The 57671-nt window shown below is 66.1% G+C and carries 49 protein-coding genes and 1 tRNA gene (1 of these 50 running past the window's edge); 20 read left to right on the forward strand and 30 right to left on the reverse strand.

Translation table 11 applies throughout. The features are described 5' to 3' along the window. Window positions 1-336: 336 nt before the first annotated feature. From BM052_RS14370 to BM052_RS14385, 4 genes are all read right to left on the reverse strand, one after another. Window positions 337-412 (reverse strand) — tRNA-Lys (locus BM052_RS14370). 30 nt (window positions 413-442) lie between these two features. Then, on the reverse strand, window positions 443-952 hold the full coding sequence (gene folK, locus BM052_RS14375) for a 2-amino-4-hydroxy-6-hydroxymethyldihydropteridine diphosphokinase (protein WP_091148005.1): 510 nt from the start codon (window positions 950-952) through the stop codon (window positions 443-445). Between the two features lie 15 nt (window positions 953-967). Continuing rightward, the gene (gene aguB, locus BM052_RS14380) at window positions 968-1819 is read right to left on the reverse strand and encodes an N-carbamoylputrescine amidase (RefSeq protein WP_091148007.1); all 852 of its coding nucleotides are present in this window, start codon (window positions 1817-1819) and stop codon (window positions 968-970) included. A gap of 13 nt (window positions 1820-1832) precedes the next feature. Further along, window positions 1833-2693: a class I SAM-dependent methyltransferase gene (locus tag BM052_RS14385; protein ID WP_091148008.1), complete on the reverse strand. Its 861-nt coding sequence runs from the start codon at window positions 2691-2693 to the stop codon at window positions 1833-1835. Window positions 2694-2813: 120 nt separating this feature from the next. Between BM052_RS14385 and msrA the strand changes: the two genes are divergently transcribed. Together msrA and BM052_RS14395 are read left to right on the forward strand one after the other, a co-directional pair. Next, the gene (gene msrA, locus BM052_RS14390; RefSeq protein ID WP_091148010.1) at window positions 2814-3341 is read left to right on the forward strand and encodes a peptide-methionine (S)-S-oxide reductase MsrA; all 528 of its coding nucleotides are present in this window, start codon (window positions 2814-2816) and stop codon (window positions 3339-3341) included. A gap of 6 nt (window positions 3342-3347) precedes the next feature. Further along, a complete protein-coding gene (locus BM052_RS14395) occupies window positions 3348-4133 on the forward strand; it encodes an SDR family NAD(P)-dependent oxidoreductase (protein WP_091148012.1) in 786 nt (261 codons plus the stop codon). A 27-nt stretch (window positions 4134-4160) separates the two neighbouring features. On the opposite strand, the gene BM052_RS14400 is transcribed toward BM052_RS14395, so the two are convergent. After that, window positions 4161-5534, reverse strand: a complete 1374-nt coding sequence (locus BM052_RS14400) for a M28 family peptidase (RefSeq protein WP_091148013.1) — start codon at window positions 5532-5534, stop codon at window positions 4161-4163. A gap of 96 nt (window positions 5535-5630) precedes the next feature. Continuing rightward, window positions 5631-7001 carry an aminomethyltransferase family protein gene (locus BM052_RS14405; RefSeq protein WP_091148015.1) on the reverse strand — a complete coding sequence of 457 codons (1371 nt, stop codon included), beginning with the start codon at window positions 6999-7001 and terminating at the stop codon, window positions 5631-5633. 302 nt (window positions 7002-7303) lie between these two features. On the opposite strand from BM052_RS14405, the gene BM052_RS14410 reads away from it, so the two are divergent. Next, window positions 7304-8260 (forward strand): helix-turn-helix domain-containing protein, encoded by a 957-nt coding sequence (locus BM052_RS14410; RefSeq protein ID WP_177198495.1) that lies wholly within the window; start codon window positions 7304-7306, stop codon window positions 8258-8260. A 239-nt stretch (window positions 8261-8499) separates the two neighbouring features. Continuing rightward, window positions 8500-10836 (forward strand): TonB-dependent receptor, encoded by a 2337-nt coding sequence (locus BM052_RS14415; protein ID WP_091148017.1) that lies wholly within the window; start codon window positions 8500-8502, stop codon window positions 10834-10836. A 171-nt stretch (window positions 10837-11007) separates the two neighbouring features. Here the strand turns inward: BM052_RS14415 and BM052_RS14420 are convergent, their stop codons facing one another. From BM052_RS14420 to BM052_RS14435, 5 genes are all read right to left on the reverse strand, one after another. Further along, on the reverse strand, window positions 11008-12288 hold the full coding sequence (locus BM052_RS14420) for a sensor domain-containing diguanylate cyclase (RefSeq protein ID WP_143084856.1): 1281 nt from the start codon (window positions 12286-12288) through the stop codon (window positions 11008-11010). A gap of 123 nt (window positions 12289-12411) precedes the next feature. Continuing rightward, on the reverse strand, window positions 12412-12606 hold the full coding sequence (locus tag BM052_RS19575) for a hypothetical protein (RefSeq protein WP_143084857.1): 195 nt from the start codon (window positions 12604-12606) through the stop codon (window positions 12412-12414). Window positions 12607-12638: 32 nt separating this feature from the next. Beyond that, window positions 12639-13820, reverse strand: coding sequence for a GGDEF domain-containing protein (locus BM052_RS14425; protein WP_255406158.1), 1182 nt, complete (start codon window positions 13818-13820; stop codon window positions 12639-12641). 212 nt (window positions 13821-14032) lie between these two features. Continuing rightward, window positions 14033-14731 carry a peptidylprolyl isomerase gene (locus BM052_RS14430; RefSeq protein WP_369821543.1) on the reverse strand — a complete coding sequence of 233 codons (699 nt, stop codon included), beginning with the start codon at window positions 14729-14731 and terminating at the stop codon, window positions 14033-14035. Window positions 14732-14738: 7 nt separating this feature from the next. After that, window positions 14739-15434, reverse strand: coding sequence for a GcrA family cell cycle regulator (locus BM052_RS14435; RefSeq protein WP_091148024.1), 696 nt, complete (start codon window positions 15432-15434; stop codon window positions 14739-14741). 95 nt (window positions 15435-15529) lie between these two features. On the opposite strand from BM052_RS14435, the gene BM052_RS14440 reads away from it, so the two are divergent. Together BM052_RS14440 and BM052_RS14445 are read left to right on the forward strand one after the other, a co-directional pair. Further along, window positions 15530-16408, forward strand: a complete 879-nt coding sequence (locus tag BM052_RS14440) for an ABC transporter permease (protein WP_091148026.1) — start codon at window positions 15530-15532, stop codon at window positions 16406-16408. A gap of 182 nt (window positions 16409-16590) precedes the next feature. Further along, a complete protein-coding gene (locus BM052_RS14445) occupies window positions 16591-18768 on the forward strand; it encodes a putative bifunctional diguanylate cyclase/phosphodiesterase (RefSeq protein ID WP_255406160.1) in 2178 nt (725 codons plus the stop codon). A gap of 154 nt (window positions 18769-18922) precedes the next feature. Here BM052_RS14445 and folP read toward each other — a convergent pair whose 3' ends face one another. From folP to BM052_RS14460, 3 genes are all read right to left on the reverse strand, one after another. After that, window positions 18923-20053 carry a dihydropteroate synthase gene (folP, locus tag BM052_RS14450; RefSeq protein ID WP_091148027.1) on the reverse strand — a complete coding sequence of 377 codons (1131 nt, stop codon included), beginning with the start codon at window positions 20051-20053 and terminating at the stop codon, window positions 18923-18925. A gap of 178 nt (window positions 20054-20231) precedes the next feature. After that, complete coding sequence (locus BM052_RS14455) at window positions 20232-21365, reverse strand: site-specific DNA-methyltransferase (RefSeq protein WP_091148029.1); 1134 nt, start codon at window positions 21363-21365, stop codon at window positions 20232-20234. 233 nt (window positions 21366-21598) lie between these two features. Then, a complete protein-coding gene (locus tag BM052_RS14460; protein ID WP_091148031.1) occupies window positions 21599-22231 on the reverse strand; it encodes a ribonuclease HII in 633 nt (210 codons plus the stop codon). Between BM052_RS14460 and BM052_RS14465 the strand changes: the two genes are divergently transcribed. Genes BM052_RS14465 through BM052_RS14490 form a run of 6 tightly spaced genes read left to right on the forward strand, consistent with a single transcriptional unit; the run spans window position 22230 to window position 27028 of the window. After that, window positions 22230-23408 carry a PQQ-dependent sugar dehydrogenase gene (locus BM052_RS14465; protein WP_091148033.1) on the forward strand — a complete coding sequence of 393 codons (1179 nt, stop codon included), beginning with the start codon at window positions 22230-22232 and terminating at the stop codon, window positions 23406-23408. The genes BM052_RS14460 and BM052_RS14465 overlap by 2 nt on opposite strands. Before the next feature lie 50 nt (window positions 23409-23458). Then, a complete protein-coding gene (locus BM052_RS14470) occupies window positions 23459-23989 on the forward strand; it encodes a GNAT family N-acetyltransferase (protein ID WP_091148034.1) in 531 nt (176 codons plus the stop codon). Window positions 23990-24048: 59 nt separating this feature from the next. Continuing rightward, window positions 24049-24594, forward strand: coding sequence for a DUF1285 domain-containing protein (locus BM052_RS14475; RefSeq protein WP_091148036.1), 546 nt, complete (start codon window positions 24049-24051; stop codon window positions 24592-24594). Further along, on the forward strand, window positions 24591-25196 hold the full coding sequence (locus BM052_RS14480) for a CoA pyrophosphatase (protein WP_091148038.1): 606 nt from the start codon (window positions 24591-24593) through the stop codon (window positions 25194-25196). Before BM052_RS14475 ends, BM052_RS14480 begins: the two co-directional genes overlap by 4 nt. Continuing rightward, a complete protein-coding gene (locus BM052_RS14485) occupies window positions 25189-26361 on the forward strand; it encodes a CCA tRNA nucleotidyltransferase (protein ID WP_177198496.1) in 1173 nt (390 codons plus the stop codon). Before BM052_RS14480 ends, BM052_RS14485 begins: the two co-directional genes overlap by 8 nt. 10 nt (window positions 26362-26371) lie before the next feature. Next, on the forward strand, window positions 26372-27028 hold the full coding sequence (locus BM052_RS14490) for a retropepsin-like aspartic protease family protein (protein ID WP_091148115.1): 657 nt from the start codon (window positions 26372-26374) through the stop codon (window positions 27026-27028). Window positions 27029-27134: 106 nt separating this feature from the next. On the opposite strand, the gene parC is transcribed toward BM052_RS14490, so the two are convergent. The 4 genes from parC to BM052_RS14510 all read right to left on the reverse strand — a co-directional run bounded on the left by parC (window position 27135) and on the right by BM052_RS14510 (window position 31992). Next, the gene (gene parC, locus BM052_RS14495) at window positions 27135-29438 is read right to left on the reverse strand and encodes a DNA topoisomerase IV subunit A (RefSeq protein ID WP_091148040.1); all 2304 of its coding nucleotides are present in this window, start codon (window positions 29436-29438) and stop codon (window positions 27135-27137) included. Between the two features lie 79 nt (window positions 29439-29517). Further along, entirely contained in the window at window positions 29518-29850 is a 333-nt protein-coding gene (locus BM052_RS14500; RefSeq protein WP_091148042.1) for a 2Fe-2S iron-sulfur cluster-binding protein, read from the reverse strand. A 1-nt stretch (window position 29851) separates the two neighbouring features. After that, entirely contained in the window at window positions 29852-30931 is a 1080-nt protein-coding gene (locus BM052_RS14505) for a cysteine desulfurase family protein (protein ID WP_091148044.1), read from the reverse strand. Continuing rightward, the gene (locus BM052_RS14510; protein WP_091148045.1) at window positions 30928-31992 is read right to left on the reverse strand and encodes a cysteine desulfurase family protein; all 1065 of its coding nucleotides are present in this window, start codon (window positions 31990-31992) and stop codon (window positions 30928-30930) included. Before BM052_RS14510 ends, BM052_RS14505 begins: the two co-directional genes overlap by 4 nt. Window positions 31993-32123: 131 nt before the next feature. Here BM052_RS14510 and BM052_RS14515 point away from each other — a divergent pair, with 131 nt between their 5' ends. From BM052_RS14515 to BM052_RS14525, 3 genes are all read left to right on the forward strand, one after another. Further along, complete coding sequence (locus BM052_RS14515; protein ID WP_091148047.1) at window positions 32124-32780, forward strand: alpha/beta hydrolase; 657 nt, start codon at window positions 32124-32126, stop codon at window positions 32778-32780. A 244-nt stretch (window positions 32781-33024) separates the two neighbouring features. Continuing rightward, window positions 33025-34704 (forward strand): energy-dependent translational throttle protein EttA, encoded by a 1680-nt coding sequence (gene ettA / locus BM052_RS14520; protein ID WP_091148048.1) that lies wholly within the window; start codon window positions 33025-33027, stop codon window positions 34702-34704. Window positions 34705-35132: 428 nt separating this feature from the next. Then, the gene (locus tag BM052_RS14525; RefSeq protein ID WP_177198497.1) at window positions 35133-35819 is read left to right on the forward strand and encodes an RcnB family protein; all 687 of its coding nucleotides are present in this window, start codon (window positions 35133-35135) and stop codon (window positions 35817-35819) included. Window positions 35820-36138: 319 nt separating this feature from the next. On the opposite strand, the gene secA is transcribed toward BM052_RS14525, so the two are convergent. After that, window positions 36139-38868 (reverse strand): preprotein translocase subunit SecA, encoded by a 2730-nt coding sequence (gene secA, locus BM052_RS14530; protein WP_091148052.1) that lies wholly within the window; start codon window positions 38866-38868, stop codon window positions 36139-36141. 105 nt (window positions 38869-38973) lie between these two features. Further along, window positions 38974-39309: a hypothetical protein gene (locus BM052_RS14535; protein WP_255406164.1), complete on the reverse strand. Its 336-nt coding sequence runs from the start codon at window positions 39307-39309 to the stop codon at window positions 38974-38976. Between the two features lie 49 nt (window positions 39310-39358). Here BM052_RS14535 and argJ point away from each other — a divergent pair, with 49 nt between their 5' ends. From argJ to BM052_RS14550, 3 genes are read left to right on the forward strand one after another with little or no spacing between them, the layout of a single operon-like run. Then, on the forward strand, window positions 39359-40585 hold the full coding sequence (argJ, locus tag BM052_RS14540) for a bifunctional glutamate N-acetyltransferase/amino-acid acetyltransferase ArgJ (RefSeq protein ID WP_091148054.1): 1227 nt from the start codon (window positions 39359-39361) through the stop codon (window positions 40583-40585). Beyond that, the gene (locus BM052_RS14545) at window positions 40585-41205 is read left to right on the forward strand and encodes a glutathione S-transferase family protein (protein WP_091148055.1); all 621 of its coding nucleotides are present in this window, start codon (window positions 40585-40587) and stop codon (window positions 41203-41205) included. The genes argJ and BM052_RS14545 overlap by 1 nt, the downstream gene beginning before the upstream one ends. Continuing rightward, on the forward strand, window positions 41202-42011 hold the full coding sequence (locus tag BM052_RS14550; RefSeq protein ID WP_091148057.1) for an inositol monophosphatase family protein: 810 nt from the start codon (window positions 41202-41204) through the stop codon (window positions 42009-42011). The genes BM052_RS14545 and BM052_RS14550 overlap by 4 nt, the downstream gene beginning before the upstream one ends. A gap of 155 nt (window positions 42012-42166) precedes the next feature. Here the strand turns inward: BM052_RS14550 and trxA are convergent, their stop codons facing one another. The 8 genes from trxA to ahcY form a co-directional block, all read right to left on the reverse strand. Next, window positions 42167-42487, reverse strand: a complete 321-nt coding sequence (gene trxA, locus BM052_RS14555) for a thioredoxin (RefSeq protein WP_091148058.1) — start codon at window positions 42485-42487, stop codon at window positions 42167-42169. A gap of 79 nt (window positions 42488-42566) precedes the next feature. Then, on the reverse strand, window positions 42567-46067 hold the full coding sequence (gene addA / locus BM052_RS14560; RefSeq protein WP_091148060.1) for a double-strand break repair helicase AddA: 3501 nt from the start codon (window positions 46065-46067) through the stop codon (window positions 42567-42569). Continuing rightward, a complete protein-coding gene (locus tag BM052_RS14565; protein ID WP_091148062.1) occupies window positions 46064-49048 on the reverse strand; it encodes a PD-(D/E)XK nuclease family protein in 2985 nt (994 codons plus the stop codon). The genes addA and BM052_RS14565 overlap by 4 nt, the downstream gene beginning before the upstream one ends. Next, complete coding sequence (locus BM052_RS14570) at window positions 49041-49766, reverse strand: nucleotidyltransferase family protein (protein WP_091148064.1); 726 nt, start codon at window positions 49764-49766, stop codon at window positions 49041-49043. Before BM052_RS14570 ends, BM052_RS14565 begins: the two co-directional genes overlap by 8 nt. A gap of 13 nt (window positions 49767-49779) precedes the next feature. Further along, window positions 49780-50778, reverse strand: coding sequence for an aminoglycoside phosphotransferase family protein (locus tag BM052_RS14575; RefSeq protein ID WP_091148065.1), 999 nt, complete (start codon window positions 50776-50778; stop codon window positions 49780-49782). Continuing rightward, entirely contained in the window at window positions 50775-51230 is a 456-nt protein-coding gene (gene tsaE / locus BM052_RS14580) for a tRNA (adenosine(37)-N6)-threonylcarbamoyltransferase complex ATPase subunit type 1 TsaE (RefSeq protein WP_091148067.1), read from the reverse strand. The genes BM052_RS14575 and tsaE overlap by 4 nt, the downstream gene beginning before the upstream one ends. 11 nt (window positions 51231-51241) lie before the next feature. Beyond that, window positions 51242-53596, reverse strand: coding sequence for a PAS domain-containing sensor histidine kinase (locus BM052_RS14585; protein WP_091148068.1), 2355 nt, complete (start codon window positions 53594-53596; stop codon window positions 51242-51244). Window positions 53597-53754: 158 nt separating this feature from the next. Further along, on the reverse strand, window positions 53755-55164 hold the full coding sequence (ahcY, locus tag BM052_RS14590; RefSeq protein WP_177198499.1) for an adenosylhomocysteinase: 1410 nt from the start codon (window positions 55162-55164) through the stop codon (window positions 53755-53757). Window positions 55165-55421: 257 nt separating this feature from the next. Here ahcY and BM052_RS14595 point away from each other — a divergent pair, with 257 nt between their 5' ends. Then, a complete protein-coding gene (locus BM052_RS14595) occupies window positions 55422-55901 on the forward strand; it encodes a peroxiredoxin (RefSeq protein WP_091148118.1) in 480 nt (159 codons plus the stop codon). A 133-nt stretch (window positions 55902-56034) separates the two neighbouring features. Next, the gene (locus BM052_RS14600; protein WP_091148070.1) at window positions 56035-56721 is read left to right on the forward strand and encodes an SDR family NAD(P)-dependent oxidoreductase; all 687 of its coding nucleotides are present in this window, start codon (window positions 56035-56037) and stop codon (window positions 56719-56721) included. 57 nt (window positions 56722-56778) lie between these two features. On the opposite strand, the gene urtE is transcribed toward BM052_RS14600, so the two are convergent. Then, window positions 56779-57510 carry an urea ABC transporter ATP-binding subunit UrtE gene (gene urtE, locus BM052_RS14605; protein ID WP_091148071.1) on the reverse strand — a complete coding sequence of 244 codons (732 nt, stop codon included), beginning with the start codon at window positions 57508-57510 and terminating at the stop codon, window positions 56779-56781. Then, window positions 57510-57671, reverse strand: partial view of an urea ABC transporter ATP-binding protein UrtD gene (gene urtD / locus BM052_RS14610; RefSeq protein ID WP_091148073.1) — the end only. 579 nt of this gene lie beyond the right edge of the window; the window shows 162 of its 741 coding nt (coding positions 580-741); the start codon falls outside the window, past its right edge — the gene reads right to left on this strand; its stop codon occupies window positions 57510-57512. The genes urtE and urtD overlap by 1 nt, the downstream gene beginning before the upstream one ends.

Raw genomic sequence — 57671 nt, forward strand, 5'->3', positions numbered from 1 at the left:
TTGGCGGCTCACGAAAGCAAATGTCGCGATGGGTTCCCGGATACGTCAAACTATGATGGTCTCCCCGGCATAGCCGGGGGATTACCTTTGGGATTCAATACCCCCCTTCAGACTTTGCCAGGGATTGGAGGGCTTGATGCGTTCTGATCTCGAGGCGCTTTTTGGACAGACGTGCGGAGAACTGGATACCTGGTGTCACCCGGCCAACACCGGCCAGATGGCAGCATATCGTTCGCATCAAGGACGGACACGGATGACGGTTCCCGTCCATCGCCGCAACCACCGCGAGCTTTCGACCGTCGTATCCGATCAATTCTCTATTTTCAGGTAGTTATATGGTGAGCCCTGCTGGGTTCGAACCAGCGACCTACTGATTAAAAGTCAGTTGCTCTACCGACTGAGCTAAGGGCCCCCGATGCCGTATCCCGGCTGCGGAAGGGCGTCACCTAGGGATCGGACGAGGCTTGGTCAAGCGGGCTGATAGGTGCCGGATGGTCAAGCCGGTCAGCGGATCGCGCCAGGCTCCGGCGATTTGCGTGGCGGGTTCCAGCACGAAACGGCGTTCGCGAAAGGCCGGGTGCGGGATGACCAGGCTGACCTCGCCGTCATCGCTCGTCCAGGCGCCGCCGTTCCACAGCACGATATCGAGGTCGAGCACGCGCGCGCGCCAGCCCTGGCCGGTTCGCCTGCGTCCGAACCGATGCTCGATCTTGTGCAATTTGCGCAGAACCTTGTCGGGCTCGCGTTTGCAACGCACCACGGCGACGGCATTGGCATAGCGGCGGCGCGAGGGGCCCAGCGGCGGCGTGGCGATCACTTTCGAGGCGGCGAGCACTTCCAGCTTGCCGTGGTCCAGCGCCTCGATCGCGGCGGCTATCACCGCGCGGGGGGAGCCGTGGCGCGGATGGCGCATGTTGGAGCCCAGGGCCACGAGATAACGGTGCCTGCCCATTGTCCCCTGCCCCCTTCAGATGTCCTGCGCGATGCGCGTGTAGAGCTGCGGGCGGCGATCGCGGAAGAAGCCCATGCCGGCCCGGTGCTTCGCCGCCCGGGCAAGATCGAGGGTGGCGATCAGTACGCCGGTCTCTTCCTCGCCGAACCGCGCGAGAAGGTCTCCCCATTCGTCGGTGATGAAGGAATGGCCGTAGAAGGCCTGCCCGTCTTCCACGCCGATGCGGTTGGCGGCGATCACGGGCATGCAGTTCGACACCGCATGGCCTTGCATGGCCCGGCGCCACATGCGGCTGGTATCGAGCCCGGCGTCATAGGGCTCGGAGCCGATCGCGGTGGGATAGAACAGCAGTTCGGCCCCCATCAGCGCCATCACCCGTGCGCATTCGGGATACCATTGGTCCCAGCACACGCCGACGCCGACCCGGGTGCCGAACAGATCCCAGACCTTGAAGCCGTCGTTGCCCGGGCGGAAGTAGTACTTTTCCTCATAGCCCGGACCATCGGGAATGTGGCTCTTGCGATAGGTGCCCATGATCTCGCCATCGGGACCGATCATGGCGAGGGTGTTGTAATAGTGATGGCCGTCCCGCTCGAAGAAGCTGGTGGGGATCGCCACCTTCAGCCCGGCCGCCAGCGCCCGCATGGCGACGACCGAGGGATGCTCGGCGGTCGGCCGGGCGAGCGCGAAAAGTTCCTCTTCCTCGGTCTTGCAGAAATAAGGGCCGGAGAACAGCTCCGGCGGCAGGACGATCCGCGCGCCCTGGCCCGCCGCTTGTTCCACCAGCGTGGAAACCGCCGCGATGTTCTCGCGCTCGTCCAGGGAGCCGAGCGCGAGCTGCAGCGCGGCAACGGTGATTTCGGTCATGCGCCGGGCTCTATCAGTCCCGCTTGCGGAACAGAAGCGTCATCCGGTCGCTTTCGCCCACCGCCAGGTACTTGTCCCTGTCCTGGTCCTTGAGCGTCAGCGTCGGCGGCAGGGTCCAGACGCCGGCGGGCCAGTCCGCGCTGTCCTTGGGATTGACGTTGATTTCCGATTTGTCGACCAGTTCGAAGCCGTTCACTTCCATGAACTTGATAAGATCCGCCTCGCGCAGGTAGCCCTTGCTGCCATCGGCGTAGGAATAGGGTGCGTCCGGCTTCGCCCGGTGCTGGACGATGCCCAGCAGGCCGCCCGGCTTGAGCAGCTCGCGCATGCTCTCGACCTCGCTGTCGGCGATGTTCCAGCGCATCAGGTTGTGCATCATGCGGATCACCAGGATACGATCGAAGGTGCCCTTCTCCGCTTCAGGGACGGCGCCCAGGGTGAAGGCGGAAAACCGTTCCGCCGGCATGCCGGTGAACCTGGCGACATCGGCGGGGTAGTTCGCCGCGCCCTTGCGGATGCCTTCCTGGGTTTCCGGCTTGAAGGCGCCGCTGTCGGGATCGAAATAGAGGCCGACCAGATGCCCCTGCGGCCCCAGGTAGAGCCCGAGCAGGCGCGAATACCATTCGCCGCCGGGCGCATATTCGCCCACTTTCATCAGCGGCCCGACGCCGAAGAACGTCAAGGTATCCACCGGATGGCGATACTTGTCGCGGACCTTGTCCTCCTTGCGCAAGGGATTGGCAGCGGCGAGTTCGAGCAAGGCCTCGCAGCCCTTGCACGCTTCCCTTTCGGCCGCCGCCTCCCCGGCGGTGGCGGCCATGGGAGCGGACATCAGGCCGAGCAGGGACGAGAGGGCGAACAGGATGCGGCGCATGGGCGAGTCTCCGGATGGGGCGGGACGGACGCTGCGAACCTAGACGCACACGCGCCAATGACAAGCCGGACAAGTGTACCTATCTAACGACAATTCCCCGGCTTGAGGACATTTGAGACAATGGAAACGGCAATCGTGGCAGGCGGATGCTTCTGGTGCACCGAAGCGGTGTTTCGCGACGTGATCGGCGTGAGCGAAGTGGAAAGCGGCTACATCGGCGGTTCGGCGCCGGACCCCACCTACAAGCAGGTATGCTCCGGGACCACGGGCCATGCAGAGGCGATCAAGGTGACTTACGATCCACAAGTCATCTCCTACGCCGACGTGCTTGACGTCTTCATGGGCACGCACGACCCCACGCAGCTCAACCGCCAGGGCAATGACGTGGGCACGCAATACCGCTCGGCGATCTTCCCGCTTGACGAGGCCCAGCGGACCGAGGCCGCGGCGGCCGTCGCGCGCTGGAACACGGAGCATGACGGCACGGCCGTCACCACCATCGAAGGTCCGGCGCAGTGGTATCCGGCGGAGGACTATCACCAGGAATACTGGGAAGGCGAAGGCCAGCGCAATCCATACTGCCTGGCGGTAATTCCGCCCAAGCTGATGAAGCTGCGAAAGAGCTTCCAGGACAAGGTAAAGGCGTAGCACCACATGGATCTGAGCCTCACCGGCAAGACCGCTCTCGTTACCGGATCGACCGCCGGAATCGGCCTTGCCATTGCCGAGCGGCTTGCCGCCGAGGGCGTCGAGGTGGTTATCTGCGGCCGCAACCGGGAAAAGCTGGACGCGGCCGAAGTCAAGGTCGCGGCCCTGGGCAAGGCACGCGCGCTCCTTGCCGACCCCGCGACGGCCGAAGGCGCCGAAACGCTCATCGCGGCGGTTCCCGAAGTCGATATCCTCGTCAACAACCTCGGCATCTACGAGGCCAAGCCCTTCGCCGAAATCACCGATGCCGATTGGCACAACTTCTTCGAAGTCAATGTCGTGAGCGGAGCCCGCCTCGCCCGCCACTATTTCCCGAAGATGCTCGCCTCCGGCTGGGGCCGGGTGATCTTCATCGCCAGCGAAAGCGCGCTGATGATCCCGGGCGAGATGATCCACTACGGCATGACCAAGACCGCGCAGCTCGCCATATCCCGCGGCCTTGCCGAACAGACGCGCGGCACCGGCGTTACCGTCAATTCGGTCATGCCCGGACCGACGCGCTCGGAAGGGATCGTCGAGTTCATCCGTTCGGTGGTCGATAACAAGGATGCGCCCGAAACCGAACGCGAGGCGGAGTTCTTCGCCAAGATGCGCCCGCTCTCGCTGATCCGCCGCCTGATCGATCCCGAAGAAATTGCCGCCCAGGTCGCCTTGCTCGCAAGCCCCCTTGGCGCTGCCACCAACGGTGCGGCGATCCGCGTTGAGGGCGGTATTCTTCCTACTATCGCCTGAACGGGAAAAGAACCGGGCGCTTTTTCCTCAGTGCCTGTCCGAGTCCTGCGCGGCCTTGCCGATATCGCCGGGTTCGTTGGCGATTATCTTGAGCACGGCGGCCCATGCATCGACATTCTGCTGCAGCGCCGCCGGATCGATCTTGTCGAGCGTGTCGTCGGGTGTGTGGTGCAGGTCGAAATAACGCGTGCCGTCCTGCCCCAGATCGATCACGGTCAGATGCTGGGCCGCGATGATCGGCCCGACGTCGGCGCCGCCATCGGCGGGCCCGGGATGCGGGACGATACCCATGGGCCAGAGCGCAGCGTTCACCTTGTCTGCCAGTTCCTTGTTCTCCGGCGCGCCCGAGAATTTGATCTGCCAGACGCGATCGGCGCCGAAATCGCTTTCCATGGCGATGGCGTGCGGTTCGCTGCCGTGAAGCTTCAGGTAGTGAGCGCCGCCACCGTCGGCCAAGCCCATTTCCTCGTTGCCCGCCCACAGGACACGGATCGTGCGTAGGGTCTGGCCGCCTTGCTGCGCCGCCAGCGCGGCGGCGGCGACGATCGCGCAGCCAGCCCCATCGTCGATCGCGCCGGTGCCCAGATCCCAGGAATCGAGATGGCAGCCGGCCAGGATGATCGGCAGCGCAGGATCCCGCCCCGGCAGTTCCGCCACCACGTTGCCCGAGGGCGCATCCGGAAACGGCTTGCCCATCAATGTCATGTCGATACGCATCGATCCGCGTCCGGTGATCCGGGCGATCAGATCCGCGTCCGGATTGGAGACCGCGCCCGCCGGGATCGGCGTCACGCCCTTGTCCCAGACCGTCACGCCGGTGTGCGGATTGCGGTGGCCGTCGGTGCCGACCGAGCGGATGACGACGCCGGCCGCTCCTTTTTTCGCGGCGACCGAGGGCCCCTTGCGGCGCACGTCGCCATAAGGGCCATAGCCCGAACCGTCCTGCGCGCGGCGCATGGCATGGTCGATGAAGGCGACCTTGCCCTTGAGTGAACCGTCCGGCGCGGCTTCGAGCGCGGCCAGTGTCGGGAAATAGACCAGTTCGGCCTTGAGCCCGCCCTTTGGCGTGGGCACCGAATAGCCGAGCGCGGTGATCGCCAGCGGCTGTTCGTAAGGCGCGGTCAGCCGCGCGTGCTCCTCCCCGCGCTGCCAGGCCAGCGTCTTGAAGTCCTCTATCCGCACGTTCTGGAAACCGAGCGCCTTCAGCTTCTCGGCCCCCCAGTCCCGGGCGCGACCCTCGGCCGGGGAACCGGCGGGGCGCGGGCCGATCTCGGTAGTGAGTTCCTCCACGATGTTCCAGGCGACGCCGGTGCCCTGGGCGGGCGTCGCGGCGGCGGGGACGGCAAAGGGGGCGAAGGCAATGGCGGCAAGCAGCGCCGCCTGGGGGGATTTGCGCAGCATGGTCAAAGCCTAACCGCTTGGCGGCCGCTTGCCAACCGGCCATTGCTCAGGCGTGCGTCGGTTCCGCAGCGCCCTCGCCCTGGGATACGAACTCGGTCAGGCGGCCCGGTAACCCGTTTGCGCCAGCTTCGAAAAAGGCCAGCTCGATATCGTCCCGCGGATTTCCATCTGGCGGTGGCGTTCGACCGTGGGGCGATGGGACCCACCGTTGGGCTCGCCCCAGACGATCGTCACCCGGCTGCCTTCGGCGGCATGCGCTTCGTCGACAACCGCAAGGGCCACCCAGGCGCCATCGGGCGCGAGGAACGCGGTATATGTGGAAACCCCGACGAGGTTTTCCTGGGCATCCAGCACCGCGTCATAGGGATAGGCGGCATAGTGCGCGGTCGGCACTTCCATGGCCTTGCCGTTCTTGCCCGGCTCCATCTGGCTGCGATAGATCGCGGTAACGTCGTCGGGATCGAGAACGATCGACACCTTCTTGCGGTGCCGGTCCCCGGTCATGCCTTCAAGTGCCGCGCGGCCCATGAAGTCATGATCGAACTTGATAAGGCGGCCATAGTCCAGTTCCCATGGCGTGAAATAGTAGTCTTCGATCTTGTCCGATACGAAGCTTCCGCCCAGCGAGGCGATTCCATCGAAGCTCGCGGCCGGCAGCCATTCGCGGTATTCGCGCATGGCTTCGTTCGAGTAGATCGCCGGCATCGGGCATGGCAGCCAGCCCGAGTCCACCGCCGCGCTGCCGTAGGCGCGTGCGCCGACCTGAAGCAGGCCGAACTCCTTGCCCGCATCGAGGACGGTTGCCTTGATCTCGTCGTAGAGTTCGACCGGCCCCCAGAATTCGAGACCGGGCGCCCCGCCCATTCCGTGGCGCAGCGATCGGAAGCGGCGACCGGCAACCTCGATCGAATCCATCTGGAAGAACCTGGGCTGCTCGATCGGCCCGCCGTTCAGCTTCTCAAGCAATGCCCAGGCACGGGGGCCCTGCACTTCGAAGCGGAAAGTCTTGCGCGGCTTGGTGTTCTGCAAGGTCCGCTCGTCACGATCGCAGCGGACATCAAGATCGGTCTTGCTGGCCTGGTATTCGATCCAGTTGGCCACGGTCGGACGCCCGACGATGTTCACCTGATTCTCGCTCAGGCCGAAAATAATCATGTCGCCGATGAGATGGCCGTCATCCGCGCAGGCGATGAACTGCTTGGCCTTGCTGTCGCCGAAGTTCTTGAAGGTGTTCACCGCCAGCCGGGATACGAACTCCATGACGTCGCGGCCCTCCACGTAGAGATCGGTCATGTGGAATGATTGATCCATCAAGGCGACGCCGTCCCGCCAGGCACGCTGTTCCTCGCGCCAGTTGGAATACTCGGCCGGAATCGGGAATGCATAGGGCCCGGTCTGCGAATTGCGCATCATGGCGAGCGGACCGCCGCACTGATCGATCTTCTCCTGGAGTGAACCCTTCGACATTCCGTCCTCCCATACTGGCCGGCTTTCGCCACTGGCTTGTTGATGGAATCGGTAACCCACAATCGACGGGCATTCTTTGTTGGATGCGACATCCTATCGGACGAACGCGACAACCGGACGCAAGGCGCCGCGCCTTTTGCCATGCCCTCACGCGGCTCGGAGACCATTTTCCAGGCCTGGTGACAGGGCGCTTGCTGGTTCCGGGCGACGCGGTTAACAATCCATGCCGATAACATCGCCAAAACCACAATTTGGCTGAAGGAGAGGCTCTGCAGACGATGCAAGCCAGTTGGCATGAGTTTGTGACCAGTTCGGTCCCGCCGCCACAACGCATCAGGCGTTGGAACGAACTGGGCAGCGACACCCTGTCGGAACTGCGGGTCGATCCACTGAACCAGCAGGAATTCAAGGCCCGGATGCAGCGTGTGGAGATCGGCCGGGTGGGGCTTGTCTTCATAGAAACGACGCCGGCCTCGGCCAGGAGTTCCGCTTCGCATATCGGCGGTTGGGCCGCGCCCGATCGCGATTCGTTCGTCATCACACTGGCCGAACGGGGCAGTTGCACGGTCTCGCAAGACAATTGGTCGGCTGAATTGAACGAAGGCGACATCGTCGTGCGCGATCTGGCCAAACCGTGGAGCAACTGCTCGACACAGGATACGCATCTGACGCTCGTCAAGATTCCCTTCGTCGAAGTGGCATCGAAAATCGCCGATCCGGAACGCATGCTCGGCCGTCATCTCAGATCCGAAATGGTCCCGGTCCGCCTGGCCGCCTCGATCATCCATTCCTGCCGCGAAGCGATCCTGGCGGAGCCGGACGGGCCCTGGCAGCCGTCGCTCCAGGATATCCTGGCGGACGTGCTGAAGCTGATTTTCGACTCGTCGCAAATCGATGAAGTGCTTGCCGGGCAGAAGGCTTCATCCAGTGTCCGGCGCGAAGCGATCGGGTTCGCAATGCGGCATCTTGACGATCCCGATCTCAACGTGGGCGAGCTTGCGCGCGGCATCGGCGTAAGCATGAGGCAATTGCAGCGCGCGTTCATCGAGTACGGGACGACGCCGAGGCGCTTCATCCAGGACCGGCGCCTGGATCGCGCGGCGGAAATGATAGCCGCGATGCCGGACCGTGGTTCCGGCGGAATCACCGCCGTGGCGTTCGCGGTCGGGTTCAACGATGCCAGCCATTTCAGCCGAGCATTCGCACGGCGTTTCGGCTGCTCGCCCAAGCATCATCGCGGTTCGCAGACGCCGCGATAGCATCCCCGTGCCGCGCGGCATCGGCGGATATTCCCGCCGCCACGCCCAGGCCTGCCCGCGGCATCCCCGAAACGCCGCACGATACCACCAAAGTCATTTGGCAAGCCCATATAGGCAAGCAATGTCGTGTTGGTCCAACTCGAAGTCGCACCGGTGCAAGAAGTGCACGAGTTACCCCGGTAACCTCGTCAACGAAGGCTGTGGCTTAAGCCGCCTCGTATAATGGGAGGGGACCCAACATGAAAATCAAGTCCAAGCTATTACTCGCAACGGCATCTGTTGCCGGGATTGCCGTGTCGTTTGCGACCAGCGTGGCGGCGCAGTCGCGACCGGCCGGGGACGATTCCACGAACGATACCGTTACCGGCAACGAGATCGTGGTGACGGCACAGTTCCGCGCCCAGTCGGTGCAGGATACGCCGTTGGCGATTTCGGCGATCAGCGGCGACACGCTGGCCCAGAAGGGTGCGACCGACATTACCGGCGCCGCGAACCTGGCGCCCAACGTGCAGCTTTCGGGCAACGCTGGAAACTTCGGCGGCATGGCCGCGATCTTCATCCGCGGCGTGGGCCAGAGCGACCCGCATTTCGCCGTCGAGCCGGGGGTCGGCATGTATGTCGACGACGTCTATTTCGGGGTTCTCACCGGTTCGGTGTTCGACCTCCTCGACGTGGACCGGGTCGAAGTGCTGCGCGGTCCGCAGGGCACGCTTGCCGGCAAAAACTCGATCGGCGGTTCGGTCAAGCTCTACAGCACGCGTCCCGGGCCCGATACGAACGGCTACATGGAAGTGGGCTATGGATCGCGCAATTCGCTCTACGGCCGCGCGGCGGGTAACCTGACGCTGATCGACGGCAAGCTCTATGCTCGCGTCGCGGCAGGTGCCCAGTACAGCGACGGTTACATGACGCGGCTCGACTATGCCTGCGCGACCGGCAATTTCGCCAATGGAACGCAGCGCACCGACGTCAGCTGCAAGATCGGCGAACAGGGCGGCAAGCGCGTCTTCACCGCGCGCGGCACGCTGCTGTTCACGCCGAGCGATGGCGTCAAGGACACGCTGATCGTCGATGTGACGCGCGATCGTTCGCAGAACCCGGCAGCCAAGACGACGGTGCAATCGGCGCTCTGGGCCGGAACCGCCAACTACATCACCGGCGCTCACAGCTACACCAACTACGAGGATTACATTTCGAGACCGACCGGCGGCTCGGCGGCGGGCCATGCTTTCGTCATGCCCGATACGACCCCGCTCGATGCCTGGGGCGTCACCAACCTGCTCAACATCGAACTCAGCGACAATCTCAAGCTGGACTCGATCACCGCCTATCGCGCGTCGAACGTCACGTTCTCCGCGACCCAGGATGCCGCGCCGGCAAGCATCGTCGACCAGATCTGGAAGCTCGATCACAAGCAGTTCACCCAGGAACTGCGCCTGAGCGGCGATCTGGGCGAATTCGTGGACTGGACCTTGGGCGGCTATTACTATCACGCCTCGGGCACGTCGGGCGGGCGCGTGAACATTCCCGGCGGCCTGGCTGTCGGCGGTGGCGGGCTCAACCTCGACATCCTGTTCCGCGATCCGGTCAAGACCGAATCCAAGTCGGCCTTCCTTCACACCGTGTTCCACCCCTTGGCCGGGCTAAACCTGACCGCCGCGGTGCGTTACACGGATGACAGGAAGGACTTCACGTTCAACCGTTACGATCCCAACGGCTCACCGCACCCATTGCTTGGCGCACTGCTGGACTTCCCGGTTTCCTACAAGGGTGACCGCGTGGACTACCGCCTTGGGCTGGACTACGCGTGGTCGGATGGTTTCATGACCTATGCCCAGGTTTCCACCGGCTACAAGGGCGGCGGCGTCAATCCCCGGCCCTTCTTCACCACCCAGGCCCTGCCCTACGCGCCGGAAAAGCTGACGGCCTATGAAGTGGGCTTCAAGAGCCAGCTGTTCGATCGCCGTTTCACGCTCAACATGTCGGCTTTCCTCAACGACTATACGGACCTGCAAGCCCAGCTGAAGCGCTGCGATTCGATTTCGCCCTTCCCCGGCGCGCCCTGCAACCAGTCCACCAATGTCGGTGACGCACGCATCAAGGGCGTCGAACTCGAAGCGAGCCTCCGCCCCGTCAACGGACTGAGCATCGACGCGTCGGTCGGCTATCTCGACTTCAAGTACAAGCGGATCAACGCGGCAACCAACATCACGCTCGACATGACCAACGTCTATACGCCGAAATGGACGGCAGCCGGCGGGATTCAGTACACTGCGGACTTGGGCGGCACCGGCTCGCTCACGCCGCGTTTCGACGTCTCGTATCGCTCTCGGGTCGAAGGCGATGCCGTCAACGTGGCCGCTTCATCGCTTACACCTCGCACCCTGCTGAACGCCAGCCTGCTGTGGAGCAACGACAGCGAAGATTGGGAAGCCAAACTCGCGGTCACCAACCTCACCGACAAGTTCTATTACCAGTCCGCCTACGCGCAGCCTAGCGCGCCCTACTTCGCGGCCGTCGGCATCGTCGGCGAACCGCGCCGCGTGATGTTCTCGATCAAGCGCCGGTTCCAGTAATACCGAGTTTCATCGACCGCTATTCTTCCCCTCCCTTCGGCGGTTCGCAACAACGAAGGGAGGAGATGAGTCTTATTCCGAGAGACCCCGTATACAACCGGGCGAGCCAGTCCCGTATCGCCAAGGCAAGGCTTCGGCCCGCCCCGGTTGTCGAGGTACGGGCGGTTACCATTAAGCCGTTACGGTCAGGCGCGGAGCAGGCTTGTTGTCATCGCGCGTCGCTCGCCTGTCGGCGGTGACGATACGGTTCTTGCCCGCGTTCTTCGCGGTGTAGAGCGCGGCATCAGCCATCGGGATGACGTCCGCGGCGGCCGTCGACGTTTCCGGCACCGTGGCCACGCCGAACGAGGCGCTGATCGGCACGCCGTGAACCTCGGACAGGCTCTCGATCCTCAGGCGCAAGGTTTCAGCCTTGGTCGCGGCATCGTCCAGCCCGCAATTGGGCAGGATGACCATAAGCTCCTCGCCGCCATAGCGCGCGATGATGTCGGAAGGCCGCAGCGCGCCGACCAATTGGCCCGCGACATCGCGCAGCACCGCATCGCCCTTGGCATGGCCATGATCGTCGTTGAGGCGCTTGAAGTTGTCCAGGTCGATCATGACTACCGATGTCGCGCCGCCGGTCCGTTCGGCCAGGCTGATGTAGCGGTCCAGCGCGTCTTCCGTGTAGCGGCGGTTGTAGAGGCCGGTAAGCGGATCGCGCAGCGACTGTGTGCGCAGCTTTTCGCGCAGGGCGATATTGGACAGGGCGAGCGACATCGAATCCGCGAGCGCCCGGGCAACGCGGCGGATTTTCTTGAGTTCATTGAACGAGTCCTGCCCATCGTAAGACAGGATCAGGAGGCCGAAGACCTGGCCGCGCGCCATCATCGGTACTTCGACCGTCGCGGCCGAACCGATCTGGTGCATGCAGCAAAGCGTGCCGACGCTGGCATCGTTGAGATGGGGCTTGCCGCGCTTGAGCGCCCAGCAATTGCCGGGAAGCAGGATGCTTGCCGGCTCCAGACTCTCCGACTGGCTCCAGGACTTGGCAAGGTCGAGCCGGTCCCTGGAGTTGTTGAAGACATATAGGGCGCCCCCGAGTTCGGGCAGCAGCCGCTGCGCCGTCGCCATCAGCACGGCACCGGCATCGTCATGATCCTCGGCCGCCTGCAGCATGTCGGTCATGGCGAAGAGTTCTTCGATCTGGCGGCCGGTGTCGCGGGCCTGGGCGAACAGGCGCAAATTCTCGTCCATCTGTTTGACGGCACGTTGGCTGGCCAGCACCGCCACGACGAGAATCAGCAGCGCGGCGGCGGCGGCGATCCCGCTCGCAAGCTTGGCCTCCATGCCTGACAGAAAGATCGACAGGATTGCCGCGACAACGCTTACGCCCTGCACCACGTGCAGTACGTGCCGTCGACCGGCCCTGTAGCGCTTCAGGGGATCCAGGATGCCGTCTGTGTCCACCACTTCCAACCCGGTTGTTCTCGATATGGAGACTACACCCAAAATCCTAACAAAACGTAAGGATATACGTGTAAGCCCGGAGAGCGACCAATGGACACGGTTAGTGCAAGTTATGTGCACTAGTAGTCATAAAGAAAAATTCGGCGATTGAATGATTTGTGCGAACAGCCCGGCAAAGCTGACCAAGGTAATGATGCGTGTCGATTTGCCGCCTGATCTCGGCCAGATCGCTTGCGCGGTGGCCGCATGAAAGAGCGAATTTTGCAAGCGGGTCGGGCGGGTGGAAAGTATTCTACCCTGGAATGTTCTTTCGCGGTCCATTCGCGCCCGTGCCCGGTCGCGATGGATGGCGCTCAGTCCGGATGATCGGGAGGATCCGCCTTGAGGACGAGATTGCGCCCCGCGTCCTTGGCCCGCAGCAGCGCATCGTCGGCGGCACGCAAGGCTTCGCGCGCGTCGCGATAGGCGTGGACATCGGCCACCCCGGCGGAAAGCGTGATACGGCCGAACGGCACATCGGTGGACCGGTTGATGAGCCTGCGCGCGGCGATCATCTCGCGCGCCTCGTCGATCACCGCGCAGGCTTCCTCGATCAATTTGTCGCGCAGCAACACGACGAACTCCTCACCGCCGTGGCGGGCGACGTGGCACTTCTCATCGGACATCGTCGCAAGCGATTGCGCCACGGTCCGCAGCACCCGATCGCCGGCTTCGTGACCATGATTGTCGTTGATGCGCTTGAACTCGTCGATGTCGCAGAAGGCGACGCACAGCGGTTCGCCGCTGTCGCGCGTCGCCGCGTATTCTTCGTTGTAGCGCGCCTCGAAGGCGCGGCGGTTGGGAAGACCGGTCAGGTGATCGATCTCCGCCTCGGCGCGGGCATCGGCAAGGCGCTTCTGCAAGGTGCGGGTTTCGCGTTCGGAACGCGTCAATTCGCGCGCGACCTCGCGCGTGCGGCTGAGCATGTCGCGGGCGAGCGTCGTGAGCTGCTGGATCACGTTGCCGCCGCCGCTGTCGATGGCTCCGAGATCGCCGACGTGGGCCTCCAGTGCCGAATTGTAATCGGTGGTGGCCGTGCGCGCCACGCTTGCCGTATTCGCGAATTCGTCGACCGTCGTTTCGAGGCGCAGGATCAGCGCGTGAAGCTGCGCGGCTCCGTTCTCGGTTTCCTGCGCCTGCACCACGTCTTCCAGCCACCGCACCGTTACCGGCTGGTCATCCTCGACATGCGCGGCGACAAGTGCGGCGAGCACGGGATTCGCGCCGGTCACGATGTCGTGGGCGGTGTCCAGCGTGAACGGGGAAATCGGCAAGTTGTTGTCGAGCAGGAAGCGCGTGATGTCGTCCAGGGTCTCGCGGCGGCGCTCTTCACTGGAGTTCGCCGGCGGCGGGCAGACTGCCGGCAAGCGGGCTGGCGATTCGGCCGAAGCGTCGTTCCCCCCGCGCTCGGGTGCGTCGCGCGAATTTGAAGCATCCCCGGTGGCATCGGGGGCGTGGGAATCGTTCTTTCCCCCGCCGAAGCCGAGCCACCGCATCAAGCCCCCCCGGGCCATGCTTGGATCATGTGCCGTCATGTTTACGGTTAACGGCCGCGCGCCGCCAATTTTAAGACCGGCGAGCGACCAAATTCCATAAGTGTGCACAAATGAGCGCGGCCGGGGGGCCGATGTTGCGTATCGATGCGCCAGAAGTTCAGGAACATGGTTAATAATCGTCGGCGGCCGGCTGACGGTCGAGGCGGTCGCGCCTATCGGGCGGGCTCCGGGCTTGAGGCTTCCACGGGCGGCGGCACGGCGATCCGGCGGGCCGAAACGATCTTGATCGGGTCCACCAGCATGTCGCCCTTCATCGCCCCTGCCCCGGCCGTGGCCGAGCGTGGCATGTTCCAGATCTTGCGCACCACATCCATGCCGGCGGCGACGTGACCGAAGGCGGCAAACCCCGCGCGCGCATCTTCGCCCGGCGCCTGTGGGTCGGCGTCGAGCGCGGGCATGTCGGAAATCAGGATGGTGAAGTCCGCCGTAGCCGTGCCGGGTGCGAAACGGGCCATGGAAATGGCACCGGCCTTGTGCAGGATGCCGGTCCGGCTGGTCGGTTCGTGCGCGACCGGCGGGAACAGCCTGGCGGGATCGCGCACGCCGCCTTGCAGCAGGCCGGCGGGTTCTTCGCTCCAGCCCAGGTGCATCGCGCGGTAGAACACCGCCCCGTCCATCCGCCTGCTGTCGACGTACTTGAGGAAGTTGGCGGTCGTCAGCGGCGCGTGAGTCTTGTCGAGATCCAGGGTGATGACACCGGCGGTCGTCGTCAGGGCAACATAGACGTGCTCGACCGGCCGGGATTCAGCGGGGCGGGCCGCATCCTGCGCCGCGCCGGGCGGCGCGGCGAGAACCAGCGCGAAGAGTGCGGCGAGCGCCGCGATCAGCCGGCCCCCACGCACCCCCGCCATCATCGGCTCAGCGCACCCGTGGGCCGCCGAAGGGCAGCGGCGGAGGAGGACGGCGCGCGCCGCGCGGCAGCTGCGCCTGATAGGCGCGACCGCAATGCTCGACGCAATAGGGAAAGCCAGGGTTCACCTTCACCCCGCAGAAGTGGAAGTCCGGTTCGCCCGGATGGCCCATCGGCCAGCGGCAGATGCGATCGTTGAGATCGAGCAGGCTGGTCTTGCCCGCCACTTCCGGGCTCGGCTTGGCAGGAACCAGGCGGCGCGGCGGGGCGGGCGGGATCGGCTGCTGCTGGTCCCCCGGGCCCTGGCGCAGGAAGCCGCCGGGGCCGACCGAAACGATGCGCGGCTGATCCACGACCGGCTTTTCCGTCACCGGAGCCGGAGCGGGTTCCGCCGCACGCGGAGCCGGGGTTTCCGGAGCCGGCGCAGCCACGCGGGTCGCAGGCGGTTCGACCTGGGGCGCCGCCTCACTGGCGAACGGCGCGTCGCTGGCCGGCTTGGCCTTCTTCGGAGCGGGGGCGACCGGACGCACCGGCTTCTCGTTCGCCTTGACCGGCGAAGGGCGCGCCTTGAGGCCAAGGCGATGAGCCTTGCCGATCACCGCGTTGCGGCTCACCCCGCCCAGCTCGTCCGCGATCTGGCTGGCGGTGGCCCCGCCTTCCCACATCTTGGTCAGCTTCTCGATCCGCTCGTCCGTCCAGCTCATTCCCGTTCCATCTTTGTGCGTGAGGCGAAAAGAATCGCCCCGAAATTCCAGACACCCGCTTGCCTCGCAAGGCCGCAGCCGATAGTCGCCGGTCCATGGCCGATCAAACAAATTCGACCGAACTGTTGACTCCCAGCGCGATACCGCAGCCTCGCCGGTTCCCGGCAAAGGGCGAGCCCTTGATCCGCCAGGTCAACTGGGTGGGGCTCAAGACCCTTTATATGAAGGAGGTGCGGCGCTTCTTCAAGGTACAGACCCAGACCATCTGGGCTCCCGCGATCACGACCCTGCTGTTCCTGGTGATCTTCACCGTGGCGCTGGGGCGCGGCGGGCGCGAAGTGCTGGGCGTCAATTTCGCGACATTCGTGGCGCCGGGCCTGATCGTGATGGGCATGATGCAGAATGCTTTCGCCAACGCCAGCTTCTCGTTCCTTTCCGGCAAGATCCAGGGCACCATCATCGATTACCTGATGCCCCCGCTCAGCGAAGGCGAACTGATGCTGGCGATGGTCGCCGCGGCCATCACCCGTGCGGTGCTGGTCGGGCTGGCGCTGGCGGGCGCGATGCTGCTGTGGCCGGGGGTCGACTTGTCGGTGGCGCATCCCTGGGCGGTGGCGTGGTTCGGCCTGATGGGCTCCGTGTTCCTGGCGCTGTTGGGCTTCCTGTCCTCGATCTGGGCGGAAAAGTTCGATCACAGCGCGGCGATCACCAATTTCGTGATCGCGCCGCTCTCGCTGCTGTCGGGCACATTCTATGTGATCGACAACCTGACCCCGGCATTCCAGGCGATTAGCCGCGCAAATCCGTTCTTCTACGTGATCTCCGGCTTCCGCTTCGGTTTCCTGGGTGCCAGCGATATCGGCGATACCAACCTGGCGGTGCTGCATAGCGCGCTGGGGCTTGGCCTGCTCAACGCGGTGCTGGCGCTGATCGTCTACCTGGTCCTGCGTTCGGGCTGGAGGCTGAAGGGCTGATACCAGGTCTCCCGGAGAGGGCACGGCCCTTGCGTAATCGCGGATCGCATCCACGAAACTGACCGAATTGCGCATTAACGGAATGTAATCCTTCTTTCGCCTACGGTTTCCTCGTGTCTCGCCATCGTACAAAGAACGCGATCCGCAAATCGCCGGTGGCGAGCTTCACGGCGCCCATCGTATTGGCTGCTCTCAGCATCGCGGCATTGATCGTCGCGATGCTCCTGTGGTCGGGGCGAGAGGTCGATCGCATGGCCCACCAGCGTGACCGCTCGATCGTGACGCTGGTGCTCGAACAGAGCATGGAGCGCATCGCCCATGCCCAGGAATCCACGACGATATGGGACACCGCCGTGATCGAGGCGCACAAACGTCCGCTCGACATGGCATGGATGGACCGCAACCTGGGCATCTGGTTCAACGAATACGCGGGCTTCGATGAAGTCTATGTCCTCACCTCCACCGGCCAGCCGATCTACGCCATGCGCGGCGGCAAGCGGGTCATTCCGGAAAACTACATCGCCGTGGAGGACGTGGCGGGACCGATGGTGACCAGGCTGCGCCACACCAACGTCATTCCCAAGACGATCGACGGAGATATCGCCATGCTGTCTCCGGGGCAGGCCGATTTCGCCATAGTGCGTGGCCGCCCGGCAATCATCAGCGCCAAGCCGATCCTTTCGGACAGCGGGAACATCAAGGAAAAGCCCGAAGACCAAGCCGTCCACCTCGGCATCGTCTTCCTGGACCAGGACTTCTTCGCACGGATCGGCAGTCAATATGGCCTTGCCGACGCACGCTACCAGATCGCGGACGGCGCGGACGGCGGCGAATCGTCGGTCGCGTTGCTCGATCACCGCCGGCACGTCATCGGCTACCTGGTATGGAGGCCCTTCGCGCCCGGCCAACAGGTAACGATCATGATGGCGCCGGTGCTGGCCCTGGTCATCCTGCTTTCGATCGGGGTGATCTGCATGCTGGCCAACCGGCTCGCCAGCCGCACCATCGATCTCGACGAAAGCCGTCTCCAGGCCCAGCATCAGGCGATGCACGATGGCCTGACCGGGCTGGCGAACCGTGCCATGTTCGAACAGCGGTTCGACGAAGCGTTGGGCCGCTCGCGCCGACACAACACGCCGCTGGCCCTGCTTTTCATCGATCTCGACCGCTTCAAGAAGGTCAACGATACGCTGGGCCATCCCGCCGGCGATCTGCTGATCGAGCAAGTCGCGCGCCGCCTCGTCGCCGAAGTGCGCGGCTATGACGTTGTCGCCCGGCTGGGAGGCGACGAATTCGCGGTCCTGATCGGCGAGCCGGACCAGGTCGCGATCGACGGCGTCTGTTCCCGCATCGTCTCGCAGCTGGGACTGCCTTTCAGCGTCTCGGGCGCGCAGACCTACATCGGCGCCAGCATCGGCGTCGCGATCGCCCCCGATCACGGGTTCGACCGCACGGAACTGACCCGCAAGGCGGACATCGCGCTCTACCGCGCCAAGGCGGAAGGGCGCAGCCGCTACGTCTTGTTCGATCCCGAGATGGACGAAGACGTGCGTGCGCGCGAAGCGATGGATCGCGAACTGCGCAAGGCGATGGCCGACTGCGACAGCCAGTTGAGGATCCACTACCAACCGGTCTTCTCGGCACGGACGGGAGCCATCACCGGTGTCGAAGCGCTGCTGCGCTGGCAGCACCCCATAAACGGTCTCGTCACGCCGGACGCCTTCATCCGGGCAGCCGAAGAAACCGGGCTGATCGAGGTGCTGGGGCAATGGGTGCTGCGCCGCGCGGTGGAGGATGCCAAGGCCTGGCCGGGCCTTCGCGTCGCGGTCAACGCCTCGCCGATCCAGGTCCGCAGCCGCAAGTTCGTCGATTGCGTCACCAGCGCGCTTGCCGAAAGCGGCCTGGAAGCGGAACGGCTCGAAATCGAAATCACCGAGACCGCGTTGATGGCGGCCTCCAGCGAAGTCACCACGGCGCTGCGCGACTTGCGCAAGCTGGGCATCACTTGTGCTCTCGACGATTTCGGGACCGGCTATTCCTCGCTCAGCCACATCCGTGACATCGCGGTCGACCGCATCAAGATCGACCGGTCGTTCGTCCACGCGGTGAATACCGTGCCAGGGGCGGCGCTGGTGGAGGCGATCGTCAGTCTCGCGAGCGCCAATGGCCTGCAATTGACCGCCGAGGGCGTCGAGACGGACGAACAGTACGCTTTCCTGCGGCGGGTGGGTTGCCACGAAATTCAGGGCTACCTGCTCGCCCGTCCGATGCCGGCCGAGCAAGTCACGGCGTTGCTGCAAGATTTCCAACCCACGCCGCGGCTGCCTTCCGGAGGCAGCCCGCCGATGATGATCGCTTAGAATGTGAAGGCGGCTGCTTCCAGCAGCCGCCTTCACCAGGCTTCGACCAGCGCAGGACGAGCGGGAGGCGCGCGCCTCGCGACGACGAAGAGAGGGAGCCTCGCTGCAAGAGACCTGGTACTGTCCCGCGGACGTCTGGTCAGACCTTCCGCAATCAGGCTTCCGCGAGCTGCGCGAAATCGGTCAGTGCCGCATCGCGCAGGCCCCGCCAGACGCGCGCGGCCTGGACAGTTTCTGGCACATCGTGGACACGCAGGATATGGGCGCCGGCCTCCATCGCCCTGACCGCCAGCGCAATCGAACCGCCCAGCCGCTGATGCGCCTGCGCTTCGCCGGACAGGGCCCCGATCATGCGCTTGCGGCTGGCCCCCACCAGCAGCGGCTGGCCCAGCGCGTGGAACAGCGGCAGTGCGTTCATCAGCGCCAGGTTCTCGGAAACCGACTTGCCGAAGCCGATGCCGGGATCGAGCACGACGCGGCCCGGCGCGACACCGGCCGCGATCACCTCGTCGCGCCGCGCGGCCAGCCAGTCGAACACGTCGAGCACGACGTCGGTATAGTCGCCGTCCGCGTGCAGGTCGTCGGCCCTGCCCGGCGCATGCATCAGCACCACCGGCGCGCCCGAGGATGCCGCGAGTTCAAGGCTGCGCGGGTCATAGCGCAGCGCGGAAACGTCGTTGATGATGTGCGCGCCGGCCGCCAGGCTCGCTTCCATCACGGCGGGCCGGCGGGTATCGACGCTGATCGCCGCGCCCATCGCGGCGAGCCGCTCCACCATCGGCACCACGCGCTTGAGTTCATCGCCTTCCCACACCGCGGCGGCGCCGGGACGAGTCGATTCCCCGCCCACGTCGATGATCGCTGCCCCCGCTTCGAGCATGGCGGAAGCATGATCGCCGGCGATCCGCGGATTGTCGAGGAACTCGCCGCCGTCGGAAAAGCTGTCCGGCGTCATGTTGAGGATGCCCATGACCTGCGGCTGGTCGAGCCGGATGGTGCGGGTCCCGCCCCCATTCAACGCAAGATGCAGCGGGGCGTGGACCTTACGCAAGTTCGCCCACTGCGCCTCGCCCGCGGCGCCGAGATCGGCGGGGAGCGCCGCGAGCGCGGCGGGCATCCCGGCTACCGCGACGCGCCGCCGCGAAACGACCTTGCCGCCCTCGCGCACGATCAGGGCAAAGCGGCTGGCCCAGACCATCGCGCCGCCCAGCCGCACGGCCTCTCCCTCCTCGCTCTGCGGACTTTCGGCGAGGGCGATCGGGCGGATGTAGAGCATGCGGGTCATGAGCTGCGTCCTTAACCCCTTCCCTGGTCATCCTGAACCTGTTTCAGCATCCATGGCGCCGCCAAGTCGGCCACCCGATCGGCAAACGGCAAGTGCAGTGCATCTGCTTACGCTCCTCGTTTGCCTGAGTGATGGATCCTGAAAGAAGTTCAGGATAACGGCCATTGATGAGAAGCTATCACGGCTCCGTCGCGAGCAGGTAGAGTTGGCGGATCGCGTCGAGCGGCTTGATCTCGCCCTCGTGCTCCATGTGCCAGAAGGTCCAGCCGTTGCACGATGGCGCCCCCTGCACCTGGGCGCCCAGGCCATGGATCGAGCCGCTGGCACCGTCCGCCGCGAGCGAGCCGTCGGCCCGCACGGTTGCCGCGAAACGGCGTTTCTTGTCCATGACCAGGGTGCCCGGCGCGATCCAGCCGGTCTCGACCAGGGTGCCGAACGCCACTTTAGGCGCGGTGCGCCTGCTTTGCATGGTCGTGAGCGCGGATTCGTCGAGCGGCAGCGCCATTTCGATGCGTTCGATCGCCGCCTCGCGGTAGTTACCCTCGCGCTCGCAGCCGATCCAGTCGCGCCCCAGCCGCTTGGCGACCGCGCCGGTGGTGCCGGTCCCGAAGAAGGGATCGAGCACGACATCGCCCTTGTTGGTCGTCGCCAGCATGACGCGGTAGAGCAGCGCCTCCGGCTTCTGCGTCGGGTGAACCTTGTGGCCGCCCTTCTTGAGCCGTTCCTGCCCGCCGCAGATCGGCAGCACCCAGTCCGACCGCATTTGCAGCTCGTCATTGAGCGTCTTCATCGCGCGGTAGTTGAACGTGTACCGCGCCTTCTCGCCCATCGAGGCCCAGATCAGCGTTTCATGGGCATTGGTGAAGCGCGTGCCCTTGAAGTTGGGCATCGGGTTCGCCTTGCGCCAGACGATATCGTTGAGGATCCAGAACCCCATGTCCTGCATGATCGCGCCGACGCGGAAGATGTTGTGGTACGATCCGATCACCCAAATCGAGCCTTCGGGCTTGAGCACCCGGCGCGCCTCGGCCAGCCATTCGCGGGTGAACTGGTCGTAGGCGGCGAAGCTGGAGAACTTGTCCCACGCGTCGGTGACAGCATCGACATGGCTGCCGTCGGGACGGGAAAGGTCGCCGCCCAATTGCAGGTTGTAGGGCGGATCGGCGAAGACCATGTCGACGCTGGCGTCGGGAATGGTGCGCATCGCCTCTATGCAGTCGCCCGGAATGATGCGGCCGAGCGGCAGCAGTTCCTTCGGCGTGGGCGCCGGCGCCCGCGCGCGAAGCCGTTCCTTGACGAGTACCTGCCCCATGATCGCTCCGATGAAACCGTGACTGCACAATTTTGATTTGACGCCATGGTGAGTCCTCGCGGACTCCACGTCAAGCCGCGACTCGCAGGAAATCCTGGCGATTCCGGAATCCATTCGGCGGAACAAAACGAATCCGGCACAAGATGTCGAGTTGCCGGCGTCCGGGGGAACTCAAGATATGGGGGCTGTTACCCGCCGGACTCGGTCGAAATTTATTATCGAGTCGCTGCCGCCTACAGCAACCGCAGCTGCGCGACCGGAGCGAAGCTGCGGCGGTGATGCCGGCTCGGGCCATGGCGGCGCAACGCTTCGAGGTGTTCGCGCGTGCCGTAGCCGGCATTGCGTTCCCAGCCATAGTGCGGATGCGCCTGCGCCAGTTCGCGCATCATCCGGTCACGATGCTCCTTCGCCACAATTGAGGCGGCCGAGATGCAGGGCTCGATCGCATCGCCGCCGACGATCGCCCGGGCATTCCAGCGCCACTCGGCAGTGCGTCCGTGCGGGGTAAGGTTGCCGTCGACCAGCACTTGCGCCGGCTCCTCTCCGAGCTGGCCGCACAGCGACAGGACCGCGCGGGTCATCGCCAGCATGGTCGCGCCGAAGATGTTGAGGCGGTCTATCTCCTCCACCTCGCACACGCCCACCGCCCAGCGGCAGCGCCGCTTGATCGTCGCTTCCAGTTCGGCCCGGCGCGCCTTCGAGAGCTTCTTGGAATCGTCGAGCCCGGAAGGCCGGGGCTTGCACAGCACCACAGCCCCCGCCACAACCGGCCCGGCGAGGGGCCCACGGCCCGCTTCGTCGACGCCGACGACGAGGCCTTCCACACGCGGGGCACCGGACCGGATAACGAGCGTTGAGACCGACATGACCTTGCGATTCTTCCTTCCCTTCGTATCCTCGCTCGCCATCGCGGTCGCAAGCTGCGGCCATGCCGCATCGGGGGAAAAGGCCGACGCCGCATCGTCGCCGGACGAACCCTTCAAGGTCGAGCGGGTGGCGGGGTTCGACGAGCCCTGGGCCATGGATTTCGACCAAGGCACCGGCATCCTGTTCGTCACCGAGAAGAAGGGCAGCATCCGCTATCGCATGCCGGACGGGCGGATCGGCGTGGTAACCGGCGTTCCCAAGGTCGAGTATGGCGGCCAGGGCGGACTTGGCGACTTCATCTTCGCGCCGGGGCAGACCGGCGCCACGCTGGACCGCCGCGTGGTCTATCTCAGCTGGGCGGAAGCCGGCACCAGGGACACGCGCGGCGCGGCGGTCGGCCGGGCGGATCTGGCCTGCCTGGCCCGGACGAGCTGCAAGCTGGAAAACCTCAAGGTCATCTGGCGGCAGCAGCCCAAAGTCACCGGACGCGGCCACTATGCGCACCGCCTGGCCTTTTCGCCCGACGGCAAGTACCTGTTCGTCAGTTCGGGCGAGCGGCAGAAATTCACCCCGGCGCAGGACCTAGGCACCAATCTCGGCAAGATCGTGCGCCTGCTGCCTGACGGCAGACCCGCCCCCGGCAATCCCTATGCCGACAAGCCTTCGCCCACCAACCAGATCTGGACTTACGGCCACCGCAACGTGCTCGGCCTCGCCTTCGATGCCGAGGGCCGGCTCTGGGGTCTCGAACACGGGCCGGCGGGCGGCGACGAACTCAACCTCATCGAGCCGGGCAGGAACTATGGCTGGCCGCTGGTCTCGAACGGCGATCATTACGACGGCAGGCCGATCCCGCGCCACGCCGCTCGCCCGGACCTTGCCGCCCCGGCGATCAGCTGGAATCCGGTAATCGCCCCGGGTGACTTCATCTTCTACAGCGGCGATCGGTTTCCCGCGTGGAAGGGCCAGGCGCTGATCGCCTCGTTCGCGGTTCCAGGCCTCGTGCGCGTGCGCATCGACGGGGCCAAGGGCGTGGAGGAAGCTCGCTATCCATTCGACAACCGCATCCGCGAAATCGAGCAGGGCCCGGACGGCACGATCTGGCTGCTGGAAGACGGCGCGGCTCCGCAAAGCGGCCACCTGCTCAGGCTGGTGCCATCGGCACCCGCGAATTGACCCGCGAATTGAATCGACAAAGGAGGGCGCCGCTCCTATCGGCGCGCGCCATGTCCCTTTCATCCCCCGCCTCCGCGACGCTGATCCCGCTCGACAACGTCGATCCCACCCTGGTGGAGCAGCTGCTCGACCGCGCGTTCGAGCCGGAGCGTCATACCCGCACCGCTTACAAGGTGCGTGAAGGGATGGACTGGCTACCGGGCCTGAGCTTCGCCGCGCTCGACGCGGACGAGATGCTGGTCGGCACGATCCAGTGCTGGCCGGTGGCGGTGACCGATCCGGCGGGGCGGCCGCATCCGATGATAATGGTCGGCCCGGTCGCGGTGCTGCCCGACCACCAGGGCCAGGGATACGGCCAGGCGCTGATGTCGGCCAGCATCGCCGGGATCGATTCGCGCGCGCCGCTGCCGCAGGTGATGATCGGCGATCCTGAGTACTACGGCCGGTTCTGGGGCTTTTCCAACGAACGTACCGCCGGCTGGGATCTGCCCGGGCCGTTCGAGCGCCGCCGCCTGCTGGTGCGCTGCGAGAATCCGGCGGTGCTTCCCGAAGCAGGCGTGCTCGGTCCCTGGCAGGGGTAAACCACCCGCCCGCGCAACTGGAACTTGGCGCGGGCGGCCCTATCTGGCATCGCGAGACGATGCCTTACGAACCGCCCCCCGATCTTGCCGGACTCTCGCTTGCCGAAGTGGCTGACCTGGTCGCGGCGCGCCGGCTGCCGCCGGTCTCGCAATGGACCCCGCAGGCGACCGGCGACAGCGAGATGTGCATCGCCGCCGATGGGCGCTGGTTCCATCAGGGCGGCGAGATCCGCCGCCCGGCGATGGTGCGCGCCTTCGCCGCGCTGCTGACGCGCGATCCGGACGGACGACACTGGCTGCTGACGCCCGCGCAGAAGCTCGCGATCGCGGTAGAGGACGCCGCCTTCATCGCCGTGGATGTCAAGCAGGCCGGGGATTCGCTGGTGTTCCGCCTCAATACCGACGATCTGGTCATCGCCGGGCCGGATCATCCGATCCGCGCCGCCGGCGATCCCGACACGCCGGCGCTCTACCTGGGGGTGCGCCATGGGACCGAGGCCCGGCTCAACCGCAGCACCTACGGCCAGCTGGCGGAGATCGCGCTGGAGGGCGGCGATCTTTCGGTAAGCAGCCAGGGCGCGCGCTTTTCGCTCCTGCCGGCATGAGCGCGCTGTTCGAACACGTCACCCGCCGTTTCGAGAACGGGCACGCCAAGGCGCCGGCCACCTTGTGGACCGACCCGCGCGTCCAGGCGATCGAGACGTTCAAGCCCGCCGCCGTGCTGATCGCCATCACAGAGCGCGAACGGCCGGGCATGCTGCTGCTGCACCGGCCTTCCACCATGCGCGCGCATCCGGGGCAGATCGCCTTGCCCGGCGGCCGCGTCGATCCGGGCGAAACCGCCGTGGAAGCGGCACTGCGCGAAGCGAACGAGGAACTCGGCATCCCGCCGGGACAGGTGCGCGTGGTCGGCGTCAGCGATCGCTACCGCACCGGCAGCGGCTATGACATCACGCCGGTGGTGGCGGTGATCCCGCCGGACCTCAAGATTCGCCCGAACCCCGCCGAAGTCGCCCAATGGTTCGAAGCGCCGGTCGATTTCGTGCTCGATCCCGCCAACCAGCTGACACGCACCATCGACCATGGGGATCATCAGCACCACGTGGTCGAGATCACCTGGTCCGACGGGCGGCAGGACCATGTCATCTGGGGCGTGACCGGGGCGATCCTGCGCAATCTCTCGCACAGGCTGGACTGGCGTGGCTGAACGGCTCGACGCGCCCTGGATGCACCGCCCGGACATGGCGCGGCTCGTCGGCGCGCTCGGCGCGGGCAATGCCCGCTTCGTGGGCGGCGCGGTGCGCGACACGCTGCTTGGCCTGCCGGTCAAGGACATCGACATGGCGACGGTGCTGAAGCCCCAGGAGGTGATCGCCCGCCTTGACGCGGCGGGCATCCGCAATGTCCCGACGGGCCTCGCCCATGGCACGATCACCGCGGTTCTCCCCGGCGGGCCGGTGGAGATCACCACCTTGCGCCATGACGTCAGCACCGATGGGCGCCGGGCCACGATAGCCTTCGCCGACGACTGGCGCGACGACGCGGCGCGGCGGGACTTCACCATCAACGCGCTCTACGCCGATCCCGCCAGCGGCGAGATCTTCGACTGGTTCGGCGGGCGGGAGGATCTGGAACGCCGCCGCGTCCGCTTCATCGGCGATGCCCGCCAGCGCATCCGCGAGGACCATCTGCGCATCCTGCGCTACTTCCGGTTCCAGGCCAGATTCGGATCGCAACCCGCTGACGATGAAGCGGAAAACTCCTGCGCCGAGCTTGCGCCGATGCTCAAGGGCCTCTCGCGCGAGCGGATCGGCATGGAGACGATGAACCTGCTTGGCCTGCCCGACCCCGCCCCCACCGTGCGGCGCATGGCCGAGGTTGGCGTGCTGGCGGTGGTCCTGCCCGAAGCCGATCCGGACGCGCTGCCCGCACTGGTCGAGACCGAACGCGTGCAGGGTGTGCCGCCGGACGCCCTGCGCCGGCTCGCCGCCCTGCTCCCCGCGCAAATCTCGATCGCCGAACAGGTGGCCGCGCGCTTCCGCCTTTCCGCCGCGCAGAAGAAGCGCCTTGCCGCAGCGGCGGCGCGGGACGGGGAACCCGGTGACGCCCGCGTTCTGGCCTACCGCCTCGGCCGCGACGGCTCGCTCGACCGCTTGCTGCTGGCGGGAGCGGATGTCTCGCCGCTGCACGGTTGGGACATTCCGGCGTTTCCGCTGAAGGGCGGCCGGATCGTCGCGCGCGGGGTCGGCGCCGGGCCCGAGGTCGCGCGCATCCTGCGCCGTGTCGAGGATCGCTGGGTGGCCGAAGGCTTCCCCGACCAAAGCCGCGTCGATGCCCTCCTCGACGCGGAACTGGAAGGCCGCATGGCATGAGCCGCAGCCCGTGAGCCTCGTGGAACTCGGCGGCCTGCTGTCCGATCAGCCGCTGCTGGCGCTGACGATCGCCGCCATCCTGCTCGCGGTGCTGGCGGGCATGCTTTCCGGCAGTCGTCCACGGCTCGGCCAGGCGATGCGGAGCGCCGCCTATCTTGGCCTCGTCGCGGCGCTGCTGCTGACGGTGGCGCAACTGGCCGGGCACAACGACCGCTCCGAAGCCGCGTTCTGGCTCGACCGGACCCGGCCCGCTGCAGTCGAGGGCGACGAAACCGTCATCTCGATGCGAAGCGACGGCCATTTCTGGGTAGAGGCGCGGTTGAACGGCGCTCCCGTCGAGTTCCTGATCGATACCGGCGCGACTTATACCGGCGTCTCACAGGCGATGGCGGCGCGGGCCGGCCTGCTGCCGGACGAGGGCGACCGGGGCATGATCCTCGACACGGCCAACGGACCCATCGTCGCCCGCCGCGCGACCGCGGATTCGCTCCGCTTCGGCGGAATCGAAGCGAACGGCCTCACGATCGCCATCGCGCCGGACAGCGAATCCGAAACCAACGTCATCGGCATGAACCTGCTGTCGCAGCTGGCCAGCTGGCGGGTCGAGGGCGGCCGGCTGATCCTGGTGCCACGCCGGCCAGGCTCAAGAAAAGGACCCGAAATCTGAACAAGACCCGCTAGTCTCATTGACCGGAACTCTTGTACCCCCCTCCTTCGCCGCCTCGCAACGACGAAGGGAGGAGAGCGAAGGCTTCGATCAACCGAATGTGGCGTCAGAACTTGTTGTCCCTCGGGAAGCCATTCGGCGGCAGGCGGCCTGCCGCGCCGCGCGCGACTTTCCACATGACCGTGTCCTTCTCGGTACGCGTGCGACCACTCTCGCCGCCCATCGTCCAGGACAGACCGTCCTCCAGCCTGAGCGTGATGACGTCGGACATGCCGCCGTCGCGATAGCGCTGGAGTGTAACGCCCTGGCCCTTGGCAAGCACCGGCAGTTCCTCAAGGCTGAAGATCACCAGCTTACGATTATCGCCCACCACGGCGACATGATCGTGCTCGGGCGGGATCTCGCGCACGACGGCAAGCCTGACGCCCGGCTTGGTGGGCATGACCGTCTTGCCCTTGCGGGTCTCGGCCAGCAATTCGTCGGTCTCGGCGGCAAAGCCGCGCCCGATGTTGGAGGCCAGCAGCAGCTGCGCCTTGGGCTTGTGGACCATGATCGCGACGATCTGCGCCTCGGCATCGATGTCGATCATCGTGCGGATCGGCTCGCCGAAGCCGCGCGCGCCCGGCAGCTTGTCCGCGCCGAGCGTATAGAACCGCCCGTTGTCGACCGCGATCAGCAGCTTGTCGGTGGTCTGCGCGTGAAAGGCAAAGGCGGGACCATCGCCTTCCTTGAACTTGAAATCGCCTCCCTTGGCGTCGGCTCCCAAGGCCAGGTGCCCCCTGGCGGCGCGAATCCAGCCGCGCTGCGAGAGGACCACCGTCACCGGTTCCTTCTCGATCATCGCATCCATCGAGAATTCGACCGTGGGCCGGGCCTGCGCGATCGTGGTGCGGCGGCGGCCGAGCACGGTATTCTCGGCATAGTCCTTGCGCAGGGCGGCAAGGTCGCGCTTGATGCGGGTGCGTTGGCGGGCCGGGCTGTCGAGCAGCGCCTGCAGCTCCTCCTGTTCCTTCCGCAGCTCCTCGCGCTCCCGGCGCAGTTCCATCTCCTCCAGCTTGCGCAAGGAACGCAGGCGCATGTTGAGAATCGCCTCGGCCTGGCGGTCGGTAAGGCCGAACTCGGCCATCATCACCGGCTTGGGCTCATCCTCGGCACGGATGATCTCGATGATCCGGTCGAGGTTGAGATAGGCGATGATATAGCCTTCGAGCAGCTCCAGCCGCGAGGCGATCTTGTCGAGCCGGTGGCGGGTGCGGCGCAGCAGGATATCGATCTGACTGTAGACCCATTCCTGCAACAGCAGCTTGAGCCCCAGCACTCCCGGAGTTCGATGCGAATCCAGGACGTTGAGATTCAAAGCGAACCTGCTTTCGAGGTCGGTCAGCCGGTAGACGCTTTCCTTCAGCAGTTCGGGATCGACGTTGCGGCTCTTGGGGACAAGGACGATGCGGATATTCTCGTCGCTCTCGTCGCGCACGTCCTCCAGGATCGGCAGCTTGCGGTCGGCGATGAGCTGGGCGATCTGCTCGATCAGCTTGCCCTTGGCGAGCATGTAGGGGATCTCACTCACCACCAGCTGCCACTGGCCGCTGCCGAGCCTTTCGATGCCGCTGTCTTCCCAGGTCCCGTCGGCGCCCCGCCCGGTCGAGAAGCGGCCGCGCACGCGAAAGGCGCCCTTGCCGCTTTCGTAGGCAGCGGAAATGGCCTCCGGACTGTCCACCACAAGGCCACCCGTGGCAAAGTCCGGTCCCTTGAACACATCCATCAGCTGGGCGTGCTCGGCGTGGGGATTGTCGATCAGCATCAGCGTCGCGTCGATGATCTCGGCGACGTTGTGGCTGGGGATCGAGGTGGCCATGCCCACCGCGATACCGGTGGCGCCGTTCGCCAGCAGGTTCGGGAACAGGCCGGGGAAGATCTCGGGCTCGCTCTCCTCGCCGTTGTAGGTGGGGACGAAATCGACAGTGCCTTCGTCGAGCCCGGCCATGAGTTGGATCGCGGTCTTGGTAAGGCGCGCCTCGGTATAGCGATAGGCCGCCGCGTTATCGCCGTCGATATTGCCGAAGTTGCCTTGCCCCTGCACCAGCGGATAGCGCAGGCTGAAATCCTGGGCGAGGCGCACCATGGCATCGTATACCGAGGCATCGCCATGCGGATGATACTTGCCGATCACGTCGCCGACGACGCGGGCGCTCTTCTTGTAGGCGCTGGCGGGATCGAGCTTCAGCTGCCGCATGGCCCACAGCAAGCGGCGGTGGACGGGCTTGAGGCCATCCCTCAGATCCGGCAGCGAACGTGCTGTAATCGTGGACAAAGCATAGACGAGATATCGTTCCGACAGCGCCGCGTCGAAAGGCGCGTCCACGATCGCGTCGAAGGGATCGGATTGATCGTCGGGAGAAGTCACCATGGCCGGCCAGCCCTAGCAACGCGAGGACCCGAGCGGAACCGGCCGAACCCGAGTTTTCCGCGATTTCGTTCCGGACCCGTCAGCCGATCTGCATGTCGCGCGAAATCCCCGGGATGCGCACTTCGATCCCGTCGAGCGCCTCGGTCAGTGCGATCTGGCAGGACAGGCGGCTGGTCCGCGCCACGCCGGCGGCCAGGTCCAGCATGTCCTCCTCCTCGTTCGAGGCAGGCCGCAGCCGGTCGAACCAGCCGGGCGCGACGATCACGTGGCAGGTCGAACAGGCCATCTGGCCTTCGCACGTGCCTTCCAGCGACATTCCGGCATTCTGCGCCACTTCCAGCAACCTGGCCCCCGGCTGTGCATGCGCGGTGACCCGCGCGCCTTCGGCCGTAACAAACACTACGCTTACCAATTCAGACTCCCTGCACCGCCGCGGCGGCCTCGATTTGAGCGCAGGCATCCCCCAAGTCCCCGGGTGCAGTATATCTGCCAAATCCAAGACGGATAGAGGCTTTGGCCTGCTTGTCCGCAAGCCCCAGCGCGCGCAGCACGTGGCTTGGCCGGCCGGACCCGCTGGCGCAGGCCGATCCCGCTGAAAAGGCGATCTCGCGCAAGTCCGACATCAGCCGCGCGACGTCTAGCCCGGGAAGGCGCAGATTGAGATTGCCGTGCCAACGCCGGGTCACCGAACCGTTGAGCGTCCAGCGCGACAGAATGGCGCGGGCCTGCCGCCAAAGCACCTCGACCAGGGCCGCGTCCGCCTCCATGCGCGCCTTCGCCAGCGCCGCCGCCGCGCCGAAACCCGCGCAGAGCGCCGGGCTCAGCGTGCCCGAACGCAGGCCCTGCTCCTGTCCGCCGCCATGGATCAGGGGTGCCAGCTCCAGCCCGTCGCGCACCCACAGCGCGCCGATTCCCTTCGGCCCGTAGAGCTTGTGCGCCGAAACCGCGATCAGGTCGGCATTGCCCGGCGGCGCCAGCTTGCCGGCGCCCTGGACCGCGTCGCACAGCAACAGCGCACCCGCCGAGCGAGCGCGTTCGGCAAGGTGCTCCACCGGCTGGACGGTGCCGATCTCGTTGTTGACCTGCATCACCGCGACGAGGCCGATGCCCGGGGGGATCGGCACCTGCGGATCGACCAGCCCCTCGGCATCGACCGGGAGCACATCCACAAGGGGATCGAGCACGCGCGCCGTATCGAGCACCGCCGCGTGCTCGATCGCGGACACCGCCAGCCGCCGGGCGCCGCTGCCTGCCAGCGCGAGGTTGATCGCCTCGGTCGCGCCCGAAGTGAAGATCACCCGTCCACCCGGCGGCAGCAGCGCAGCGACTTGCTCGCGCGCGACCGCGACGGCGGCGGCGGCGGCCCGGCCTGGCCGGTGCTGGCTGTGCGGATTGGCGAAGCCCATGGTCTCGGGCCCGCCGAGCCAAGGCAGCATGGCTTCGCGCGCTTCGGGCGCGAGCGGGGTGGTGGCCTGGTAATCCAGATAGATCATGCGTTCACACCGCCGCCGGCGATCTCGCGCCAGGCCGCGACGAAGCTCAGGATATCCGCTTCGCTCGTCTCGCGGCCGATGGAAACGCGAATCACCTCGGAAGGGCGCGGATAGCCCATGGCGTCGAGCACATGGCTGGTCCTAAGCGAGCCGGAGGAACAGGCGCTGCCGGCGGAGACGGCAATGCCCATCGCATCGAAGCGGATGAGCTGCGCGGCGGCGGATCTTCCGGGCATGCGATAGCCGCCGATGGAAAAGAGACGCGCGGCCTCGGCGGCGACGATCTCTCCCCCGGCATCCACGATGGACTTGTCCAGCAATCCGCGCAGGCGCGCCGCCTCCCCGGTCCAGGCCGGCGCAGCCTCCAGCGCGGCCGCCATCGCCAGCACGCCCGGCAGGTTCTCGGTGCCCGGACGATAGCCGCGCTCCTGCCCGCCGGTGGGGTGGAGCAGGCTCCAGTCCCGCACCAGCAACGCACCGACGCCGACCGGCCCGCCGAACTTGTGCGCCGACAGCACGATCATGTCCGCCACGCCGGCATCGGGCAAGACCAGTTTCCCTGCACCCTGCGCACAGTCGGCAAGCAACATGCCGCCCGCCGCGTGCACCGCCTCGGCGACGGCATCCAGCATCTGGATCACGCCTGTCTCGCTGTTGACCTGCTGGACCGCCACCAGCCCCGGCACCGCCGCGCCGGCGGGGTCGACCCGCCCGCACGCGTCGACCGGAAGGCGCGGAACTTCGCCGGCATGGCGCAGGACCGCATCGTGCTCGGTCGGAGACACGGCGCCCAGCGCAAGCTTGCCGCGCGTAATCGCCAGCGCCAGCGCTTCGCTCGCGCCCGAAGTGAAGATCACTTCCCCGTCCCAGCCCAGCACCGCCCGCACGCGCGCCCGGGCCTCTTCCAGCGCCGCGCGGGCACCGCGACCCTCCGCGTGCGGGCTGGAGGGATTGGCCCAGATGGCCATTCCCTCCAGCCACGCCTCGCGCGCCTCGGGCAGCAAGGGCGCGGTCGCGGCATGGTCGAGATAGATCCGTGGAAAGGCAGGTTCCGATGGCATCGCTTGTAAAGTTGTTTTCAAGGCAAAGACTTCTATATAGCGGGCCTTCCCTTTTCCACTCCCGCAGGTGGCTGGCGAGACCTTTCGCCGCCGTTTCGCGGGAGTTTCAACAGGTCAGGTCAGAAACGCCAATGCCCGCAGTCATTTTCCCCGGCCCAGAAGGCCGTCTCGAAGGTCGATTCCAGCCGGCTCCGCGCCCGCGCGCGCCAGTTGCCATGATCCTCCACCCGCATCCGCAAGCGGGCGGGACCATGAACGACCGCATCACCCAGCATATGTACAAGACTTTCGTGAACCGGGGTTTCGCGACGCTGCGCTTCAACTTCCGGGGCGTCGGCCGCAGCCAGGGCAGCTTCGACAACGGCGTGGGCGAGCTTTCGGATGCCGCCGCCGCGCTCGACTGGGTGCAGTCGATCCACCCGGAAGCGTCCACCACCTGGATCGCGGGCTATTCGTTCGGTGCGCTGATCGGCATGCAACTGCTGATGCGCCGCCCGGAAATCCGCGGCTTCATCTCGGTGGCGCCCCCGGCCAACATGTACGACTTCAGCTTCCTTGCCCCCTGCCCGGCCTCCGGCATCATCGTCCAGGGCTCGTCGGACACGGTGGTGACGCCCGGCGCGGTGCAGAAGCTGGTCGACAAGCTGCGCACGCAGAAACACATCACCATCCATCACGACGAGGTCCCGCGCGCCAACCATTTCTTCGAGAACGAAGTGGAAGACCTGATGCGCTCGGTCGACAATTACCTCGACATGCGCCTTTCGCCGGATTGCCCGATCAAGTGACGCCCGCCGCCGGCGTCCGTGGGGCCCGGTGGAGGAGATGCGGGTTGAAAAGCAGCCCGTAAAGCGCGGGCAATCGCCGCTTTGGCGCTTTCCACCCCCCGCGTTCCCGGGGACAATGCGCGCACTTGGTTTTTCGCGTGCGCGTCAACCCAAACGTCACACCTCGCCCACCCTTGGCAATCCCTGCCCGCGCTTGTAGAGCGGCGCGCAAATCTCTCAAACGCTCGACCCCAGAGGAAAACCGATGGCCGCGCAATACGCCTTCGTCATGAAAGGCATGACCAAAACCTTCCCCGGCGCCCAGAAGCCGGTACTGAGCAATATCAGCCTGCAATTCTACCAGGGCGCCAAGATCGGCATCGTCGGCCCCAACGGCGCCGGCAAGTCCACCCTCATCAAGATCATGGCGGGCATCGACACCGACTATACCGGTGAGGCATGGCCGGGCGAAAATATCACGGTGGGCTATCTCGAGCAGGAGCCCGAGCTCGATCCGAACAAGACCGTGCTGGAAAACGTCAAGGACGGCGCGCGCGAAACCGCCGACCTGGTGGACCGCTTCAACGAGATCTCGATGCTGATGGCCGATCCGCCGGAAGACGCGGACTTCGACGCGCTCATGGAGGAAATGGGCACGCTGCAAGAAAAGATCGACGCCGTGGATGGCTGGACGCTCGACAACCAGCTCGAAATCGCGATGGAAGCGCTGCGCTGCCCGCCGGGCGACTGGGCGGTAGACAAGCTGTCGGGCGGCGAGAAGCGCCGCGTCGCGCTGACCCGCCTCTTGATCCAGAAGCCCTCGATCCTGCTGCTGGACGAACCGACCAACCACCTCGACGCGGAATCGGTCGAATGGCTGGAAAACCACCTCAAGGAATATGCCGGCGCGGTGCTGATGATTACCCACGACCGCTACTTCCTCGATCACGTGGTGGACTGGATCCTCGAACTCGATCGCGGCAAGTACTTCCCCTATGAAGGCAACTACTCGACCTATCTCGAGAAGAAAGCCAAGCGCATGGAGCAGGAGGACCGCGAGGAGAGCGGCCGCCAGAAGGCGCTCAAGGAAGAGCTGGAATGGATCCGGCAGACGCCGGCCGCCAGGCAAACCAAGTCCAAGGCGCGCATCCGCAAGTTCGAGCAACTCCAGGAAGCGCAGGCCGGCCGCAAGCCTGGCAAGGCGCAGATTGTCATCCAGGTGCCCGAGCGCCTGGGCGGCAAGGTCATCGAGGTCAAGAACATCTCCAAGGCCTATGGCGACAAGCTGCTGTTCGAGAACCTCTCGTTCATCCTGCCGCCGGGCGGCATCGTCGGCGTGATCGGCCCGAACGGCGCGGGCAAGTCCACCCTGTTCAAGCTGCTCACCGGCAAGGAAAAGCCCGACAGCGGCGAGATCGACATCGGCTCGACCGTGCACCTGGGCTTCGTGGACCAGAGCCGCGACCATCTCGACGCAAAGAAAAACGTCTGGGAGGAAATCTCCGACGGGCTCGACTACATGAAGGTCAACGGGTTCGACATGTCGACCCGCGCCTATGTCGGCGCCTTCAATTTCAAGGGCGCCGACCAGCAGAAGAACGTCGGCAAGCTCTCGGGCGGTGAACGCAACCGCGTGCACATGGCCAAGATGCTGAAGGAAGGCGGCAACGTCCTGCTGCTGGACGAACCGACCAACGACCTCGATGTCGAGACGCTGGGCGCGCTGGAAGAGGCGATCGAGAACTTCGCAGGCTGCGCCGTGGTCATCAGCCACGACCGCTTCTTCCTCGATCGTCTGGCCACCCACATCCTTGCCTTCGAGGGTAACAGCCATGTCGAATGGTTCGAAGGCAACTTCGAAGCCTACGAGGAAGACAAGCGCCGCAGGCTGGGTGATGCCGCCGATCGTCCGACCCGGCTGGCCTACAAGAAGCTGACGCGCTGATCCCATGCCCAGGGCATGATCCCATTCATTTTGCAGCTATCAAACCTTAACGCCAAGCCGCATCACGGTTCACCTCTGCGACAGCGCCGCTGTCGTAGAGGAAAATCAGGATGAGCCGTGATCGCCGTCCGGCAGTTCGGTCCAACGACCGGAACATTCGAAAGTCAGGCGGGGCGAAAGGTAAGAAAATGAAAACGGGAACATTGTTTTCAGCAAGCGCCTGGGGCGCGATGGCACTCGCCCTCGCCAGCCTCACGGTGCCGAGCGTGGCCGGGGCAGCCGAACCTCGCGATCGATCGGAAGATCGCGGCGCACGGTCCGCCCGATCGGAAGATCGCGGCGACCAGGGCCGGCAGCGCGTCGAGTCGCCAAGGGCACCTCAGGATAAAGCCGATGTCGGTCGCGCGCCCACCGTGAGACAGGCGCCGGTGCCAACATCGCGACGCACCCTGCGCTCGAACGACGCCACGCCCCGTGACTGGGCTGCCGCCCGCGCACGGATCGCCGCGCAGCGCGACCGCGCCGACAACCAAAGCGCGCCAGACGCCGGCAATCGTCCCGGCGGCAATCGCGGTAACGACAGCCCCCCCCCTTCGTGGAAGCGCGACGACAACAACCGAGATCGCGACAACCGCGACAGGGGCCATCAGGGCAGGGATAACCAGGGCCGCGATTGGCGGAACGATCCCCGGGGCGATCACGACAATCGCTGGTCGAACTCCCGTGGCAACCACGACAACCGCAACGACCACGATCGCGACAACCGTCATGACGACCGCCGCGACTGGGGCCGGGATCATCGCGACTGGGATCGCAACAGCTGGAGGCGCGACAATCGCTACGACTGGCGCCACTACCGCGAGAACCACCGCTCGATCTATCGGATCGGCCGTTATTACGCGCCTTACCACGGATACTCCTATCGCCGCCTGGGCATCGGATTTTCCCTGGGCTCGATATTCTACGGCAACCGCTACTGGATCAGCGATCCCTGGTCCTATCGTTTGCCGGCGGTCTATGGCCCCTATCGCTGGGTTCGCTATTACGACGATGTCCTGCTGGTGAACATCTACACCGGCCAAGTGGTCGACGTAATCTACGACTTCTTCTGGTAAGCGGGCTCATACCAAGTCTCATTGATCGGAACACTTGTTCCCTTTGCTTTCGTCGTTGCGAGCCGCCGAAGGCGGTGCGGCAATCCAGGGCGGTAAGTAGCGTTGCCCAGGATTGCTTCGGCGGCTGCGCCGCCTCGCAAAAACGAAGGGGAAAGATGAGTTTCCCTTCGGTGGCGCGCAACGACGAAAGCAAGGGAAGCAAGGGTTCCGATCAAGGGAATTCAGTGTTACCGCTGTACAACAAGAAGCCCCCGTGCCCAGAAGGCGCGGGGGCTTCTTGTTGTACGCGTCGGCGCGGGCCGAGCGGCCCGCCGCACCGTCAAACCAGCGCGCCGTGGCAGTGCTTGTACTTGTTGCCGGAACCGCAGGGGCACGGGGCGTTGCGGCTGATCGGCAGGTCGGCATAAGGGTTTTCGCCGGAGCCCGCCGCGGCCAGCGGGCTGCCCGCCAGCGACCCGAACAGCGCCGCCCGCGCGGCCGAACCGTCGCCGTCGTCCGAATTGTCGATACCGGTCAAGGGATCGATATGGCCGGTCAGGAAGTCCGGCAGTTCGGGTAGTTGCGCCGGTTCGGGAATACGCAGCTCGCTCGCCGAAAGGATACGAGTCACGTCCTCGCGGATCGTCTCCAGCATGCGCTCGAACAGGCCGAAGGCTTCCTGCTTGTACTCGTTGATCGGCGTTTTCTGCGCGTAGGCGCGCAGGAACACGACTTGCCGCAGGGCATCTAACGTGGCGAGGTGCTCTTTCCAGTAATGGTCGAGCCGATCGAGCAGGATCGACTTCTCGACCTGGCGCCAGATCGCCGGATCGTCCTTGGCCATCTTGGCTTCCATCTGCGCGGTTGCCATCGCGGCCAGGCGCTCCTCGACGATTTCCGGCTCGATTCCGTCCTCGTCGACCCAGGTCTCCAGCGGCGCATCGACACAGAGGATATCCTTCACCTTCTCCTTCAACCCCTCGATGTTCCAGTGCTCGGGATAGGAACCCTGCGGGCAGGCGTCGGCCACCAGTGCGTTGACGGTGTCGTTGCGCATGTCGACCACGACATCGTCCACCGTCTCGGCATCCATGATATCCGCGCGCTGTTCGTAGATCACCTTGCGCTGGTCGTTCATCACGTCGTCGTATTCGACGACTTGCTTGCGGACCTCGTAATTGCGCGCCTCAACCTTCTTCTGGGCGGTCTCAATGGCCTTTGAAAGCCACTTGGAACCGATCGCCTCGCCGTCGGCGAGATTGGAATTCATCATCTTGGCGAAAAGCGTGTCCGGCCCGAAGATGCGCAGCAGGTCGTCCTCCAGGCAGAGGTAGAACTTGGACAGGCCCGGGTCGCCCTGGCGCCCCGAACGGCCGCGCAGCTGGTTGTCGATACGGCGGCTCTCGTGCCGCTCGGTGCCGATCACGCAGAGGCCGCCAGCATCGAGCACGCGCTGCTTCTCTTCGGCGACCTCCATCTTGATGCGCGCGATCGCCGCCTCGCGATCGGGGCCCTCGGGAATGTCGCGCAGTTCATCCGCTATGCGGAAATCGATATTGCCGCCCAGCTGGATGTCAGTGCCGCGCCCTGCCATGTTGGTGGCGATGGTCACGCCGCCGAGCCGGCCCGCCTGGGCCACGATGTGCGCTTCCATCTCATGGAAGCGGGCGTTCAGCACCGAATGCTTGACCCCCTCCTTGTTGAGGAAGTCCGAGAGCAGTTCCGACTTCTCGATCGAGACGGTGCCGACCAGCACCGGCTGGCCGGTCTCGTACTTCGTGCGGATCAGCTTGGCGATGGCGCCGAACTTGTCGTGCGTGTTCTTGTAGAACTCATCCTCCTCGTCGATGCGCTTTACCGGCACGTTGGTGGGGATGGTGACGACGTTCATCTTGTAGATATCGTAGAATTCGGCGGCTTCGGTCGCGGCGGTGCCGGTCATGCCCGAAAGCTTCGGGTACATGCGGAAGTAGTTCTGGAACGTGATCGAGGCGAGCGTCTGGTTCTCCGGTTCGATCCGCACGCCTTCCTTTGCCTCCACCGCCTGGTGCAGGCCGTTCGACCAGCGGCGCCCGTCCATCATGCGGCCGGTGAACTCGTCGATGATGACGATCTTGTTGTCCTTCACGATGTAGTCGGTGTCGCGCTTGAACATGACCACGGCCTTGAGGCTCTGGTCGAGGTGGTGGACCACCTGCGTGTTCTCGACATCGTAGAGGTTTGAACCCACCAGCAGCCCGGCATCCTCCAGCATGCGCTCGGCCTTTTCGACGCCGTCCTCGGTCAGCGTGATGCTCTTGGTCTTTTCGTCGGCCTCGTAATCCTCGGGCGCGAGCTGCTTCACGATCGCATCGACCGAAACATAGAGTTCGGATTTGTCGTCGGTGGGGCCCGAGATAATCAGCGGCGTGCGCGCCTCGTCGATCAGGATCGAGTCCACCTCGTCGACGATCGCGAAGTTGAAGGGGCGCTGCACCATCTGGCTGCGCTCGTGCTTCATGTTGTCGCGCAGGTAGTCGAAGCCGAACTCGTTGTTGGTGCCATAGGTGATGTCGGCCCAATAGGCCTCGCGGCGTTCGTATTCGTTGAGATTGGGCACGATCACCCCGACCGTCAGACCAAGAAACTGGTGGACCTGGCCCATCCAGTCGGCATCGCGGCGGGCGAGGTAGTCGTTGACGGTGACGACGTGGACGCCCTTGCCCTCAAGCGCGTTGAGATAAGTCGCGGTGGTGGCGACCAAGGTCTTGCCTTCGCCGGTGCGCATCTCGGCGATCTCGCCGCGATGAAGCACGATGCCGCCGATCATCTGCACGTCGAAGTGACGCATGCCGAACACGCGCTTGGAGGCTTCGCGCACGGTGGCAAAGGCTTCGGGCAGGATCTGGTCGAGCGTGGAGCCGGCGGCGAGCTGTTCGCGGAACTTTACGGTCTGTGCGGCCAGCGCCTCGTCGGAATATCCTTCAAGCGTCGGCTCGAAGGCATTAATTTGCATGACGATCTTGTCGAGCGACTTGACGTAGCGATCGTTGGACGAACCGAAGATGGACTTGACGATGACGCCGAGCATGGCGGGAATCCCTGTTTTCTGGTGAATGCTTGATAGTGTGATACGCGCGGCTTGCGCTGGCGCGCCAAAGCGCGCGAGACGGCGCCGGGCCGTGCTGGCGGCGCGCTATTCGCGGGCGCGGTCGATCCCGGTGAGCACCGTGGGAATGGCATGCACAACCGGTTCGGCTGTCCGCGCCGGGGCATGGCGCCGGGTATTGCGCAAGCCGGGCTCAGGCAACCTGGCGAGCGCGACCGGCGCGCGAGGCACCCTCGTCGCCGTCCGATCTCCCAGCACCGAAACCTGCATGCTGGCGATCTGCGAGGCGCGCGCCTCCCCCGGGCCGAGCTGTGCGGCAAGGCCCGTCAACAGGGCGAGCAGGGTCAGGAGCAGGCGAGTGGCCATCGGGTGCAGATAGGACGCACGCGACGAATAGTCCACCGTCTGGCGCGGTTTGCGCACGATCGATCATCGCTTGACCTGTCGGGCCGACACGCTAGGCGCGTGCGCCATGACCCATCCCGTCTCCCCGCTCGCCATGCCCTTCCCCGACCTGCCGGCGATCGCGGGCGTTACCCCGCATGTCGTGCGCGCCGGGTACAAGGACTGGGGGCGCTGCGACCTTACTTACGTCACGCTCGACGAAGGCACCGCCGTCGCCGGCGTGTTCACCAGGAACCAGTGCTGTTCGAGCGAAGTCGAACTCGGCCGCGAGAACGTGAAGCTCGGCAAGGCCCGGGCACTGGTGGTGAACGCGGGCAATTCCAACGCCTTTACCGGCTATCGCGGGCGCGAGGCGGTGGAGCAGATCATGGATCAGGTCGCGGCGCACCTCGGCTGTCCGAAGGAGCAGGTGTTCGTCTCCTCGACCGGCGTGATCGGCGTGCCGCTGCCCAAGGACAAGGCGCGCGAAGGCGTCGCCGCGGCGCTGATCGCCGAACCCTGCTCCTGGGAGGACGCCGCGCGCACCATCTCCACCACCGACACCTTTCCCAAGGGCGCCACGGCCAGCGCGATGATCGGCGGCACCAAAGCCACCATCAGCGCGATCATCAAGGGATCAGGCATGATCGCGCCGGACATGGCGACGATGCTGGGATACCTGTTCACCGACGCGGCAGTGGAGCCCGGGTTCCTGCAGGAATGCCTTGCGGCGGCGAACTTGCGCACCTTTTCGTGCATCACCGTCGATTCGGATACTTCGACCAGCGACACCGTGCTCGCCTTCGCGACCGGCAAGGCCGGCAATGCCCCCCTTGCCTCGTTCGACAGCCCCGGCGCCGATGCCTTCGCCGCCGCCGTCCACGACGTTTGCCGCCAGCTCGCCCACCTGGTCGTGCGCGACGGCGAGGGGGCCAGCAAGTTCATCGCCGTCACCGTTACCGGCGCGGTCTCTGACGAAAGCGCGCGCAAGGTCGGAATGGCCATTGCCAATTCTCCCTTGGTCAAGACCGCCATCGCCGGCGAGGACGCCAACTGGGGCCGTGTCGTCATGGCGGTGGGCAAAGCCGGCGAACCGGCGGACCGGGACAAGCTCTCGATCGGTTTCGGTGGCCTCTGGGCCGCGCGCGAGGGGTTGCCGCTGGCGGACTATGACGAAGCGCCGGTGGCCACGCACCTCAAGGGCCAGGATGTAACCATCGAAGTCGACCTGGGGCTGGGCGAGGGACGGGCCACGGTCTGGACCTGCGACCTCACCCATGGCTACATCTCGATCAACGCGGATTACCGGAGCTGATGGAAACGTCATTCGCCGTCTGGGGCCGGCTGAACTCGCACAACGTCAAGAAGGTCGTCTGGTTCGCCGAGGAGCTGGGCCTGGACTATGTCCGCCGCGATATCGGCGGCCAGTTCGGCTATACCGAGGACTACCTCGCCAAGAACCCGAACCGGGTGGTGCCGATGATCGAGGACGACAACCTCGCGCTGTGGGAATCGAACGCGATCCTGCGTTATATGGCCGCCGAATATGGAGGCGAGCGCTGGTTTCCCGCCGATCCCGCGCAGCGCGCACGCGCCGATCGCTGGATGGACTGGCAGGTCACTTATGCCGACGCGCAGCGCCTCCCCTTCCTAAGCTTCGCGCGGACGCCCAGGGCGGACTGGGACATGGCGGCGATCACGCGCGACATGGATTCGTGCGCAAAGCAGCTCGCGGTGATGGAGCGGTATCTTGGTGAAAGCCCCTGGCTCTCGGGCAGCCAGTTCGGCATCGGCGACATTCCCATGGGCGTCTATGCCTATACTTGGTTCAGCCTGCCCTTCGAAAAGCCGGAATTTCCCGCGATCGCCGAATGGTACGCCCGGATTCGGGAACGTCCCGGCTACGCCCGGCAGGTCATGATCCCGCTGACGTGATCGCCCCCGCGCTCACCGCCGCCGTCGAGGCGATCCTGCGCGAGGCCAACGAGCGCGCGATCCTGCCCTATTACCGGTCGCTTTCCTCCGCGCAGATCGACAACAAGGCCGCCGATGATGTCGTCACCGTGGCCGACAGGGAAAGCGAGGCGCTGCTGACCGAGCGCCTCTCCGCACTGCTGCCGGAAGCGGCGGTGGTGGGCGAGGAAGCGGCATTCGCCGATGCCGCGGTGCTTGGACGGCTCACGGACGGCCTGTGCTGGATCGTCGATCCGCTTGACGGCACTAACAACTTCGCTGGCGGTCAACCGCCGTTCGGCATCCTGGTGGCGCTCGCCGATCGGGGCGAGACGCTTGGGGGCTGGATCCTCGATTGCCTGACCGGGCGATTCTGCCACGCCGGCAAGGGCACCGGCGCATGGGTCAACGGCGAGCGCGTCATGGCGATATCCTCGGGCGAGGCCTTGCCGGTCGCAGCGATCTCGCTGATCTTTCTTGAACCGGCCCGGCGCGAACAGATCCGCCAGCACATCGCCCCGCATTATCGCCTCGTCGACATCCCGCGCTGCGCCGCCGAGCAATATCCGCGCCTGGTACTGGGAACGAACGACGTTTCGGTGTTCGAACGCACCCTGCCCTGGGACCATGCGGCGGGCGCGCTGTTCCTGAACGAAGCGGGCGGGCGCTGCGCCCGGCCCGACGGTTCGGCCTACCGCGTCGACGAATTCGAGCGGCCCGGGATCATCGGCGCCTCCTCGAAGCGGCTGTTCGACGATCTTGCACGGCGGCTGGCGGCGCTGGCGTGACACCAGGCCCCGGCGGAACCAGGCTGGTCTCCTTCCTTGGCCACCGCGAGCCGGGCGCAACGCGATCCAGAGCGCTTGCCCCTGGATTGCCGCGCCGCCTTCGGCGACTCGCGGCGACGAAGGAAGGAGAAGGGTTTCGCTTGGCGAGACCTGTATTACAGCGCGCCTTCGATCCAGCCCCTGAGCGCGCTCTTGGGCGCGGCGCCGAGCTTGTCGGCCACTTTTTCGCCGTTCCGGAACAGCACGAGATAGGGAATCGACTTCACGCCGAATTGCATCGGCGTCTCACTGTTGGCCATGATGTCCATCTTGGCGATGGTCACCTTGTCGGCCAGTTCCTCGGAGATTTCCTCCAGGGCCGGGCCGATCATCTTGCATGGGCCGCACCAGTCCGCCCAGAAGTCGACAAGCACGGGCTTGTCGGCCTTCAGGACATCGTCCTCGAAGCTGGCATCGGTGACGGCAATGGTTGACATGAAATGGACTCCTCGAATGGCGGATTGACCGCAATCTAGGGATGAAAAAGCCGGAGGCAACGCCGTTTCCCGGATAGCTTTACTCGGCGGGCGTGAAGTGCGGCTTGTAACGATCGAGCGTCGCGGCGGGAACGGCGATCAGGTGCGGGGTGGCGGTGTAGAGCAGCGCCACCTCGACCGTCCGCCCCGGAAACGTGGCTTCCAGCGCGGCGGCGTAAGCGCCCATCTGGCGAAGCACGCCTGGCGGCACCTGATCGAGCGAGGACGGCGGACGGCGCGCCGTCTTGAAATCCACCAGCCGCACACGCTCCGGTTCCACCACCAGCCGGTCGATGGTGCCCGCCACCACTTGCCCGCCGACGACCGCGGTGACCGGAACCTCGGCAAGGCTGCCCGGCGCGAAGAGATCGGCCCAGTCGGGATGAGCCAGCACGCGAAGCGCGGCGGCAAGCATCGCATCGCGGTCGTGATCTGACAGGCCCGGCACGTTACGCTCCAGCCAGGCCCGCCCCGTCGCCGCGCGCGCTTCGGCGGTGACTTCAGGCAGCCGTTCCAGCAGCTTGTGCACCAGCGTGCCGCGCCGCGCGGCTTCGCGCCCTGCCCCTGGTGGGAACGGCGGATCGGGCGCATCGTCCTCGCCCAGTGCCGAGGGAGCGAGCGGACGCGGCGGGCGCGGCTCGGCGGGCGGCACGCGTTCGAGCCAGGGCGGCAGCGGCGTACGCAGAGGCAATCGGGGCGAAACGACCTCGACCAAGGTGGGACCGGCAGCGGTGCCGTGCTCGCAGCGTGAGCCCCAGATCGGGTCCGCCATTTCGGCTTCGGGTGGAAACAGTTCGCGCAGCCGGGCGTACCAGCTCTTGGGCGGCGGCCCGTCCCGATCCCGGCGGCCCAGTGCGCCGCCGACGAACAGCGCTTCCTCCGCGCGGGTCATGGCGACGTAGAGCAGCCGCCAGTGCTCCTCCTCATCGGCCTTGCGGTTGGCCTCGATCCGCTCGGCGATGCGGCCCTGCTTCTCTTCCCTCGAAAGCGGCGGCAGCGGGATCACGCGCGCTTCATGGGCCGGATCGGGCAGGTCCAGCCCTCGCTCGCGCGCGCTTTCGGGATTGCCGGTGGCATCGGCCAGGATGACGATGGGGGCCTGCAAGCCTTTCGATCCATGCACGGTCATCACCCGCACCAGGCCCGCCGCATTATCCGCTTCGCGCTTCAATTCACCGTCGCCCGCATCGAACCAGGCGAGGAAGCCCGCCAGGCTCGGCGTGCCGGTGGCGGCATAGGCCTTGGCGGCATTGACCAGTTCGTCGATCGGATCGTCCGCCTCGCCGCCAAGCCGCGCGATCAGCCGGCGCCGGCCCTGCCACGGGCCCACCAGCAGCCAATGGAGCAGATCCTGCGGCGGCTCGTAATCGGCCAGCGCCAGCAGATCGCCCAGTTGCTGCAGCGCCGCCGCCACGTCCGATTCGCGCGAACGGCGCAAGTGATCCCACAAGTGCGCATGCCGGTCCCGATAGCCGTGCCGCAGCAACTGTTCCTGGCTCCAGCCCACCAGCGGCGAGACCAGCAGGCTGGCGAGGTTGAGATCGTCCAGCGGCTGCACCGCGAAGCGCAGCGCCGCGACCAGGTCCTTCACCGCCAGCGGCGCGCCAAGACGCAGGCGGTCCACCCCCGCCACCGGCACGCCGGCGGCGTGCAGGCGCGCGACGATCAGCCCGGCCAGTTCCTTGCGCTGGCGCACCAGCACCATGACGTCACCCGCCGTCGCCCGGCGCGGCCGGCCCTTGACGAGCGTGAAGCCGGGGCCGTGCGGATCGAGCCAACCCCTGACCTGGCGGGCGATGTTGTCGGCCATCCTGCGATCGGGGCGCGAAAGCCAGGTCTGCGCCCCGTCCTCTTCCTGCTCTTCGTCTCCCGCATCCTCGTCGCCCTCGTCAGGCATGTCACTGATTGGCCGCCAGAGTGCGACATATCCGGGGCGCTTCTCACCCACGTGCGGCTCCGGCTCGCGGTCGAGCCCAAAGCTTTCGTGGCCGATGCCGGCGATCGCGCGATCGACGAAATCGAGCACGTTCTGCGCGGTGCGGAAGCTGCGCTCCAGCCCCAGCTCGATCATCCGGCGCGCGCGCTGGTTGCTGCGCAGCATCTCCGCATTTTCGGCGGCCTGCCGCATTTCCCGCCGGACGCGATCGGCGGCGCGGCGGAAGTTTTCCGGACTGGTGCCCTGGAAACGAAAAATCGCCTGCTTGTAGTCCCCCACCACGAAGAGCGTGCGCATCACGTCGCCGTGCTGGCCGAGCCCGGCCCAGAACTCCTCCGCCATGGCGAATATGATGTCCCACTGCGCCGCATTGGTGTCCTGCGCCTCGTCGACCAGGATATGGTCGAAGCGCCGGTCCAGCTTGTAGCGGATCCAGTCGGCCTGCGCCTTGTTGCCAAGCAGGTCGGCGGCGCGGCGGATCTGGTCGTCGAAATCGATCAACCCCTCGCGCTGCTTGGCCGCGTCCCATGCCAGCGCGAAGGCCCGGCCGAGCCGCAGCGCGGGGATCAGGCGCTCGGCGAGCGTCAGCAGCGCCGCCGCCGCGCGGATGCGGGCGATGCAGGCGACGATCCGGGCGCAGCAATCGGGGTAGCCGGGATCGATCTTTTCCTGTGAAGTGCTCGAACGCGGCTCCCCTTTCTGCGTCAGGAAGGCCCCCGCGAGCGCATCGATATCCGCCAATCGCTGCGCCGGATCGCCCAGCAGCCATTCACTGATCGTGTCAACGCTCTGGAGCCCCGTCTTGGTCCCCCACGCATGATTGACCTCCATGCAGCGGCGCAGCGACTGGACGTCGAACTCCCCGTCGCCGCACATCGTCGCCAGCCAGGGGGCGTTGGCATCGGCGGGCAGGCCCAGCAGGCGCAGCACGTTCGCGCGCATGTCGCCCGCCTGCCAGCTTCCGGGGCCGATCCACGCCTCGCGCGCCGAAGCGCAGCGCAGCAGAAAGCCGACCACGGCCGGGGGGCCATGCCGCAGCGAAAGCTGCTCCACCGCCCGCAGCAATTGCGGATCGCCCAGCGGATCGCGCTCGGCATGGACCAGCAAGTCGGCCAGGACCTGCCGTGCCAGCAGCACGCGTTCGCGATCCTCCATCGGCCGGCTGCCGGGGGTCAGTTCGGCCTCGAGCGGAAACGTCGCGAGCAGCCACTGCGAGAAGGCGTGGATGGTATCGATCCGAAGGCCGCCGCCGGGACAATCGAGCACCGACGCGAACAGCGTGCGGGCATGGGCCAGCGTCGCCGCGTCGGTCGGCGCGCCGATGGCATCAAGGCGGGCAAACAGCTCCGGATCGCCAAGCCGCACCCATTGCGCGAGCGTGCCGTTGATGCGCGCGGCCATTTCGGTCGCGCCCGCCTTGGTGAAAGTGAGGCACAGGATCTGCGAAGGCTCGACCCCCGGCTGCAGCAAAAGCCGCAGCACGCGGGAAGAGAGCACCTGGGTCTTGCCGGTCCCGGCCGAAGCGGAAAGCCACACCGTCTCGCGCGGATCGACCGCGCGCTTCTGGTTGCCGTGGAGCGGATGGACGGCACCGGCGCCGCTCATGTCGCGCCCTCCCCGTCATCCCCCATCGCGGTGATCCACTCGTCGAGCCGCATCAGCTGGTCGTAGTCGGCGTAGCTGCCGAGTTCCGGATTGAGCCGCGCCGTGAACGGCTCGGTGCCCAGGATCCACTTGTCGAGCGCATCGTCGAGGAAGAACCCAGTGGTCGGCAGGAACCTGTCCGGATCGATGCCGGTGCGTTTCCTTTCCACCTTGAGCGGCGTTTCGATGAAGCCGAGCCGGTCCTTCTTCTTGCCGAGCGACCAGTATTCGAAAGCCTTGGCTTCGCCCGTCACACCCTCGAACCCGCCCGCCTCGGCGATCATGCCGATCAGGCCCAGTTGCAGCGCGAAGCCTTCTTCCACGCGCCGGGACGAAGGCGGCTTGCCGGTCTTGTAATCGACCACCGCAAGGGTTCCATCGGGCATCCGGTCGATGCGATCAGCCCGTCCGTGGATCCGCACGTCGCGGTGGCGCATGCCGCCCCACTGCTCCACCGCGATGACCTGCCGCCCCTGTTCCTTCTGCGCGGCGATCTCTCCGTCGATCCAGGTGAGCGCCTCGAGCAGGCGCGGCCGCCACAGCACGCGCATCAGCGGATGCGCGCTCATTTCGTCGAGCACCTCCTCGGCGATGGCGTGGAGGCCGCCCTGCGGTTCCCCGGCCTTGTGCCAACGTTCCAGGATGGCGTGAACGGCAATGCCCTGCCAGGCCGGAGTCGGCTCGGCATCGAGCCCGTCGAGCTTGCGCAAATGCAGGATCGCATTGGCGTAGAACTGATAGGGATCGCCGCGCAGCCGGTCGAGTCCCGTGACCGAGACTTCCACCTTGCGTTGCTCGGCCGAGGGCATCGGTTGCGGTCGCGGGTGTGGCGCCGCCGGGGCGGGATCGTCGATCAGGCGGGCAAGGCGCGGGGCTTCGGTCTCCAGGTGCCGCCCCGCCTGGTCGCCCAGCATGGCCCGGACGCGCAGCACGAAGCGGGAGGGGATCACTGGCCCGCTTTCGTCGCGCTGTGCCCAGCTCAGGACCACTTCCGGCGCCCCCAGAGTGGCGGCAAGATCGTGCGCGGCAAGGCCGATGCGGAAGTCCCCGCCAGGCACGCCGAGCGCCCGCAGGACGGCGGGCGGGAGGAGCGAATCCCGCCCCGGACTCCCCGGCCAGACACCTTCGACAAGACCGCCGCAGATGACCAGGTCGGCGCGGCTCATGCGGGCTTCGAGCAGGCCGTAGATCGCGACTCGCGGATGGCCACCCCAGGGCGGGCGCACCGAGACGCGGTCCATCGCGTCGCGCAGCACGGCATGAAGATCGCGCGGATCGAGCAAGGTTCCCGCCGCGTCCGCCGCCTCGCGCAGTTCCTCGACGAAAGCGCCGAGCGCGCGGCCGTCGGGCCCGGCCCAGATCGCCTCGCCGCACAGGGCCTCTGCCGCTTGGGCTAGGCCGGTCAGCAACACGGCCAGCGGCTCGGCCTCTCCGACAGCGAACAGCGGCGCCAGGATCGGCTCGACCCCGCCCCACCAGTCGCCCAGCCCGTGGTCCCCGGCAATGGCGGCCAGCGGGGCAAGCCCCGCGCCGGGGCGCGGCCCCCGCAGCGCAAGGTCAAGCCCGCGGGCATTCTCCAGCCAGCCCGCGCGCCCTTCGCCGCCTCCCGCCAGCGGATGGACCAGCAACGCGATCAGCGGCACCGGCGCCGCCTGCTCGGCCACGACTTCCGCAAGCAGGAGCAGCAGGCGGCCGGCGGCGGTCTGGGGCAAGGGCCGCCCGGCGGTGTCGTCCGCCGCGATTTCCCAGCGGCGCAAATGGGCGACGACGCGCGCCGCCAGGCTCCGGTCGGGCGTGACCAGCGCGACCCGGCGTTCGGGCACTTCCAGCGCCTCGCGGATCAACACCGCGATGGCCTGCGCCTCTTCGCCGGGATGGGCACATTCCATCAGCCGCACCCCGGAAAGGCGGCGGTGTTCCGGCTTGAGGGCGGCCCAGTTCGCAGAGGCCCGTGGCGGCAGGAACAAGTTGGAGATCGCCCTGCTGCGCTCCGGCGCCGCCGCCGACAGGCCCGCACGGTGCCAGGGCCGCACTTCCTCGCGGGCGATGCCCATGCGGTTCAGCAGCAGCTTGAGGTGATATTGCGGATGCGTCACCGCGTCATGACGGCCGAACGGCGGATCGTCCTTGTCCACCGGGGCGCCGGCGGTGCCCAGTTCGTCCCAGACCTCGGGCGCGAGCGACAAGTCGAGGTCCGGCAGGATCACGCTGCCGCGTTCCAGTTCGCTTACCACCCGCAGCATCCTTGCCAGCGCGGGCGAGGCGCTGGTCACGCCGGCTGCGACCACCGGATGGGCCGGCGGCGCCTCCCGCCATCGCCGCGCGGCATGGTCGAACAGGCGGTTGCGGCGTTCCGGCGCATCGATTTCGCCTCGTGCCGCGAGTTCGGCAATCCAGTATTGCTGCACCATCAGGAAGGTGCGCGTATTGTCGCTCCAGTGTCCGGCCAGATCGCCGACGATGCCGATCACTTTCTCCGACATCAGGTCGATCGGCGCGATGCCTTCCACCAGCAGCCGGTCCATGGCACCGCCGATCTCCCAGGCACGGCGCAGCAGGGCCGCGCCGCTGCCCGCCTTTTCCCCTTCCACCTCGCGCAAGAAGTGGGCAAGGCGCAGCCAGCGCCGGGTCGGATCGGCGGCGGGCGGGATATCGGCCGCCCCCAGCGGATCGAGCAGCGGCCCCAGCGCCTCGTCCAGATCGAGATCGCCGACCACGGCCATGCGCGGCAGCAGGAGCCCCCGCATCGGATCCGGTCTCGAATGGCGGACGAAAGCCTCGGTCACGGTGCGCACCGTGCGGCGGCTCGGCAACAGCAGGGTCAGCCGGGCAAGGCCCAGTTCCGGCTCGGCGTAGCGCGGCACCAATCCCGCCACCAGGGCATCGGCAAAACCGCGATGCGCGGCTATCGAGTAGATTCTGGGCCCGGCCCTTTCAGGCACGGATCATCCATTCCTCGGTCGGCCTGATTGCCGCCGGATCGCCCACCTCGAACCACAGGCCCATGTGCGAAATGCCGTAGAGCCGGCCTTCCTCGATCGCGCGGGTCCACAACAGGTTGGTGGAGAAAGGCCCCTCGGGCGCGTCGCGCAGCAGACGATGCGAGACGATCTGGATTCCGGTGTAGATGAACGGCGCGACGTAGCCGCGCTTGCGGCGCGTGACCCGCCCTTCCGGATCGAGATGGAAATCGCCTTCACCGCGATAGTTCATCGCGCGCGGATGGGGGACAAGCAGCAGCAGCGCGTCCATCCGCTCAGGGTCCCACGCCCGCGACAGCTCGCGGAACGCATCATTGGGGCCATCAAGCCAGATATTGTCGCTGTTGAGGCAAAAGAAGGGATCGGGCAGCAGCGCCGCCGCCTTGACCATGCCGCCGCCGGTTTCGAGCAGCCGTTCGCGCTCGTCCGAGATCTGGACTTGCGGCGCCCTGCTGCGAACCTTGAGATGGCCTTCCAGGGCATCGGCAAGGTAGTGAACGTTGACCACGGCCTTGGCCACGCCCGCGCTTTCCAGCTTGTCCAGCGCATGGTCGATCAGCGATTTCCCGGCCACGCGCACCAGCGGCTTCGGCTGGGCGGCGGTGAGCGGGCGCATGCGCTTGCCCAGCCCGGCGGCCAGGATCATCGCCGTATCGCTGGCGAGCGGCCCGCTGTTCATTCAGGAACTCCGTTCATGTTTCGAAGCAGCCGCCATTGGCTTTGCGCAGTCCGGCCGGAATGTTCGCATCGAACCACGCCGCCACCGGCGCCAGCGCCGGATGCGCAAGGTCTCGCTCCAACTGCGCCCATACGCGAGGGATCATGTCCAGGTAGCGCGGCTTGGCGTCGCGCCGCCACAGCCGCACGAAGATGCCGACGATCTTGGTATTGCGCTGCGCCCCAAGCCGTGCGTAGTCGGCCAGGAAGGTATCTCCATCGATACCGGTGGCGCGCAGGTAATGCTCGCACATCCGCGCTTCCAGATCGGGCGAAACGTCGCGGCGGGCGTCCTGCAGCAGCGAGACGAGGTCATAGGCGGGATGGCCGATCAGCGCGTCCTGGAAATCGAGCAGGCCCTGCTTCTCCAGCGCGCCCAGCAGCATGATGTTCTCGGCATGGTAATCGCGCAGCACCGTGACGCCGGGGCGCTGACGTGGCAGCAATTCGCTCAGCACCTTTTCCCAGGCGGCCACGAAGCCGGCCGCATCGACATAGAGATTCGACGCGGTGCAGTACCAGTCGATGAACAGCCGCGCCTCGCGCTGATATTCGCTCATCGAATAGTCGAGGAAAGGGCCCGGCGGCAGGTCATGCAGCTGGACCAGCGCATCGATGGCTCCGGCGTAGATCGCCGCTTCGTCATCGGGCCACTGGTCAAGGTAGTCGCGCATCCGCGCCGAACCGAAATCCTCCAGCAGCACCAGCCCGCGCTCCGGCCGTTCGGCGAGGATGCGCGGCGCACGCATGCCGTTCGCATCGAGCCAGCGGGCGGCGCGCAGGAACGGTCCCGGATCCTCGTTCGGCGGGGGTGCGTCCATCAGCATGGCGGTCTCGCCATCGGCCTTGCGGATGCGAAGATAGCGGCGAAACGAGGCGTCGCCGACCAGCGGCTCGACCATCGCCCCGCCCCAGCCCGCGGCGGCGAGGAAGGAATCGAGATCGGCGGGCAGATCGGGCGGATTCGATGTCATTGCGGCATCCGCCCTAGCCAATCGGCCCCGCCTTCGACAATGGCGATCCTGCCTTCGTGCCCAGCTTCCGCGATTTCCAGCGCGATCGAGAGGCAAGCCGGCTCGTGGGCGAAGCCGCCGGCGTGATCGGGCCATTCCGCCAGCAATGCCGCGCCTTCCCGATAGTCGTCCAGGCCGATCTCCTCGGCCTCGCGCGGGTGTGCCAGGCGATAGAAATCGGCGTGGACCAACGGCAGGCGAACGGCGGGCGGCGCATAGGGCTCGACGATCGCGAAGCTGGGCGAAGGCACCTCGCCTTCATAACCCAGCGCGGCGATGATCGCGCGCGCCAGCGTGGTCTTGCCGGCCCCCAGCCCTCCGGAAAGCGCCACGACATCTCCCGGCCGCAAGGCAGCGGCGATATTGCGTCCGAGGCGGTTCATGGCGGCCAAGTCGGGCAACGCGATTTTCATTGGCCCCTCGTTCACGGCAGCTCGATGATCGCGCTGGTGCCCTGGCCAGGCTCCGAGACCAGCTTGAGCGTGCCGCCGTGCGCCTCGACAAGCTGGCGCGCCAGCGGCAGGCCAAGGCCCTGGCGGCGCTCCACGCTCTTGCCATCGGCGCTGACCTTCATGCCCTCGAGCGCGCGGGCGAGGATGCGGCTGTCCATGCCCGCGCCCTGGTCCTGCACCAGGATCTGCATGAGATCGCCTTGTGCGCTCTTGCTGCGGGACAGCTGCACCAGAATGCGCCCGCCGCGCCGAGACGCGGCGATGGCATTGTCGACAAGGTGGCCGATCGCCCGCGCCAGCCGGCGCCGATCGGCGGAAAGCGGACGCATCAGCCCATTGGCCTGCACATCGAGCGTGAGGCCTGCCTTTTCGAGCCGCGCGGCGCGCTCTTCCACCACGCCGCGCACGAAGGGCATGACCTCGATTTCTTCCTTCTTGAGCGGAAGCATGCCCGCCTCGCTCTGCGAAAGGTCAAGCAGGCTGTCGATATGTTCGCCCAGCTGTGCCGAGGCTTCCAGGATCGAGCCGACATAGTCCTTGCCGGCATCGGTAAGATCGCCGCCCAGGCCGATTTGCAGCATCTCGGCAAATCCGCCGATCGAGGTGAGCGGGTTGCGCAGTTCGTAGCTCATGTTGGCAAGGAAGCGCGTCTTGATGGCATCCGCCTCGATCAAGGCTTCGTTGCTTTCGCGCAGCGCGTCTTCGGCCTTCTGCGAATCGGTGATGTCGAGCACCGCGAGCAGGCCGTTGCCGTCGGGGAGCGGAACCCCCGCGAATTCGAGCATCCGGCCGTCGGCAAGCGCGATCCGGCCGCCCTTCTGGGTGCGATCGAGCGTTGCCGCGCGCACGACATTGCCCACCGTCTCCATCTCGGCCGGCCGCTTCAGACGCGAGGCGATCTTCCCAAGCAGGCTTTCGATGTGCGGATGGGTGTCCAGGAATTCGCTGTCGAGGCCCCAGTCGGCGGCGAAGCGGCGGTTCCAGAGCTGCATCCGCCCGTCCGGCGCGAACACCGCGATCGATTCGAACAGGCTATCGAACGTCGCGGTGCGGGTGCGCAGCAAAGTATCGCGCATCGCCGAAAGGCGCAGCTGCTCGGTGCGATCCTCGACGATCAGCAGCAGCCCGCCGTCGGGCAATGGCTGGGCGACGATGCGCAAGTGCGTGCCGTCCGGCAGCATCCACGCTTCCTCGCCAGTATCGCCGGAGGCGAACCACGCCGCCTTCTCGCGCCGCCAGGCCGGAAAGTCGCGGACTTCCGGCACCCGGCCGGCATCGCGCGCGGCATCCAGCAGGCGCTCGAAGGCCGGGGGATCCTGCATGCCGTGCGCGGGGAGGCGGAAAAGGCGCTGGAACGGCTGGTTGGCGAAAGTCAGCCGCTTGCGGGCATCGAACTGGGCCACTCCGGCGGAAAGCTGATCGAGCAGCGCGCGCTGGGCATCGCGGAAGGCGCGAAACGAGCGCGACATTTCCTCCATGTCCTCGATATCCACCGCGTAGCCGGCGACGCCATCCTCGCCGAGCGGCAGGTCGCTGACGCGCATTGCCCGGCGCTGGCCGGCGATGGTGGTGTGGACGATGCGTTCCACGGGCGCACCTTTCGCCGCCGCCTGCCGAGCCACTTGCGCCGGTGTGAGCCCGTCGACCGTTTCGATCAGTTCGACCCCGTTTGTGACGGCCGTCTCCGCGCTCTGCGCCCCGACTGCGTCGACGTAAGCCGAGTTGACCAATTGCAGATCGCCGTCCGGCCGGCGGAACCACATCGGCATCGGCGCTGCCTCGATCAGCGAAACGAGCGCGTGGAAATCCCCCCGCGCCCGCGCCGCCTCGTCGCGCAGGCGGGTGAGTTCGCTCTCGCTATCGCTGAAATCGAACACCCAGACCAGCGCCGCACCGCCGGGCGAGACCTGCGGGTCGGCCAGGTGCCCGCGCAGTGCCAGGCTGCGGGTCGATCCATGCGGCGTCGCCACCATCCGGAACGGCGCGGCGGTCTTCTGGCAGCGGCGCACCGCCTCGGTCAGTTCGGCCAGCTTTTCCGTCGGCAATCCCCGCCCCTTGCCGTCAAGCTCGGACAAGTACTGCGGCACCGCATCCAGGCCGAGCCATTGCGCGAGCCGGGGAGATGCCTCGATCCGACCGTCCGAGCGTACCAGCAGGGGCAGCGCGGGCGATTCCTCCACCATGCGCCCCAGTCGGCGGGCCGAGCGCAGCTGGTTCTCCGCCCGCTTTTCCCGCGCGCGCGCCGACAGCACCGCCCATGCCGCCGCCAGTGTCCAGGCGGCAAGCAGCAGGCCGATCAGCAGCGGCAGGAAACGGTTGAGATCCATCGCAACCGGCTATGGTGCCGCCGGCGCGCCATGACAATGGGGGGAGGCGCGCGATGACGGCGCAATCCACCACGACATGGCCACCACGACATGGCCACCGCAATAGGGGAGCCCCTTCGCCTTCCCGGGTCTCTCCCCGGGGAGGCGATAGCGCCGGATCAGTACCGGTAATGATCCGCCTTGAACGGCCCGGTCTGCGGGACGCCGATGTACTGCGCCTGCTTTTCCGACAGCGTGGTGAGCTTCACGCCCAGCTTTTCGAGATGCAGCGCGGCGACCTTCTCGTCCAGGTGCTTGGGCAGCACGTAGACGCGGTTCTCGTAATCGTTCGACTTGGCGAAGAGTTCGATCTGCGCCAGCACCTGGTTGGTGAAGCTGGAGGACATCACGAAGCTGGGATGGCCGGTGGCGCAGCCCAGGTTCACCAGGCGGCCCTTGGCGAGCACGATGATCTGCTTCCCATCCGGGAAAGTCACGAGATCGGTGCCGGGCTTCACTTCGCGCCAGTGATAGTTATTGAGCGCGGAAATCTGGATTTCGCTGTCGAAGTGGCCGATGTTGCAGACGATCGCCTTGTCCTTCATCGCCTCCATGTGCTCGCCGGTAATCACGTCCTCGTTGCCGGTGGCAGTGACGAAGATGTCGCAGCGCTTCACCGCCTCTTCCATGGTGACGACCTCATAGCCTTCCATGGCCGCCTGCAATGCGCAGATCGGGTCGATCTCGGTCACCATGACGCGTGCGCCGCCCTGGCGCAGCGAGGCGGCCGAGCCCTTGCCGACGTCGCCGAAGCCGGCGACGCAGGCGACCTTGCCGGCCAGCATGACGTCGGTCGCGCGGCGGATCGCGTCGACCAGCGATTCGCGGCAGCCGTAGAGATTGTCGAACTTCGACTTGGTGACCGAATCGTTCACGTTGATCGCCGGGAACGGCAGCTTGCCGTCCTTGGCGAGATGGTAGAGCCGGTGGACGCCCGTGGTGGTCTCTTCCGAAACGCCCTTGATGGCGATGACCGAGCGCGAGAGATAGCCCGGACGCGCCTTGACGAAGGCCTTGAGCGCACGCTGGAACTCGATCTCCTCGGCATTGGCGGGATCGGGCAGGGTCTCGCCCGCTTCAAGCCGCGCGCCCCACAGCGCGAACATGGTGGCATCGCCGCCATCGTCGAGGATCATGTTGGCGGTATGCTCCTCACCCCAGTCGAAGATGCGGCCGACATAGTCCCAGTATTCGGCAAGGTTTTCGCCCTTGATCGCATAGACCGGGATGCCCCGCGCGGCGATGGCGGCCGCGGCATGGTCCTGGGTCGAGAAGATATTGCAGGTAGCCCAGCGCACTTCGGCGCCGAGCGCGACGAGCGTCTCGATCAGCACCGCGGTCTGGATCGTCATGTGCAGCGAACCGGTGATCCGCGCGCCCTTGAGCGGCTTGGTCTCGCCGAATTCCTCGCGCAGGGCCATCAAGCCGGGCATCTCGGTCTCGGCGATGGCGATCTCGACCCGGCCGTAGTCGGCAAGCGAGATATCGGCGATGGCATAGTCGTGGGCGGCGATTTCGGCAGTGGCCACGGGCGCTAACTCCTCAATTGGTTTCGATACGGCGCCGCGCCCACTGGGAAAGCGGCGACGGCAATGCACTGTCCCTAGCGATTCAGCCTGGACGAGGCAAATATAAAGATATCTTTATATGATTTTCACCTGCGCGTCATGGCACTTTCCGAAAGGCGATCGCAAATCGCAATTCACCATGGCAAGGCGTTGCCGTAATCCAACCGGGCCCTATATGTGCGCGCATTGCGATTCACTTGCAGGAAAGGATGCATTCCATGACCATCGCCGTTGGAGACAAGCTGCCCGACATCAAGCTGACGAAGGCCGGTGAAAGTGGTCCCGAGCCGATCCAGACCTCGGGTTACTTTGCGGGCAAGAAGGTGGCGCTGTTCTCGGTTCCGGGTGCCTTTACCCCGACCTGCTCGGCCAAGCACCTGCCTGGATTCGTTGAAAAGGCCGCCGAACTCAAGGCCAAGGGCATCGACGAGATCGTCTGCACCGCGGTCAACGACGCCTTCGTGATGGGTGCCTGGGGCAAGGCCTCCGGGTCTGCCGACGTGACCATGCTGGCGGACGGCAACGGGGACTTCGCCAAGGCGGTGGGCCTGGTCATGGACGGTTCGGGCTTCGGCATGGGCAGCAGGGGCCAGCGCTACGCGATGGTCGTCAACGACGGTGTCGTTGAGCAGCTCAATGTCGAGGCGCCGGGCACTTTCGAAGTGAGTTCGGCTGAGTACATGCTCGGCCAGCTCTGAACCGCGATCTCCGGAGCGGCGGCCCGATCCGGGGGCGCCTCTCCGCGTTCCCAGCCGGTTTCGGCGCGGCGCTCGGCCCGGCTTGCATCCCCGCCCCCATCAAGTTAGCCTTGCTTCATTACGAGGAGTTCTCATGGCACGTTCAGTGATCGTCACCGGTGGTTTCGGCGCTCTTGGCCAGGCAGTGGCGGAAAGCTTCGCCGCGGCCGGTGACAAGGTGACGCGCATCGATTTCGCACCGGAAGCCAGGACGCCGCTCGCCGGCGCGCTCGATATCGGCGGCGTGGACCTGACCGACGGGGCCTCCACCAAGGCGGCGCTGGACAAGGTGGCGGCGGCCCATGGCGGGATCGACGTGCTCGTCAACGTCGCCGGCGGCTTTACCTGGGAAACGCTTGAGGGCGGCTCGATCGGCTCCTGGGCCAGGATGCAGTCGATGAACCTGATGACGACGGCGACGATCACCCAGCTTGCCCTGCCCGAACTGAAGAAGTCGGCGGCCGGACGCATCGTCAACATCGGCGCGGGCGCGGCGATCAAGGCCGGCATGGGCATGGGAGCCTACGCAGCGTCGAAATCGGGTGTCCATCGCCTGACCGAAGCCCTGGCCGAGGAACTGGCGGGAACCACGGTCACGGTGAACGCGATCCTGCCCAGCATCATCGACACCCCGACCAACCGCGCCGACATGCCGGATGCCGATTTCTCCCAGTGGGTCGAACCCGCCGCGATCGCCGATGTCATCGGCTTCCTGGCCTCCGAAGGCGCGCGCTCGGTCACTGGCGCGCTGATCCCGGTGACGCGCAGCACCAAAGGGTAGACCGCGCCAGAACATTGCGCCCAAAATCCGCAAGCTCAGGAGTTCGCGTTCTTCGCGCTAGACATGGATCAGCGCGGCCACTGCGTCCGCAGGCGAGTTTCCGGTGTCTCCTTCCTTCACGATCCGGCCACGCTGCATGACGAAGTAGCGGTCGGCGAACGACCACGCGAAATCCAGGTTCTGCTCGACGATCAGGATCGCGACGCCCAGTTCCTGGCGCACGCGCCGCAAGGCATCCTCGATCTGCTGGACGATGTTCGGCTGGATGCCCTCGGTCGGCTCGTCGAGCAGGAGCAGCTGCGGCTGGCCGGCAAGGGCGCGGCCGATCGCGAGCTGTTGCTGCTCGCCGCCTGACAGGACACCGGCCTTGCGATCGGCGATCTGGGTGAGCTTGGGAAACAGATCGAAGACCATCTCGGGCACTTTTTTGGCGCCCGAGAAGCCCTTGCGCGCAAGAGCGGCAAGCCCGACTTCGAGATTTTCGCGAACGGTCAGATGCGGAAAGACATGGCGGCCCTGCGGCACGAAGCCGATCCCGGCGCGGGAGCGCTGATGCGCCTTCATTCCGGTAACGTCGTCGCCATGCCAGTAGACGTGGCCGCTAAGACACGGAAGCTGCCCCATGATCGTTTTCAGCAGCGTCGTCTTGCCGACGCCGTTTCGGCCCAAGATGGTCGCCGAATCTCCGCGATTGAGATCGAACGCGATGTCCCACAGCACCTGGCTCTTGCCATAGGCGGAGCCGACCGCGCGCAAGTTCAGCAGCTGGCCGGGATATTCGATGGTCATCACGCCCTCCCCAGATAGATCGCGGCGACTTCCTCGTCGGCGCGGATTTGTTCCAGCGTGCCTTCACGCAGCAATTGGCCCTGGTGCAGCACGATGACATGGCCGCCGAGCTGCGAGACGAAATCGATGTCATGATCGATCACCAGCACCGCGTGACGGCC

The sequence above is a fragment of the Novosphingobium sp. CF614 genome (genome assembly GCF_900113255.1).
Taxonomy (GTDB): Bacteria; Pseudomonadota; Alphaproteobacteria; order Sphingomonadales; family Sphingomonadaceae; genus Novosphingobium.

Bases quoted from the DNA above. Each gene is read 5' to 3' on its own strand.
- BM052_RS14600 (WP_091148070.1), top strand. From the start codon at position 56,035: ATGGCACGTTCAGTGATCGTCACCGGTGGTTTCGGCGCTCTTGGCCAG.
- BM052_RS14475 (WP_091148036.1), top strand. From the start codon at position 24,049: ATGCCTTACGAACCGCCCCCCGATCTTGCCGGACTCTCGCTTGCCGAA.
- argJ (WP_091148054.1), top strand. From the start codon at position 39,359: ATGACCCATCCCGTCTCCCCGCTCGCCATGCCCTTCCCCGACCTGCCG.
- msrA (WP_091148010.1), top strand. From the start codon at position 2,814: ATGGAAACGGCAATCGTGGCAGGCGGATGCTTCTGGTGCACCGAAGCG.
- BM052_RS14465 (WP_091148033.1), top strand. From the start codon at position 22,230: ATGACCTTGCGATTCTTCCTTCCCTTCGTATCCTCGCTCGCCATCGCG.
- BM052_RS14515 (WP_091148047.1), top strand. From the start codon at position 32,124: ATGCCCGCAGTCATTTTCCCCGGCCCAGAAGGCCGTCTCGAAGGTCGA.
- addA (WP_091148060.1), bottom strand. From the start codon at position 46,067: ATGAGCGGCGCCGGTGCCGTCCATCCGCTCCACGGCAACCAGAAGCGC.
- BM052_RS14575 (WP_091148065.1), bottom strand. From the start codon at position 50,778: ATGACATCGAATCCGCCCGATCTGCCCGCCGATCTCGATTCCTTCCTC.
- BM052_RS14440 (WP_091148026.1), top strand. From the start codon at position 15,530: ATGGCCGATCAAACAAATTCGACCGAACTGTTGACTCCCAGCGCGATA.
- BM052_RS14460 (WP_091148031.1), bottom strand. From the start codon at position 22,231: ATGTCGGTCTCAACGCTCGTTATCCGGTCCGGTGCCCCGCGTGTGGAA.
- BM052_RS14385 (WP_091148008.1), bottom strand. From the start codon at position 2,693: ATGCGCCGCATCCTGTTCGCCCTCTCGTCCCTGCTCGGCCTGATGTCC.
- BM052_RS14395 (WP_091148012.1), top strand. From the start codon at position 3,348: ATGGATCTGAGCCTCACCGGCAAGACCGCTCTCGTTACCGGATCGACC.
- folP (WP_091148027.1), bottom strand. From the start codon at position 20,053: ATGACCCGCATGCTCTACATCCGCCCGATCGCCCTCGCCGAAAGTCCG.
- folK (WP_091148005.1), bottom strand. From the start codon at position 952: ATGGGCAGGCACCGTTATCTCGTGGCCCTGGGCTCCAACATGCGCCAT.
- tsaE (WP_091148067.1), bottom strand. From the start codon at position 51,230: ATGAAAATCGCGTTGCCCGACTTGGCCGCCATGAACCGCCTCGGACGC.
- BM052_RS14505 (WP_091148044.1), bottom strand. From the start codon at position 30,931: ATGATCTATCTGGATTACCAGGCCACCACCCCGCTCGCGCCCGAAGCG.
- urtE (WP_091148071.1), bottom strand. From the start codon at position 57,510: ATGACCATCGAATATCCCGGCCAGCTGCTGAACTTGCGCGCGGTCGGC.
- BM052_RS14470 (WP_091148034.1), top strand. From the start codon at position 23,459: ATGTCCCTTTCATCCCCCGCCTCCGCGACGCTGATCCCGCTCGACAAC.
- aguB (WP_091148007.1), bottom strand. From the start codon at position 1,819: ATGACCGAAATCACCGTTGCCGCGCTGCAGCTCGCGCTCGGCTCCCTG.
- BM052_RS14405 (WP_091148015.1), bottom strand. From the start codon at position 7,001: ATGTCGAAGGGTTCACTCCAGGAGAAGATCGATCAGTGCGGCGGTCCG.
- BM052_RS14595 (WP_091148118.1), top strand. From the start codon at position 55,422: ATGACCATCGCCGTTGGAGACAAGCTGCCCGACATCAAGCTGACGAAG.
- BM052_RS14400 (WP_091148013.1), bottom strand. From the start codon at position 5,534: ATGCTGCGCAAATCCCCCCAGGCGGCGCTGCTTGCCGCCATTGCCTTC.
- BM052_RS14435 (WP_091148024.1), bottom strand. From the start codon at position 15,434: ATGAGCTGGACGGACGAGCGGATCGAGAAGCTGACCAAGATGTGGGAA.
- BM052_RS14455 (WP_091148029.1), bottom strand. From the start codon at position 21,365: ATGGGGCAGGTACTCGTCAAGGAACGGCTTCGCGCGCGGGCGCCGGCG.
- secA (WP_091148052.1), bottom strand. From the start codon at position 38,868: ATGCTCGGCGTCATCGTCAAGTCCATCTTCGGTTCGTCCAACGATCGC.
- ettA (WP_091148048.1), top strand. From the start codon at position 33,025: ATGGCCGCGCAATACGCCTTCGTCATGAAAGGCATGACCAAAACCTTC.
- BM052_RS14510 (WP_091148045.1), bottom strand. From the start codon at position 31,992: ATGCCATCGGAACCTGCCTTTCCACGGATCTATCTCGACCATGCCGCG.
- BM052_RS14415 (WP_091148017.1), top strand. From the start codon at position 8,500: ATGAAAATCAAGTCCAAGCTATTACTCGCAACGGCATCTGTTGCCGGG.
- BM052_RS14545 (WP_091148055.1), top strand. From the start codon at position 40,585: ATGGAAACGTCATTCGCCGTCTGGGGCCGGCTGAACTCGCACAACGTC.
- BM052_RS14430 (WP_369821543.1), bottom strand. From the start codon at position 14,731: ATGGCGGGGGTGCGTGGGGGCCGGCTGATCGCGGCGCTCGCCGCACTC.
- BM052_RS14585 (WP_091148068.1), bottom strand. From the start codon at position 53,596: ATGGATCTCAACCGTTTCCTGCCGCTGCTGATCGGCCTGCTGCTTGCC.
- trxA (WP_091148058.1), bottom strand. From the start codon at position 42,487: ATGTCAACCATTGCCGTCACCGATGCCAGCTTCGAGGACGATGTCCTG.
- BM052_RS14570 (WP_091148064.1), bottom strand. From the start codon at position 49,766: ATGAACAGCGGGCCGCTCGCCAGCGATACGGCGATGATCCTGGCCGCC.
- BM052_RS14480 (WP_091148038.1), top strand. From the start codon at position 24,591: ATGAGCGCGCTGTTCGAACACGTCACCCGCCGTTTCGAGAACGGGCAC.
- BM052_RS19575 (WP_143084857.1), bottom strand. From the start codon at position 12,606: ATGGACCGCGAAAGAACATTCCAGGGTAGAATACTTTCCACCCGCCCG.
- BM052_RS14425 (WP_255406158.1), bottom strand. From the start codon at position 13,820: ATGCGGTGGCTCGGCTTCGGCGGGGGAAAGAACGATTCCCACGCCCCC.
- parC (WP_091148040.1), bottom strand. From the start codon at position 29,438: ATGGTGACTTCTCCCGACGATCAATCCGATCCCTTCGACGCGATCGTG.